The organism is Mycobacterium sp. IEC1808 (genome assembly GCF_002101935.1).
Classification (GTDB): Bacteria; Actinomycetota; Actinomycetes; order Mycobacteriales; family Mycobacteriaceae; genus Mycobacterium.
In genome coordinates this window covers 1-57,011 of the sequence record NZ_LQPV01000044.1, presented here as the reverse complement: position 1 = coordinate 57,011, position 57,011 = coordinate 1, and the positions used below count along the sequence as shown (strand labels likewise).

Below are 57,011 nucleotides of genomic sequence, written 5' to 3'. Positions count from 1 at the left end.
AACGCGCCCACCCAGACACTGCTGGGACGCCCGCTGATCGGCAACGGCGCCAACGGGATCACCAACGCCCAAGGCGTCGGCACCCCGGGCCAGGCCGGCGGGATCCTGTGGGGCAACGGCGGCAACGGCGGCACCAGCACCGCCATCGGCACGAACGGCGGTGCCGGCGGGGCCGCCGGGCTTATCGGCAACGGCGGCAACGGCGGCGACGGCGGCCCCGGCGCAATCGGTGGCAACGGCGGGGCCGGGGGCCTGTTTTTCGGCAATGGCGGTAGTGGCGGAGGCGGTACCGTCGGCGGATCGGGCGGCAACGGCGGGTCGGCCTTCTTGTTCGGTAACGGCGGAGGCGGAGGCACCGCCGTCGGCAGTCCGAATATCGGCGGCAACGGCGGCGCCGGCGGCAACGGCGGGTTCTTCTACGGAGCCGGCGGCGCCGGGGGCAACGGCGGCGGCGGCACCACCGGCGGGAACGGCGGCAACGGCGGCGACGGCAGCTTCTTCTACGGCAACGGCGGCGCCGGGGGCGCAGGCGGCACTGCCGGCGGCGCCGGCGGCCACGGCGGGAATGCCCATTTGATCGGTAACGGCGGCAATGGCGGCGCCAGCGGCCTCGGCGGCGGCAGCGCGGTACACGGCGGTGACGGCGGGGCCGGCGGACTGCTATTCGGCGACGGCGGCGCTGGTGGCGCCGGCGGGTCGGGCGGCAACGGCGGGTCGGCATTCTTGTTTGGCGCGGGCGGCAGCGGAGGCGCCGCCTTCAGCGGTGGGGGTATCGGCGGCGCCGGCGGTAACGGCGGGCACGGCGGGTTCTTCTACGGCAACGGGGGCGCCGGGGGCAACGGCGGCGACGGCCTCACCGGCGGCAGCGGCGGCAACGGCGGCGACGGCAGCTTCTTCTACGGCAACGGCGGCGCCGGGGGTGCCGGGGGCAGTATCGGCGGCGCCGGCGGGCACGGCGGGAATGCCCATTTCATCGGTAACGGCGGCAACGGCGGCGCCAGCAGCGGCGCGGGCGCACGGGCCGGGGACGGCGGGGCCGCAGGCCTGCTGTTCGGGAATGGCGGCGCCGGCGGGGGTGGTTCCGCCGGTGCGTCGGGCGGCAACGGGGGGTCGGCCTTCTGGTTCGGTAACGGCGGCAGCGGAGGCGCCGCCCTCGGCAGTCCGACTTTCGGCGGCAACGGCGGTAACGGCGGCAACAGCGGGCTCTTCTACGGCAACGGCGGCGCCGGCGGCAACGGCGGCGGCGGCACCACCGGCGGCAACGGCGGCAACGGCGGCAACAGCGGCCTCTTCTACGGCAACGGCGGCGACGGCGGCGAAGGTGGCAGCGCCGGCGGCAACGGCGGCCGCGGCGGGAACGCCGCACAGCTGATAGGTAGCGGCGGCAACGGAGGTAACGGCGGCCTGCCTAACGGCGCGGGCGGGGCCGGAGGGACCGGTGGACTGTTGTTCGGCGCCCACGGCACCAACGGCACCAGCTGAACCCGGGCGTACCGACGAAGCTGACCCGGCGAAAACAGTAGGGAAATCCCTGATTCGCGCCGATGCCCCTCGTCGCTAGCGTCACCGACAGCGGACACACAAGGGCGGTGTAAGCCGCCGAGCCGCCATCGGGTTTGGCGCAATGGAAAGTAGGTGGATCGGCATGTCGTTCGTCATCGCGGCGCCGGAGTTCATGTCGTCGGCGGCTTCGGATCTGGCCAACATCGAGTCGACGCTGCGCTCCGCCCACGCCGCGGCCGCGGGGCCGACGTCCAGCGTGCTGGCGGCCGCCGGGGACGAGGTGTCGGCGGCGATCGCATCGCTCTTCGGGGCGCACGGTCAGGCCTACCAGGCGCTGAGCGCCCAGGCGGCGGCCTTCCACGAGCAATTCGTCGGGCTGATGAACGCCGGCGTGGCGCAGTACGCCGGCGCCGAGGCCGCCAATACCGGCCCGCTGCAGACCCTCGAGCAAGACATCCTCGCAGTGATCAACGAGCCAACCGAGATACTGCTGGGACGCCCGCTGATCGGCAATGGCGCCGACGGCATAACGAACGCTCAAGGCATCGGCAGCCCGGGTCAGGCCGGCGGGATCCTGTGGGGCAACGGCGGCAACGGCGGCAACAGCACCGCTCTCGGTGTGGCCGGCGGCGCCGGCGGGGCCGCCGGGCTGTTCGGGAACGGCGGCAACGGGGGCGGCGGCGGTCTAGCAGGCGGAAGCGGCGGGGCCGGCGGGACCGGCGGCCTCATCTACGGCGCCGGCGGCAACGGGGGGCTGGGCGGCGCCGGTTTGTTCGGGAACCCCGGCGTCGGCGGCGTCGGCGGGTCGGCCGGCCTGTTCGGTAACGGCGGGATTGGCGGCGTCGGCGGCGAAGGCCTGGGCAACGACGGCGCCGCCGGTGGTGCGGGCGGCAACGGTGGCTTGATCTACGGCAACGGCGGTGCCGGCGGGGCCGGCGGCCACGGAGGCAATAACAGCGGCGGCGGGGCCGGCGGCAATGGGGGGCACGGCGGCGTCCTCGCCGGCAGCGGCGGCGCCGGCGGCGCCGGCGGCGATACCTCCGTCGTGAACGGCATTTCGGGCGGCCAAGGCGGCAACGGCGGCGCGGCCGGCTTGTTGTTCGGCGACGGCGGGTTCGGCGGCACCGGCGGGACCTCCTTGAATTCGGGCGACGGCGGCAACGGCGGACAGGCCGCCCTCTTCGGCAACGGCGGTGGCGGCGGCGCCGGCGGCGGCGGCGTCGGCCCGGGCAACGGCGGCAGCGGCGGCAACGCCCAGCTGGTCGGCAACGGGGGCAACGGCGGCGACGGCGGAATCGGCATCGTCCACGGCCACGGCGGCCCCGGCGGCACGGGCGGACTGTTGTTCGGCGCCCACGGCACCAACGGCACCAGCTAAGCCAGGACGGCCAGTTCCTTGGGGAACCGCGTCAGCAGTTCGGGGCCGTGACCGTCGGCGCCGTCCGGCACGACGAGGGTGTCCTCGATGCGCACCCCACCCTTGCCGGGCAGGTAGACGCCGGGCTCCACGGTGACCACCGACCCCGCCAGTAGCGTGCCGGCGGACGTGGCCCCGATCCCGGGCGCCTCGTGGATCTGCAGGCCCACGCCGTGGCCCAGGCCGTGGCCGAACTGCTCGCCGTACCCGGCGTCGGCGATCAGCTTTCTTGCCGCGCCGTCCACCTCGCGCAGGTTGGCGCCCGGCTTGAGGGCCTCCCGGCCGGCCCGCTGCGCGTCGGCGACCAGCTGGTAGATCTCCAGCTGCCAGTCGGCGGCCTTGCCCAGCACGAAGGTGCGGGTCATGTCGGAGTGGTAGCCGGCGACCAGCGCGCCGAAGTCGATCTTGACGAAGTCGCCGTCGGCCAGCACCGCATCGGTCGGGCGGTGGTGCGGGATCGCCGAATTCGGCCCGGCGGCCACGATCGTCTCGAACGAGATCGCGTCCGCACCGTGGTCGAACATCAGCGACTCCAGCTCGCGGCTCACCTCGCGTTCGGTCCGGCCGGGCCGCAGCCCGCCGCGCGCCACCAGATCCGCCAGCGCGGCGTCGGCCGCCTCGCAGGCCAGGCGCAGCAGCGCGACCTCGCCGGCGTCCTTGACCTCGCGCAGCGCCTCGACGGTCCCGGCGGCGCGTACCAACTCGGTCGACGCCTTGTGCTCCTCGATCTCGCCGGTCAGCGCGTCGAAGCCGTCGACGGTGACCACGTTGCTCTCGAAGCCCAGCTTGCCGACGGCGGCGTCGGCGGCGCGGCCCGCCAGGTAACGCCCGACTGCGCGCTCGATGGCGACCTCGAGGTCGGGCGCCTGCTCGGCGGCCTGAGTGCGGTACCGGCCGTCGGTGGCCAGCACGGGTTCGCGGTCGTCGGCAAACACCAGCAACGCGCCGTTCGATCCTGAGAAACCGGACAGGTACCGAACGTTGACCAGGTCCGTGACCAGCATCGCGTCCAGTCCGCTGGCCCCGATCTGCGCTTTCAGCTTTTCTCGGCGCTGGGAATGTGTCACGACCCTTGACGGTACTCGCTACGCTTTCCCTTCATGAGGAACTGGATGCTGCGCGGATTGGTGTTCGCCGCCGCGATGGTCGTCGTCCGTTTGATACAAGGTGCACTGATCAACGCGTGGCAAACACAGGCCGGGCTGATCAGCGTCGTGCTGCTGCTCTTGTTCGTGATCGGCGTCGTCGTGTGGGGGGTGCTCGACGGTCGGGCGGACGCCAAGGCACAGCCCGATCCGGACCGCCGACAGGATCTGGCGATGACGTGGCTGCTGGCCGGCCTGTTGGCCGGCATCCTCAGCGGCGCCGTCTCCTGGCTCATCGCGCTCGCGTACTCCGGCCTGTACACCGGGGGCCTGATCAACGAGGTGACGACGTTCGCGGCCTTCACCGCGCTGCTCGTCTTCCTGCCCGGGATCATCGGCGTGGCCGTGGGCCGCTGGCGGATCGACCGCAACCCGCCGCCCCGCCCGCACGGGGAGGGCGACGAACGGGCCGATACCGACGTCTTCTCGGCCGTCCGCGGCGACGAGGCGCCGACCGGCGAGATTCCCACCGCGGGAGCCCGGCACGAGGAGCGGACCGCTTCGGTCGCCACGGCCGAGCGTGACGCGCCGACCGAGACGATCCACACCGCGGCCGACCACGAGCCGAAGACCGAGGTGATCCGCACCGGCGACCAGAAGCCAGACGCGGAGCCTAGGTAGGACTAGTCGGTCACATTCGCAGTGCCGTGATGAAGCTGATTGCTGCGGCCGAGCCCACGTGGCTGGCCTGTTGCAATGCCGGCAGCCCCGCCGCCGTGAAGAGGTCGCTGATCCCGAATTTCGTTGTAGCCCAGCCTTTTGCGTGTAAGTGAGCCGCGGCATCGGTGTGCTCGCCGGGGTAAATCAAACCGGCCATATTCATGTCCAGGCCGCGTCGCCGCCAGCCCTCGGCCATCAACCGCGCCTGTTCTTTCGACTCTGCTGACGTACCGGTGACCAGACCGTAGTCCGCGGCCAGCCGGCTGTCCCGGTGGGACAACGACATGATCGAGTCCAGCATCGAGACCTCTGCCTCCGGCGGCAGGTATCCGATCAAAAGACCCTCGGCGAGCCATGCGGTGGGTTGCGTTGAGTCAAAACCGGCGTCCTGCAACGCCGTTGGCCACGCTTCGCGCAAATCGACGCCGATTGTTTCCAAGCTAGCGGTGGGGGCCGCGCCGAGGGCAGAGAGCGCTCCGCTTTTAAAGGCGATAACGTCAGGCTGGTCGATCTCGTAGACCGTCGTCCCCGCCGGCCAATCCAGCCGGTAGGCGCGGGTGTCCAACCCGGAGGCCACGATCACCACCTGACGCGCGCCCGCGCGCGTCGCCGCGATGCAGAAGTCGTCAAAGAAGCGGGTACGGGCGGCGAACATGTCGACCATCCGCGGAACACCGATGTCGCTTTCGAGGCTCACCGAATCGATCTCGCCGCTGGCCAGTCGGGCCAGCACGTCCAGTCCGACGGCGCGCACCAAGGGCTCGGCCAGCTCGTCGGTGATGACCGGCTGCGGACGCCTGGTCGCGACCGCTCGCGCCGCGGCGACCATCGTCGCGGTGGCTCCCACGCTGCTGGCCAGATCCCACGCATCATGCTCGGTTCGTGCCATCAGGTCCCCCCTCTTCTGCGCGCATGGCGGCACGCCAAAGCGACTGTCGAAGCGGTCTTTCGGACTCGGCTGCGGGCTCGGTGAACGATTACGGCTCGGACACCGGCGCCCGCAGTGATGCGGTGATGCGTTCAGCGGTCCGGCGAGTGGCTTCGATCATCCCGGCCGGGGGCCTGCCCGTCGGCAGCATCGTGGACACGACGGCAACGCCCGATGAACCGAGCGGTATTGCCATCGCGGAGCAGCTATAGTCGGCTGCCACCTGCCCGGCGTCAACAACCGGAACCCCGGTGGCGCAGCTATAGTGCGCGCGAGCCTGCGCCGTCTCCGGCAGGACGGCGTCACCCGTCTTCGCGACGTAGCGGACGGGTGTTCGCGCGTCGAGTGTGTCGAGGTATACGGGACCGTCGCCCAAATTGACCGACAGGCTCACGGCCGCCCCGGTGCGTGCCGCGAGTTCGGCCATGGGCCGCCGGGCCGCGACGCGCAGTCGGGCCACGGGTGTGACCGTCGCACCGAGGCGAAGCACAGTTGCGCCCAGGCTGTAGCGCGAGCCGTCCCGACGAACTGCTCCTACCTCGACCAGTTGGCGAAGGAGTCGATGCACCGTCGGGTGAGGCAGCCCCGCGGCTGCGCTGAGGTCCACCAGCCGCACCGGTTGCAGCTCGGCGACCAGGTCAAGAAGCGCGAACGCAGTATGGATGACGCTTCGGGCTGGGCCGGCTGGTTCGGAACTTCCCGCGGTGGGGGCCATGCAACAGCGTACCGTCACCCGGGACATCAACGGGTCCTCGAGGTGCGCAAGTAGCTGCTGACGTCGGACGTGTCCGGCAGCGGCAGCGCGTCAGCGGACAGCAGACCGGCTTGGCGCAGGACTTGAGCCTGGTCCCAGTAGAGCGTCTCGCTCAACATCAAAGAGTCCCGGAACTTGACGATCACGACGAAGGCGACCTCGAGTGACACACCCGTCGGGGCCACCCCGGGCAGAAGCTGCGGTACCTCGCGGTCATGGGTGAGCCGCATGATGCACTCATCGACCAAGACGTCGTCACCGATCGAGCGGGCAATGAGGTCGAGCTCGGTGTCCGGCGGCTGCCCGGGGATGAAGACGTCGGCGTAATAGGCGCGCAGCGCGTCGCGTCCAGACGCTCCGCTCATCGTCGGCAGGTGCATAACGCGCGCCTCAGGCACCATTGTCGACACCGCGAGATCTGCGTCCCTGCATTCGAATTCGTAGCGGGTGTGCCGCTCCCAGAGCTCCACCATGTCAATGCGGTTCATCACGATGGAACGCTAGGACTGCCGCGGCGGGGCCGACAAACCAATGTCCGGAGAGTGGACAACACGGCGGCTTGCCTCCGGAGCCGCCAGCGAGCCAATCGCCCAGCCCTGTTCGGTGAGTGGACATCGAGTCGGTGGCTTGCTGAAACGGCTCTACCGTCGGCTGTCATGAGCAGCATTGATCGCAAGATCGCAGCGACCGGAGGGATCCGCCCGATGAAACACACTGCGCAGCAGAGCATTCGACCGTGTGAAAGGATGTGCGCCGACACCCGAACTTGCGCCGCGCCAACTGCTCGAAGGAGGCGGGCATGAAATGCGCCGCGGCAGTCCTGCGGGGAGTCGGCGGCGACTGGGACATCGAAGAAATCACGCTGGACCCACCTCGCGAAGGCGAAGTTCTGGTGAAGATGCGTGCGGCCAGCGTCTGCCATTCGGACGACCACTTTGCCAACGGTGATTGCACGCCCAGTCCCGAGGTCGCAGCAATCATGGAGGTCGCCGGCGCGCCGCCGTTATACTTCTTCCCCGTGCTCGGCGGCCACGAGGGGGCCGGGGTCGTCGTCGAGGTCGGTCCGGGTGTGCGGTCCGTGCGATGCGGGGACCACGTGACCATGTCGTTCATACCGGCGTGCGGGTCCTGCCGGTGGTGCGTGTTGGGTGCCACCTACCTGTGCGACGTGGGCGCGATGTTCTTCGCCAAGCAGATGGTGACCGACAAGACGGCGCGGCGCCACCTCGGAAACGAGGACCTGATGGCGATGATGAAGCTCGGCACCTTCGCCGAATATGCCGTCGTAGCTGAGCAATCCGTCGTCAAGATCGACAAATCGATACCGTTCGAGTCGGCCTCGCTGGTGTCGTGCGGCGTCTCAACAGGTTGGGGGTCGGGCAGTTCCGGCGTCGGGACAGTGCCGGCGATACCGTCGTCGTCGTCGGCGTCGGCGGGGTAGGGATCAACGCCGTACAGGGCGCCCGCGCCGCCGGCGCGACTTCGGTGATCGCGGTGGATCCCGTGGGTTTCAAGCGCGAGACGGCCGAGTCCTTCGGCGCGACGCGTACCTGCGCGTCGATTGAAGAAGCCATACCCCTTGTTCGCGACCTCACCCGCGGCGCGATGGCCGACCGTGTGATCCTGACGCCGAGCGTGCTGGAACCCGAGATGGTGGCACCCGCGATGGCGTTGACGCGCAAGGGCGGCACGTGTCTGATGGTGGCGGTTCCGCGATTCGAGATGAGCATCCCAATCGTCTTGCTCGAGATGGTGCAGTACTGCAAGCAATTGAAAGGACTGATCTACGGCGGTATGAACCCGCGCGCGGGCATGCCGATGTTGCTGTCCATGTACTGCGACGGACATCTCAAACTCGACGAGCTGATAACGCGGCGGTACCGGCTCGAAGGAATCAACGAAGCTCTCGCGGACATGCGACTCGGCCGGAATATCCGTGGTGTCATCGAATTCAGCTGAGCCCCTTCAATTGCGGCGTTAAGGAGCACGATGAAGCTTGAAGTCATCGACAAAGGTTCTATTAGTGTGGCGCACCCGGCGCCGCTGCTTTTCATCCATGGCTCATGGCACGCGGCCTGGTGCTGGGACGAGAATTTTCTCGATTTTTTCGCGGACAAGGGCTATCGAGCGGTAGCGGTCAGCCTCCGCAACCATGGCGGAAGCGAAAGGACCAAGCCACGGCGGTGTTCGGTTGCCGACTGGGTGCAGGACGTGGCGAACGTCGCCAGGCGCCTTCCCGTGGAGCCTGTGGTCATTGGTCACTCGATGGGCGGCTTAATCGTTCAGAAATACCTTGAGACGCACAACGTCCCAGCGGGAGTCCTGCTCGCGACGATGCCGGTGAGCGGCGCCAGCCGTGCGTTGCTCCGCATACTGGGGCGTCATCCGACGCGCTCAGCACGCGCCTTGATCCGGGGCAAGACCCTGCACGCGGTGAACACAACTACGGCGGCACGCAAGAACTTCTACTCCGCGGCCACGCCAGATTCGGATCTCGCGCGCTACACTCCCCTGCTGGACGAAGAGTATGTCGGAAGGCAGGCCTTGGATTTGACGGTGCTCAGCCTTCCCAGGCCCAAGCGGGTCACCACACCTCTGCTGGTCTTAGGAGCGCAAGACGACGCCTGTTTCAGCCAGAACGAGATACGGAAGACTGCCCGCGCGTACGGTACCGACGCCGAGTTTTTCACCGGCATGGGCCACAACATGATGCTCGAACCGGGTTGGCGTGCAGTCGCCGAGAGGATCGACGGCTGGCTGTCGGCACGAGGTTTGTGACGGTCGACTACCCGGCGGCTTCCGCCAGATACCGCAGGGCGAGCAGGTAGCCCTGGATGCCCAGCCCGACGATCACGCCGGTCGCGACGGGGCTGATGTAGGAGTGACGCCGAAACTCTTCGCGGGCATGCACATTGGAGATGTGCACCTCGATCAGCGGCGCGCTCAGCTCGGCGCACGCGTCGCGCAGCGCCACCGACGTGTGGGTCAGGCCGCCGGCGTTGAGGATCACCGGCTCGCCCGCGTCGGCCGCCAGGTGGATCCAGTCCAGCAGCTGTGCTTCGTTATCGCTTTGCCGCACAACGACTTTGAGCCCGAGGGCGGCGGCTTCGCGCTCGATCAGCTCCGCCAGCTGCTCGTGGGTGGTGTCGCCGTACACGTCGGGCTCGCGGCGGCCCAGCCGGCCCAGGTTCGGGCCGTTGATCACGTTCACCGTCATGATGCCGCCAACCCCGAGTAGGCCGCCGCCAGCAGCGACGGGTCCGGACCGGTCAGCCGGCCCGGCTTCCCGAGTCCGTCGAGGACGACGAACCGAAGCACGCCGGCGCGGGTCTTCTTGTCCCCGGCCATGTATTCGAGCAACTGCGGCAACGCGTCGGCGTCGTACGTAACCGGCAGCCCGAGCGAGGTCAGGATGCTGCGGTGGCGCGCCGCCGTCTCGTCGTCCAGCCGGCCGGCCAGCCGGGCCAGCTCAGCGGCGAACACCAGGCCCACCGACACGGCGGCGCCGTGGCGCCAACGGTAGCGTTCCCGGCGCTCGATCGCGTGCGCCAAAGTGTGGCCGTAGTTGAGGATTTCGCGCAGCTCCGACTCCTTCTCGTCGGCGGCGACGACCTCCGCCTTGACGGCGATCGCGCGCCGGATCAGCTCCGGCAGCACGTCCCCCGCGGGGTCCAGCGCGGCCTCCGGGTCGGCCTCGATGAGGTCGAGGATCACCGGGTCGGCGATGAACCCCGCCTTGACCACCTCGGCCATCCCGGCGACGAGTTCGTTGCGCGGCAACGTCTTCAGCGTCTCCAGGTCCACCAGGACGGCCAGCGGTTGATGGAACGCGCCGACCAGGTTCTTGCCGGCGTCGGTGTTGATGCCGGTCTTTCCGCCCACGGCGGCGTCGACCATGCCGAGCAACGTGGTGGGGACGTGGACGATGTCGACGCCGCGCAGCCAGGTCGCCGCCGCGAAACCGGCGACGTCGGTGGCCGCGCCGCCGCCCAGGCTGACCAGGGCGTCCTTCCGGCCGATCCCGATGCGGCCCAACACTTCCCAGATGAATCCCACGACGGGCAGCTCCTTGCCCGCCTCGGCGTCCGGGATCTCGATGCGGTGCGCGTCGATCCCCTTGTCGGCCAGCCGCTTTCGGATCTCCTCGGCGGTCTCGGCCAGCACCGGCTGATGTAGCACCGCAACTCGGTGCCGGCCGGACAGCAGGTTCTCCAGCTCGCCGAGCAGGCCGGCGCCGATCACCACCGGATACGGTTCATCGACGGCCACGTGCACGGTGACCGGAGCGGCGGTCATGTGGCGGCCTCGCTCGGCGTCTGCAACCGGCTCAGGATGTTGCGCACCACCGCCCCGGGATTGCGGCGGTTGGTGTCGACCCGGATGGTTGCGACGCGCCGGTACAGCGGGACCCGTTTGGCCATCAGCTCGCGGTATTTCTCGGCGCGGTCCGGGCCGGCCAGCAGCGGCCGCACGGCGGTGCCGCCGGTGCGCCGTACCCCCTCGCGGGCGCCGATCTCCAGGTAGACGACCGTGTGCCCGGCCAGCGCCTCGCACACGCCCGGGCTGGTGACCGCGCCGCCGCCGAGCGAGAGGACGCCGTCGTGCTCGGCCAAAGCCGCGCGCACCACCTGTTCCTCGATGCGGCGGAACTCCTGTTCCCCGTCGGTGGCGAAGATTTCGGGGATGCTGCGGTGAGTCTGCTGCTCGATCGCCACGTCGGTGTCGAGCAGCCCGACCCCGAGCGCCTTGGCCAGCCGCCGCCCGATGGTGGACTTGCCGGAGCCCGGCAGCCCGACGAGCACCGCTTTGGGCGCCATCACGCGGTACCGCGCGCGGCGGGCGATTCCCGGTCGGCGACCGCGCGCCGGTAGGACTCGACGTTGCGGCGGGTCTCCGCCAGCGAGTCGCCGCCGAACTTCTCCAGCGCCGCGCGGGCCAGCACCAGCGCCACCATCGTCTCGACCACGACTCCGGCGGCCGGCACCGCGCACACGTCGGAGCGCTGGTGGATCGCGACGGCCTCGTCGCCGGTCGCCATGTCGACGGTGGCCAGGGCCCGCGGGACGGTGGAAATCGGCTTCATCGCGGCCCGCACCCGCAGCGGCTGGCCGTTGGTCATGCCGCCCTCCAGCCCGCCGGCGCGGTTGGTCGAGCGGACGACGCCGTCGGGACCGGGGTACATCTCGTCGTGGGCGCGGCTGCCGCGGCGGCGCGCCGTCTCGAACCCGTCGCCGATCTCGACGCCCTTGATCGCCTGAATGCCCATCACGGCGGCGGCCAGTTGGCTGTCCAGGCGGTTGTCCCCGCTGGTGAACGAGCCGAGCCCGACCGGCAGGCCGAACGCCACCACCTCCACCACGCCGCCGAGGGTGTCGCCGTCCTTCTTCGCCGCCTCGATCTCAGCGATCATCGCTTCCTCGGCCGCCTTGTCATATGCGCGGACCGGGCTGTCATCGACCGCGGGCAGGTCCTCGGGGCGCGGCGGCGGGCCGTCGTAGGGCTTTGACGGACCGATCGCGATGACGTGCGAGAGCACCTCGACGCCGAGCGCCTGCCGCAGGAACGAGCGGGCCACGGTCCCGGCGGCCACGCGGGCGGCGGTCTCGCGGGCGCTGGCCCGCTCCAGCACCGGCCGGGCGTCATCGAAGCCGTACTTGAGCATGCCCGCGTAGTCGGCGTGGCCGGGCCGCGGCCGGGTCAGCGGTTCGTTGCGGGCGCTGTTGGTCAGTTCGGCCGGGTCCACCGGGTCGGTGGCCATCACGGTTTCCCACTTCGGCCACTCGGTGTTGCCGATCTCGATCGCGATGGGCCCGCCGAGGGTGACGCCGTGGCGGATCCCGGACAGGATGGTGACCGCGTCGCGCTCGAACTTCATCCGCGCGCCGCGGCCGTAGCCCAGGCGGCGACGGGCCAGCTGATCGGCGATCTCGGTCGAGGTGACGCCGACGCCGGCGACCATGCCTTCCACCACGGCCACCAGCGCGCGACCATGGGATTCTCCGGCGGTGATCCAGCGCAACACCCGGCCATTCTCCCATGTGCTCAACCCAGCCAGGCCAACCCCGCCGCGCCCGCCGTGGCCAGGCACATCGACGGGCCGTGCGGCACGGTGCGCGAGCCGCGCGACCACGCGACCACCCCGGCCAGCGCCGTGAGCAGCGGCGCGCCCAGCGCCGCGAGGAACCACACGTCGGGCCCGAAACAGCCCGCCAGGCCGCCCAGCCCGATCGCCAGCTTGACGTCGCCGGCCCCCATCGCCGCCGGGGCGACGAGGTGGACCGCCAGGTACGCGCCGGTCAGCGCCGCCGCGCCGGCCAGCGCGGGCAGCCCGCGGCCGGTCAGGGCGGCGGCCAGCAGGATGGCGGCGGCCCCGGGCAGGGTCAGCGCGTTGGGCAGCCGGCGTGACCGGACGTCGTAGGCGCTCAGCAGCACCAGCCAGGCGAGCACTGCCACAGCCGCTCCCAGCCGCATGGGTCCTCCTGTACACGCGGTGAGTGTGGGGGCTATGTACGAAAACTGTGGCGAATTCGTCCATAGGCCTCACGTTCGGCGGTCGGAACTCAGACCCGCCATGCGCGGCAGGCTAGCGCAGCGCCGCCTCCATCGCCGCTCGCGGCGCGGGCAGCCCGGTGAACTGTTCCACCTGGGAAAACGCCTGGTGCAGCAGCATCTGCAGGCCGTCGATCACCCGGCCGCCGGCCGCGCCGACCGCCGCCGCCAGCGGCGTCGGCCACGGATCGTAGACCGCGTCCAGCAGCACCGGGATGGCGGTGAACACGCCGGCGTACCGCGCGGCCACGTCCGCGGGGATGGTGCTGACCAGCACCTGCGCGCCCGCCACCTCGTCGGCCAGTCCGGCGTCGTCCAGGCCGCAGAACCGGGTCTCGACGCCGACGCGGGCGCCGAGGTCCACCAGCCGGGCGGCCTTGTCCGGATCCCGCGCGACGACGGTGATGCCGGTGACGCCGAGTTCGGCCAGGCCGACGACGGCCGCCGGCGCGGTGCCGCCCGATCCACAGACCAGCGCCCATCCCGAGGCCGACCCCACCGCGCCCGAGACCCCGTCGACGTCGGTGTTGTCGGCCCGCCAGCCCGCCGCCGTGCGCACCAGGGTGTTGGCGGAGCCGACCAGGGCCGCTCGCTCGGTGTGCTCGTCGGCGAATCGCAGCGCGGCGAATTTGCCCGGCATGGTCACCGAGACCCCGACCCACTCCGGCCCGAAACCGCCGACCACGCCGGGCAACTCCTCGGCGCCGCATTCGATGCGGTCGTACGTCCAGTCGTTTAGGCCCAGGGCCCGGTACGCGGCCAGGTGCAGGTCAGGGGACTTCGAATGGGCGATGGGGCGCCCGAGCACCCCCGCCTTTCTAGCGGGGCGTGCTGTCGAGGACACCGTTGTGCTTAGCCAGCTCGATATTGGCCAAATGCTGCTGATAGTCCTTGGTGAACAGCGTCGTGCCCTGCGCATCGATGGTGACGAAGTACAGCCAGTCCCCCGGCTCCGGATGCTCGGCCGCGCGCAGCGCGTCGACGCCGGGCGAACAGATCGCCGTGGCGGGCAGCCCCTGCGACACATAGGTGTTCCACGGGGTCCGCTGGGCGCGGTCGGCGTCGGAGGTGGCGACCTCGCGGCGGTCCAGCGGATAGTTCACGGTCGAGTCGAATTCCAGCGTGTGGTGCGCGTGCAGGCGGTTGTAGATCACCTGCGCCACCTTCGCGAAGTCCTGCGAATTGGACTCCTGCTGCACCAGCGAGGCGACCACCAGGATGTCGTAGGGCGACACCCCCCTGGCCTGCGCGGAATCCAGCAGCCCGGACTTCATGTACTCCACGGCACCCGCGCTGATCAGGCTGGTCAGGATGCTTTCGGCCGACGACGCAGGGTCGACGTTGAAGGTCCCCGGCGCGATCAGCCCCTCGATGCGGCGGTGGTCCTTGCCCAGCTCGGTGACCGGCTCGACGGCCCACGGCGGCACCGCCAGCGTCGTGGGCGCGCTGTTGGAGGCCGCGGCGCGCAGGTCGTCGACCGACACGCAGCGCTTGGTGCCGTCGAGGTCCACACAGGTGGCGCGGGAGATCAACGAGAAGATGCCGGGATTCACCACGTTGGTCTTCATGTCGGTGGTGTCGTCGAGCTGACGGCCCTCCGGGATGACCAGCCGCCCCACCCGGTTGTTCGGGTCGGCCAGCCGCGCGACGGCGTTGGCCGCCGGGATCTCGGTGCGCATCCGGTAGTAGCCGGGCTGGATCGAGTTGATCGCGGCGTTGCCGTGCGCGGCGTTGACGAACGCGCGGACCGTCGCAACGACCCCCTGGCTGTGCAGCGTCTCGCCCACCATCGTGGTCGAGTCGCCGTCCTGCACGTGAATCACGATGTCGCGCTTGCCGTTTCCGCTGTAGTCGTCACCGGAGCCGAACACCGTGTTCCACAGCCGGGTGCCGACGAAGACGACGGTCACCATGACCACGACGGACAGCACGAGGACGATCCGGCCGATGAAGCGCTTCCGCCGCTTGCGCTGTGCCGCGCGGTTGCGGGCAACCCGGCTCGTTCGGCGCCGCGGCGACCCGACCGCCTCGGGCTCGGCGCGCTGGCCGCGGGCGCTGTCAACCATCGGTGGGACCCCCGGTCGCCGCGCGGCGCTGGTCGAGCCAGCTCTGCAGGATCGCCACCGCCGCGGCCTGGTCGATCACCGCGCGCTGCTCTCGGGCCCGCACTCCCGCGGCGCGCAGCGACCGCTGGGCGCTCACGGTGGTCAGCCGCTCGTCGGCCAGCCGGACCGGCGTGGGGGCGATCCGCCGGGCCAGCGTCTCCGCCAGCTCGATCGCGTCCACCGCCGACGGGCCGGTGCGGTCGGCCAGGGTGCGCGGCAGCCCGACGATCACCTCGACGGCCTCCAGCTCAGCGGCCAGCTCCGCGAGCCGGCGCACGTGCCTGCCGGAACGGTCGCGGCGCACCGTCTCCACCGGGGTGGCCAGGATGCCGTCGGGGTCGCTGGCGGCCACGCCGATGCGCACGCTCCCCACGTCGATACCGAGCCGACGACCACGCCCGGGATCCTGATCAGGGTCGCCGGGCCGGTCCGGGAGGCGGTGCTGTGTCAAGACCACTCAACCGACCCGCGCGATCTCGGAACGCACCGCGTCGAGGGCCGCGTCGATGCCGGTCGGGTCCTTCCCCGAGCCTTGCGCCAGGTCGGCCTTGCCGCCGCCGCGGCCGTCGACGGCCCCGGCGAGCTGCTTGATCAACTCGTTGGCGCTCAGACCGAGCTCCTGGGCGGCGGCGTTGGCGGCGACGGCGTAGGGCACTGAATTGCCCTCGCCCGCTGAGTTGTCCGCGATCAGCGCCACCACCGCCGGATCGCTGCCCAGCTTGCCCCGGATGTCGCCGACCAGGGAGCGCAGGTCGCCCGCCGTCATCCCGCTCGACATCCGCTGCGCCACCACACGCACGTTACCGATCCGCTCGGCGCCGGCCGCGGCGTTGGTCGCGGCGGCCCGCGCGCCCGCGAGCCGGGCACGTTCGAGTTCCTTCTCGGCGGCCTTGAGCCGGTCCACCAGGTTGGCGACCCGGGCCGGCACCTCCTCGGACGGCACCTTCAGCGACGACGCCAGCCCGGCCATCAGCGCGCGCTCCTTGGCCAGGTGGCGGAACGACTCCAGCCCGACGTAGGCTTCTACCCGTCGGATCCCGGAACCGATCGACGACTCGCCCAGGATGGTCACCGGCCCGATCTGCGCCGAGTTGTGCACGTGCGTGCCGCCGCACAGCTCCAGCGAGAACGGCCCGCCGATCTCCACCACGCGGACCTCGTCGGGATAGGCCTCGCCGAACAGGGCCATCGCCCCCATCGCCTTGGCCTTCTCCAGCTGCTCGGTGAAGGTGTGCACCTCGAAGTCGGCCTGCACCGCCTCGTTGGTGACCTCCTCGATCTGGGTGCGCTGCTCCTCGGTCAGGGGGCCCTGCCAGTTGAAGTCGAAACGCAGGTAGCCCGGCCGGTTCAGCGATCCGGCCTGAACGGCGTTGGGCCCCAACACCTGTCGCAGCGCGGCGTGCACCATGTGGGTGCCCGAGTGGCCCTGCGTGGCGCCGCGGCGCCAGCCCGGATCCACCGCAGCGACGACGGTGTCGCCCTCCACGAATTCGCCGGACTCCACGTTGACCCGGTGCACGAACAAGGTTTTGGCGATCTTCTGCACGTCGGTGACGGCCGCACGAGCGCTCTCGTTTGCGCCGGTTCCGCTGATGCTGCCCTCGTCGGCGATCTGCCCGCCCGACTCGGCGTAGAGCGGGGTGCGGTCCAGCACCAACTCCACGCGGTCCGCGCCATCGCCGCCGTGCGCGACAACGGGCACCCGTTTGCCGTCGACGAAGATGCCCAAAATCCTTGCCTCGGAAGTCAACTCGTCGAACCCGGTGAACTCGGTGGGACCGGCGTCGACCAGCTCGCGGTAGGCGCTGAGGTCGGCGTGCGCGTGCTTGCGCGCGGCTGCGTCGGCCTTGGCGCGGCGGCGCTGCTCGGCCATCAGCTCCCGGAAGCCGATCTCGTCGACCTGCAGGCCGGCCTCGGCGGCCATCTCCAGGGTGAGCTCGATCGGGAAGCCGTAGGTGTCGTGCAGGGTGAACGCGTCCGACCCGGACACCACCGTCGCGCCGGTCGCCTTGGTGGCGCCGGCGACGTCCTCGAACAGCTTCGAACCCGAGGCCAGCGTGCGGTTGAAGGCGGTCTCCTCGGCGACGGCGATGCGCCGGATCCGGTCGAAATCGGTGACGAGTTCGGGGTACGACGGGCCCATCGAGTCGCGCACGGTGGCCATCAGGTCCCCGACGATCGGCTCCTCGATGCCGAGCAGCTTGGCCGAGCGGATCACCCGGCGCAGCAGCCGGCGCAACACGTAGCCGCGCCCGTCGTTGCCGGGGCTGACGCCGTCGCCGATCAGGATCGCCGCGGTCCGGCTGTGGTCGGCGATGACGCGGTAGCGCACGTCGTCCTCGTGGTTACCGGTGTCGTATCCGCGCGGCGCGCGGGTGGCGACCAGATCGATGACCGGCCGCAGCAGGTCGGTCTCGTACACGTTGTGCACGCCCTGCAGCACGAACGCGACCCGCTCCACGCCCATGCCGGTGTCGATGTTCTTGCGCGGCAACGGCCCCAGGATCTCGAAGTCGGTCTTACCGGTGCCCTCGCCCCGCTCGCTCTGCATGAACACGAGGTTCCACAGCTCGACGTAGCGGTCCTCGTTGGCGATCGGGCCGCCCTCGACGCCGAACTCGGGGCCGCGGTCGTAATAGATCTCCGACGACGGCCCGCACGGCCCGGGGATGCCCATCGACCAGTAGTTGTCCTCCATGCCGCGGCGCTGGATCCGCTCCGTCGGCAGCCCGGCGATCTCCTGCCACAGCGAGAACGCCTCGTCGTCGTCGAAATAGACTGTGGCCCAGAGTCGTTCGGGATCCAGGCCGTATCCGCCGTCGTCGATCGAATTGGTCAGCAGCGCCCAGGCCAGCTCGATCGCCCGGCGCTTGAAGTAGTCGCCGAACGAGAAGTTGCCGGCCATCTGGAAGAAGGTGTTGTGCCGGGTGGTGATGCCCACCTCGTCGATATCGGGGGTGCGGATGCACTTCTGGATGCTGGTGGCCGTCGCGTAGGGCGGCGTGCGCGCACCCAGGAAGAACGGCACGAACTGGACCATGCCGGCGTTGACGAACAGCAGGTTGGGGTCGTCGAGGATCACCGAGGCGCTCGGCACCTCGGTGTGGCCCGCCTTCACGAAGTGATCGAGGAATCGCTTCCTGATCTCGTGTGTCTGCACTTTTAGCCCGCTTCTTCGTAGTTGCTTTGCTTTGCTTCGATCGGGATTCCCAGCCTAGCCAGCTAGCCCTCCAGGAAGCTCAACCGCACCGACCGCCGTGGATTGTCCCGGTTGAGGTCGACCAGCACGATGCTTTGCCAGGTGCCCAGCTGCGGGTCGCCGCTGGCCACCGGCACCGTCACCGACGGCGCCACGATCGCCGGCAGCACGTGGTCGGCGCCGTGGCCGGGCGATCCGTGCGCGTGCCGGTACCGCTCGTCGCGCGGCAACAGCCGTTCCAGCGCGTCGACCAGGTCGTCGTCGGAACCGGCGCCGGTCTCGATGATCGCGACCCCGGCCGTGGCGTGCGGGACGAACACGTTGCACAGGCCGTCGCCGTAGCTGAAGCAGAACCGGCGCACCGCATCGGTCAGATCGACGATGCGGCGCTGAGCGGTGTCTACCTGCAGCACATCGGTATGCACCCGGTCAAGCCTACGGCGCGCCCGGCGGGACCGGCCAATCGTTTGTGAGGGCTGCCACACCCCCGGGGGGCATTGCCACCGCCGCCTGCCAGGAGGAACGTATCTGGTTGGACCGGTGGCGCCACCGGGGCGCTGCCCCGAACAAAGAGGGGGTGGATTGTGTACGCGCGCTCTACCACTATTCAGGCGCAACCTTCGTCGATCGACGCCGGAATTGCGCATGTTCGCGATGAGGTCATGCCCGCACTGCAGGGCATGCCGGGCTGCGTCGGCGTATCGCTGTTGGTCGACCGGGAGTCGGGCCGGTGCATCGCCACCAGCGCCTGGGAGAGCGATGAGGCCATGCGCGCCAGCGGTGAAACCGTGACGCCGATCCGCGATCGGGCCGCGGAAATGTTCGGCGGCACGGCCGATGTCGCGGAATGGGAGATCGCGGCGCTGCACCGCGATCACCGCGCGCCCGACGGCGCTGGCGTCCGCGCGACCTGGGTAAGGGTGCCGCAAGGGCAAATGGACGCCGGCATCGAGTACTTCAAGTCGTCCGTCCTGCCGCAACTCGAGAACCTCGACGGGTTCTGCAGCGCCAGCCTGCTGGTCGACCGCGCATCCGGGCGTGGCGTGTCCTCGGTGACGTTCGACAGCATGGACGCGATGCAGCGCAACCGGGAGCAGGCGACCGCCCTCAAGAACACGTCGATCCGCGAGGCGGGCGTCGAGGAACTCGACGAGCGGGAGTTCGAGCTGGCGCTGGCGCACCTGCGGGTGCCCGAGCTGGTCTGAGCTCGGTTCGCGCCCATTGCCACCCCTGACCGGGAGGAGGAAGGTAGTCATGGGGCCCCGGTGGCGCCACCGGGGCCCAGTCAAATCCAGGCCCCGACGAGGAGGCTCACCAATGTACGCACGCTCCACCACCATTCAGGCGCAACCCCTGTCGGTCGACATCGGCATTGCGCACATTCGCGATGTCGTCATGCCCGCCCTGCAAGAGATGGACGGGTATGTCGGAATGTCGCTGTTGGTTGACCGGCAGGACGGCACCTGCATCGCCACCAGCTCGTGGGACAGCTTGGAGAAGATGCGCGCCAGCGCCGAGCGGGTGGCGCCCATCCGTGACCGCGCCGCCATGATGTTCTCCGGCCAGGCGAGGGTCGAAGAATGGGACATATCCCTGATGCGCCGCGATCATCGGGCGCATCAGGGAGCGTGCGTGCGGGCCACCTGGCTCAAGGTGGTGCCGGACCATCTCGAGCGGTCCCTCAACTTCTACCGGATGTACGTGCTCCCGGAGTTGGAGACGCTCGACGGCTTCTGCAGCGCCAGCCTGATGGTCGACCACCCGGCGTGCCGGCGGGCGGTGGCGTGCTCGAGCTTCGACAGCGTCGAAGCGATGGCCCGAAACCGCGACCGGGCGAGCGAGCTGCGCAGCAGGCGGGCCCGGGACCTGGGCGCCGAGGTGCTCGACGTGGCCGAGTTCGAGCTGGCCATCGCGCATTTGCGGGTGCCGGAGCTGGTCTAGGGCCGGCGTGAGTGTGTAACTAGGGCTTTCTGTGTGCATCCACGGCGGGAATCCGGCGAAATCTGCGCCCTAGATGCCCACGCAAAGCCGTCAGCTCACACCCTGTGACCACTGCGATTGCTCAGGGCAGCGCGTCCCCGGGGAACCCGCGGCACTCGTGCACCTGGTAGGTGAACACGCCCGCCGCGACCCCGGGGTCGTCGGCCATGATGGCGCGGGTTTCGTCGACGCTCGCGGCGAACACCCCGATGCCGCAGACGTCGGACTCGTCGGTGACCGGCAGCACCACCGCCAGCACGCCGTCGTCGCGCAGGCCGAAGTTGCGCCGGCCGTGCTCCCAGATGATCGGCGGCGACGACTCGTCGCCGAACCTGGGGCCGCGTTTGAGGATGACGACGCTGTAGGCCTTGGCGGTGGGCAGCAGCCGGCCCATCTCCTCGTCGGTGAAGGTTTTCATGCCCGTCCCCTCTTCCGGATGATCGCGCGCAGCCGGTCCAGTCGGCCGGCCATCTCACGTTCGCCGCCGCGGCCGGTGGGTCGATAGTAGTCCACGTCCACCAGCTCGTCGGGCGGATATTGTTGGGGCACAACGCCATCCGGAGCGTCGTGCGAGTACTTGTAGCCCTGCGCGTTGCCCAGCGCCGCTGCGCCGGAGTAGTGGCCGTCGCGCAGGTGCGGCGGCACCAGCCCCGCCTTGCCGGCCCGGATGTCGTTCATGGCCGCCGCGAGCGCGGTGGTGACCGCGTTGGACTTCGGCGCGGTGGCCAGGTGGATGGTGGCGTGCGCCAACGTCAGCTGGGCCTCCGGCATGCCGATCAGCGCCACGGTCTGGGCGGCGGCGACCGCGGTCTGCAGCGCGGTCGGGTCGGCCATCCCGATGTCCTCGCTGGCCAGAATCATCAGCCGGCGTGCGACGAACCGCGGGTCCTCCCCCGCGACCAGCATGCGGGCCAGGTAGTGCAGCGCGGCGTCGACGTCAGACCCGCGCACCGATTTGATGAAGGCGCTGACGACGTCGTAGTGCTGGTCGCCGTCGCGGTCGTAGCGCACGGCGGCCTTGTCCAGCGACTGCTCGATGGTCTCGACGGTCACGACGTCATTTGCTTCGGCTGCGACCTCGAGCGCGGTCAGCGCGCGGCGGGCATCGCCCGCGGCCAGCTGCACCAGGAGGTCGACGGCCTCGGGCTGCACTTCGACGCGGCCGGCCAGGCCGCGGGGGTCGTCGATCGCGCGGCGGACCAGCGTGCGGATGTCGTCGGACGTCAGCGGCCGCAGCTGCAGGATCAGCGACCGGGACAGCAGCGGCGCCACCACGGAGAACGAGGGGTTCTCCGTCGTCGCCGCCACCAGCAGCACCACCCGGTTCTCCACGGCGGACAGCAGCGCGTCCTGCTGGGTCTTGGAGAACCGGTGCACCTCGTCGATGAACAGCACGGTCTGTTCACCGGAAAGGAGCGCGTGCCGCGCCTTGTCTATCACCGCCCGGACGTCCTTCACCCCGGCCGACAGCGCCGACAGCGCCTCGAACCGGCGGCCCGTCGACCCCGAAATCAGCGCGGCCAGCGTGGTTTTGCCGCTGCCCGGGGGGCCGTACAGGATGACCGACGCGACGCCCGAGCCCTCCACCAGGCGGCGCAGCGGCGACCCGGGCGCCAGCAAGTGGCCCTGGCCGACGACTTCGTCCAGTGACGCCGGCCGCATCCGCACTGCCAGCGGCGCACCCGCCGACACGCCGAAGCCCTGGTCGGTTGTCTGCGGTGCACCGGGAAGGTCGAAGAGACCGTCGGACACGGGTTTAGGCATACCACGTCCGGGCGACGGGCTGCGCCGGGGAGAAAAGCAGCGAAAACAATCCGCGCGTCCTGGCGACTTATTTGCTAAGTTCCGGGTTGATTCCGTGCGCGTGGCCACAAGTTGAATCCAACAGCTAGGACGGACATGAGCCAGCCCCCCGAGTACCCAGGCAACCCGAACGTCCCACCCCAGAATCCGCCCGGCTACGCGCCGCCGCCCGGCTACGCTGGCGCTCCCGTCGGTCCGCCGGCCTTCAGCATCGGTGAGGCGTTCAGCTGGGCCTGGGGCAAGTTCACCCAAAACGTCGCGCCGCTGGTCGTCTCCACCCTCATCTACGCGGTGCTGATCGGCATCGCCTACAGCGCGGTCCTGTTCGGCGGCGGCATGGGCTCGACCACGACCTCCACGAACGCGGACGGCTACACCACCGCCACGACGAGCATCGGGGCGGGCGGGCTGATCGTCATGATCGTCGGCTACATATTGATCTATGCGGTAAGCATTTTCGCCCAGTCCGCGTTCTATTCCGGATGCCTGGACATCGCGGACGGACGGTCGGTGAGCATCGGTTCGTTCTTCAAGCCGCGCAACCTGGGCAACGTGATCCTCGCCGCGATCATCATCGGGATCCTGACGTCGATCGGCTCGGTCCTGTGCGTCATCCCCGGCCTCGTCGTGGGCATCTTCGCGCAGTTCGCCATCCCGTTCATCATCGACCGCTCCCAAGGCGCCATCGACGGGTTGAAGTCCAGCTTCACCACCGTCCAGTCGAACTTCGTCAACGCCTTGCTGGTGTGGCTGGTCTCGGCGGCGGCCATCCTCCTCGGCTTCGTGGCCTGCGGCCTGGGCATCCTCGTCGGCGCGCCCGTGGCCGCGCTGATCGGGATCTACGGCTACCGCAAGCTGTCCGGCGGCCAGGTCGTGCCGCTGGAGCAGCCCGGCGGTGGTTACCAGGCGGGCCCGCCACCGGGCACGCCGCCGCCGGGCCCCCAGTACGGATAGGCCCGGGGCCCAGCTCATTGCGCTGCGCTGCGACCTTGTGGCGCTTGTGATGCAATCAGCGGGTGAGCATCAAAGTTGCGCTGGAGCACCGCACCAGCTACACCTTTGACCGGCTGGTCCGGGTTTATCCGCACGTGGTGCGGCTGCGCCCGGCCCCCCACTCCCGCACCGCCATCGAGGCCTACTCGCTGCGCGTCGAGCCGGGTGACCACTTCATCAACTGGCAGCAGGACGCGGTCGGCAATTTCCTTGCGCGGCTGGTCTTTCCGAATCCCATGAGCCGGCTGACCATCACCGTGGGGCTAATCGCCGATCTCAAGGTGATCAACCCGTTCGACTTCTTCATCGAGGACTGGGCCGAGAAGTGGCCCTCGGGCGGCTGGACCTACCCCAAGGAACTGGCCGACGACCTCAAGCCGTACCTGCGGCCCGTCGACGAGGACGGTGAGGGGTCGGGCCCGGGCGGGCTCGTGCAGGCGTGGGTAAGCAATTTCCGGGTTCCCGAGGGCACCCGCACCATCGACTTCCTGGTCGCGCTCAACCGCGCCATCAACGCCGACGTAGCCTACAGCCTGAGGATGGAACCCGGTGTGCAGACACCGGATTTCACGCTGCGCAACGGCGTGGGCTCGTGCCGGGACTCGGCGTGGCTGCTGGTGTCGATCCTGCGCCAGCTCGGACTGGCCGCCCGGTTCGTGTCGGGCTACCTGGTGCAGCTGGCCTCCGACGTGGAGGCGCTCGACGGGCCGTCCGGGCCCGCGGCCGACTTCACCGACCTGCACGCGTGGACCGAGGTGTACATCCCCGGCGCGGGATGGATCGGGCTGGACCCGACGTCGGGGCTATTCGCCGGCGAGGGCCACATCCCGCTGGCGGCGACGCCGCACCCCGCGAGCGCCGCGCCCATCACCGGCGGCACCGAGCCCTGCGAATCGGTCCTGGAATTCTCCAACACCGTCACCCGCGTCCACGAAGATCCCCGCGTCACGCTCCCCTACACCGACCAGGCCTGGCGGACCATCTGCGACGTGGGGCGCGCCGTCGACGAGCGGCTGACCGCCGCCGACGTCCGGCTGACCGTCGGCGGTGAGCCGACGTTCGTCTCGGTGGACAACCAGGTCGACGAGGAGTGGACGACGGCCGCCGACGGCCCGCACAAGCGGCAGCGGGCGTCCGACCTGGCCGCTCGGCTGAAGTCGGTGTGGGCGCCGCAGGGGCTGATCCAGCGCGGGCAGGGACGGTGGTATCCGGGAGAACCGTTGCCGCGCTGGCAGATTGCGCTCTACTGGCGCACCGATGGGCGACCACTGTGGGCCGACGACACGCTGCTGGCCGATCCCTGGAGCGCCGCGCCGGCCCGCGTCGACGAGGACGCGGCCTACGAGGTGCTCGCCGCGATCGCCGACGGCTTCGGCCTGCCGCCCTCGCAGGTGCGGCCGGCCTACGAGGATCCGCTGGCCCGGCTGGCCGCCAAGGTGCGCAAGCCGCACGGCGAACCGGTGCCGGCGGCCGACGACCTCGGCCCCGACGCCACCCCCGACACCGCCGAGAACCGCGCCGCGCTGCTGGCACGCCTCGACGAATCCACCACGGCCCCAGCCGCTTTCGTGCTACCGCTGCACCGCCGCGACGACGAGCTCGGCTGGGCCAGCGCGGACTGGCGGCTGCGCCGCGGCCGCATCGTGCTGCTGGAGGGCGACTCCCCGGCCGGCCTGCGGCTGCCGTTGGACTCGATCAACTGGCGCCCGCCCCGCGCCACCTTCGAGGCGGATCCCCTCGCCGCCGCAACCGAACTGCCGGCGGAGCCCGAACAGGGCGACGCCGCAGTGACCGTGCCCGATGGGGCGCCGCCGACCGCGATGGTCGCCGAGGTCCGCCGCGGGCAGCTTTACATCTTCGTGCCGCCCACCGAGGCGCTCGAGCACTTCGTCGACCTCGTCGCCCGGGTCGAGGCCGCGGCGGCCAAGGCCGACTGCCCGGTGGTGATCGAGGGCTACGGCCCGCCGCCGGACCCGCGGCTGAAGTCGGTGACCATCACGCCGGACCCCGGCGTGATCGAGGTCAACGTGCCGCCCACGGCCAGCTTCGCCGAACAGACGCAGCTGCTGGAAACGCTGTACGAGCAGGCCCGCCTGGCCCGGCTGTCAACCGAGTCCTTCGACGTCGACGGCACGCACGGCGGCACCGGCGGCGGCAACCACATCACGCTGGGCGGCAACACGCCCGCGGACTCGCCGCTGCTGCGCCGCCCCGACCTGCTGGTCTCGCTGCTGACCTACTGGCAGCGGCACCCGTCGCTGTCCTACCTGTTCGCCGGGCGGTTCGTCGGCACCACGTCACAGGCGCCCCGGGTCGACGAGGGCCGCACGGAGGCGCTGTACGAACTCGAGATCGCGTTCGCCGAGATCGCGCGCCTCGCTTCGTCTTCCAAGGCCGCTCCCCCACAACCGTGGGTGACCGACCGCGCGCTGCGCCACCTGCTCACCGACATCACCGGCAACACGCACCGCGCCGAGTTCTGCATCGACAAGCTCTACAGCCCCGACGGCCCCCGCGGCCGGCTCGGCCTGCTGGAGCTGCGCGGCTTCGAGATGCCGCCGCACCTGCGCATGGCGATGGTGCAGTCGCTGCTGGTGCGTTCGCTGGTGGCGTGGTTCTGGGACGAACCGCTGCGCGCCCCGCTGATCCGGCACGGCGCCAACCTGCACGGGCGATACCTGTTGCCGCACTTCCTGATTCACGACATCGCCGACGTCGCTGCCGACCTGCGCGCGCACGGCGTGCCCTTCGAGACCAGCTGGCTGGACCCGTTCACCGAGTTCCGCTTCCCGCGGATCGGCACCGCCGTCTTCGACGGCGTAGAGATCGAGCTGCGCGGGGCGATCGAACCGTGGAACACCCTCGGCGAGGAGGCCACCGCCACCGGGACGGCCCGCTACGTCGACTCCTCGGTCGAGCGGATCCAGGTGCGCATCATCGGCGCCGACCGGCACCGCTACGTGGTGACGGCCAACGGCTACCCGGTGCCGCTGCTGGCCACCGACAACCCCGACATCCACGTGGGCGGCGTGCGGTTCAAGGCGTGGCAGCCGCCCAGCGCGCTGCACCCGACCATCAGCACCGACGTGCCGCTGCAGTTCGAGCTGGTCGACCTCACCACCGGGACGTCGCGCGGCGGCTGCACCTACCACGTCGCGCACCCCGGCGGCCGCGCCTACGACGAGCCCCCGATCAACGCCGTCGAGGCCGAGTCGCGCCGCGCCCGCCGCTTCGAGGCGACCGGCTTCACCGCGGGCAAGCTCGACCTGTCCGCGATCAAGGAGCGGCAGGCCAGGATTCTCACCGACATCGGCGCGCCGGGCATCCTCGACCTGCGGCGCGTGCGTACCGTTCAGCAGTAAATGTCGTCCCTCGAAGTCCCCCCCGCCCACTACGACGCCGACCGGCTGCTGGCCGAATACCGGACCGCGCGGGCCCAGGAAGCGCTCTTCGACCTGCGGCATGGCCCCCGGGTCGGCTACGACGAGTTCGTCGACCGCGACGGAAACGTGCGCCCGGCGTGGTCCGAGCTCGCCGACGCCGTGGCGGAGCGCGGCCGGGCCGGGCTGAACCGGCTGCGCTCGGTGGTGGACGGCCTGATCGACAACGACGGAATCACTTACACCGAGGTCGATCCCGACCACGGCGGGGTGGAGCCCCGGCCCTGGAACCTGGACACCCTGCCGATCGTGCTCTCCGCGGCCGACTGGGACGTGCTGGAGGCCGGGCTGGTGCAGCGTTCCCGCCTGCTCGACGCCGTGCTGGCCGACCTGTACGGGCCGCGCAACCTGCTCACCGAGGGCATCCTGCCGCCGCAACTGGTGTTCGGCCACCCCGGTTACGTGCGGCCCGCCAACGGCATCGAGGTGCCCGGGCACCACCAGCTGTTCATGCACGCCTGCGATGTCAGCCGGGTGCCCGACGGCAGCTTCCACGTCAACGCCGACTGGACGCAGGCGCCGTCGGGAGCGGGCTACGCGCTGGCCGACAGGCGCGTTGTGGCGCACTCGATTCCGGACCTCTACGAGCGGATCGCGCCGCGGGCGACGACGCCGTTCGCGCAGGCGCTGCGCCTCGCGCTCATCGACGCCGCCCCCGACGTCGCCCAGGACCCGGTGGTGGTGGTGCTGTCCCCCGGCATCTACTCGGAGACCGCGTTCGACCAGGCGTACCTGGCCACCCTGCTGGGCTTTCCGCTGGTGGAGAGCGCGGACCTGGTGGTGCGTGACGGCAAGCTGTGGATGCGCTCGCTGGGCACACTGAAACGCGTCGACGTGGTCCTGCGCCGCGTCGACGCGGAGTACACCGACCCGCTGGACCTGCGCGCCGATTCGCGCCTCGGCGTCGTGGGGCTGGTGGAGGCGCAGCACCGCGGGACGGTGACCGTGGTCAACACGCTGGGCAGCGGCATCCTGGAAAGCCCTGGGCTGCTTCGGTTTCTGCCGCAGCTGGCCGAGCGGCTGATCGACGAGGAGCCGCTGCTGGAGTCGGCGCCGGTCTATTGGGGCGGCGTGGCCGGCGAACGCTCGCACCTGCTGGCCAACCTGTCGTCGCTGCTGATCAAGTCCACGGTCGGCGGGAAAACCTATGTCGGGCCGACACTTTCGTCCGCACAGCTGGCCGACCTGGCCGCGCGCATCGAACACATGCCGTGGCACTGGGTGGGCCAGGAGCTGCCGCAGTTCTCGTCGGCGCCCACCGACCACGCCGGCGTGTTGTCGTCGGCCGGCGTGGGCATGCGGCTGTTCACCGTCGCGCAGCGCGGCGGCTATGCGCCGATGATCGGCGGCGCCGGCTACGTGCTGGCCCCCGGCCCCTCGGCGTTCACGCTGAAAACCGTTGCGGCAAAGGATGTCTGGGTGCGTCCCACCGAGCGGGCGCGGGCCGAGACGGTGACCCTGCCGTCGCCGCCGGAACCCGCGAAGACGGCCGCGGGCACCTGGGGGGTCAGCTCGCCGCGCGTGCTGTCCGACCTGTTCTGGATGGGGCGCTACGGCGAGCGCGCCGAGGAGATGGCCCGGTTGCTCATCGTGGCCCGCGACCGCTTCCACGTGTACCGGCATCAGCAGCACACCGAGGAAAGCGAGTGCGTGCCGGTGCTGATGGCCGCGCTGGGCCGGATCACCGGCAGCGACACCAGCGCGGGCTACGGCAGCACCGACGATCACGCGGAGATGATCGCCGTCACTCCCTCGATGCTGTGGTCGCTGACCCTGGACCCGAACCAGCCCGGGTCGCTGGTGGGTTCGGTGGACGGGCTGGGGCTGGCCGCCCGGGCGGTGCGCGACCAGTTGTCGAATGACACGTGGACGGTACTGGCCGGGGTGGAGCGCGCGCTGGCGCTGCGCTCCGAGCCGCCGGACTCACTCGCCGAGGCCGACGCGCTGCTCGCGTCGGCACAGGCGCACACGCTCGCCGGGATGCTGACGCTGGCCGGGGTGGCGAGCGAGTCGATGGTGCGCGACGTGGGCTGGACGATGATGGACATCGGCAAGCGCATCGAACGCGGCCTGTGGCTGACCTCCCTGTTGCGGGCCACGCTGGCCACCGTCCGGTGCGCGGCCGCCGAGCAGACGATCATCGAGGCGACGCTGGTCGCATGCGAGTCGTCGGTCATCTACCGGCGCCGCACCGTCGGCAACGTCAGCGTCGCCGCGGTGGCCGAGTTGATGCTGTTCGACGCGACCAACCCGCGGTCGCTGCTGTATCAGCTGGAGCGGCTGCGGACCAACCTCAAGGACCTGCCCAGCTCGTCGGGGTCGTCGCGCCCCGAGCGGTTGGTGGACGAGATCAGCACGCTGCTGCGCCGCTCGCACCCCGAGGAGCTGGAGGAGATCACCGACGGGAGCCGCGCGCAGCTGGCCGAACTGCTCGACGCGATCCATGCCGAGCTGCGCAACCTCGCGGACGTCATCACCGAGACGCAACTGCGGTTGCCGGGCGGGTTCCAGCCGCTGTGGGGCCCCGACGAACGACGGGTGATGCCGGCCTAGCCCGCCACCGCCGCGGGCCCCCGCGACTCCGAACTCACTTCGTCGATCGCGTCGTGGATGAACTGCATCTTGTCCAGGACGGCGACCGGCAACACGAACGGGTACAGGTCGTCGTGGCCCATCGAGCGGTTCACCATGTTCAGCGACCACGACAGCGGCAGCCACAGCTCGATGATGTTGGGGAAGGCGCTGGGCCCCAGGTTCGGCCGGTCGAAGGTCGCCGACGCCGGCGCCAGCCCGCACCACGCCGACGTGTCCAACGTGTCGCGGATGTGCAGGTAGTGGGCGAACGTCTCGGCCCAGTCCTCGGCGGGGTGCATGGTCGCGTACGACGACACGTAGCTTTCCTGCCAGCCCTCCGGCGCGCCGTCGCGGTAGTGCCGGTCGAGCGCCTCCTGGTAATCCGCGTCGGGATCGCCGAACAGCTCGTTGAACCGCGCCAGGTTGTCTTGCGACGGGGTGATCAGCCGGTAGAAGTAGTAGTGCCCGACCTCGTGGCGGAAGTGTCCGAGCAGGGTCCGGTACGGCTCGTCCATCTCGACTCGCAGCTGCTCGCGGTGCACGTCGTCGCCCTCGGCCAGATCCAGTGTGATGACGCCGTTTTCGTGGCCGGTGAACACCTTCTCGTGCGCGCTCGACAGCAGCCGGAAGCCCAGCCCGTAGTCGGGGTCGCGGTCCCGTCCGACGATCGGCAGCTTGAGCTCATGCAGCTCGGCGATCAGCCGTCGCTTGGCCGCCTCCGCGCGGGCGAACGCGGCCAGACCGTCGGCGTCGTTGTCGTTGGGCCGCTCCAGCGTGAGCGCACACGACGTGCACAACCCGCCGGCGTCGTTCTTCGGGACCAGCCAATTGCATTCCGCCAGATGCAGATTCGCGCACAGCTGGTAGTCGTCGGCATCGACGGCGCCGGCGTGCTCGCTGTCGTCGCCCCGGGTGATCACCAGCAGGGCCATCTGCTCGAGGGAGAACCCGAGCGCGCTGCCGCACGACAGGCATTCGGAGTTCTCGAACGCCAGGCGCTGGCCGCAATTGGGGCAGTGAAAATCACGCATTGAACACGTCACCTCCAAACGGCACGACGTCGACGGCGACGTCGATCACGCTGTGCTCGGAGTTGGTGTAGATGATACCGCGCAGCGGCGGCACGTCGGCGTAGTCGCGCCCGCGACCCACGATGATGTAGCGCTCGTCCACCAGCTGGTCGTTGGTGGGATCCAGGCCCAGCCACTCGAACCGGCCGGGCTCCTGCGGGGTCCACACCCCCGCCCAGGCGTGGGTCGCGTCGATGCCGATCATCCGATCCTTTCCCGGTGGCGGGTCGGTGGCCAGATAACCGGACACGTAGCTGGCCGCCAGACCGTTGGCTCGCAGGCAGGCGATCGCCAGCCTCGCAAAGTCCTGACATACCCCTTCCCGGGCCGCCAGAACCTCGTTGACCCCGGTGGAAATCGTCGTCGACCCCGAGCGATAGGTGAAGTCGGTGAAGATCCGCGACGCCAGGTCGCGCATCACCTCGACCAGCGGGCGTCCCGGCTCGAAGCTGGGGGCGGCGTACTCGCGGACCGCGTCGGTGATCTCCGGCGGGTTCAGGTCCAGGGTGAACTCGGTGGCGAGCGCTCCGCGGCGCCCGGCCGGCCGGGCGGCCTCCCACGGTTGCACCGCCGGCCCGCTGGTGTAGCGCTCCGGCGGCGGCGGATACACGTCGACGATGGAGTCGCCGGTGATCGTCAGCGACTGGTGCGGCTCGGTGACGTGGAAGTACGCACTGATATTGCCGTAGCTGTCGCTGCTGGTGGAGCTGTCAGCGGGGGCCGGGTCGATGGTCAGCCGGTGCGCCACGCACCGCTGCCGCGCGGAGTCCCGCGGCGTGAGGAAGGCGCGGCCATAAGAGCTGGTCACGACGTCGGAGTAGCGGTACTGGGTGCGGTGGGTGACCCGGTGCCGGCGGGCCTTATTTCCCTCCAAGGCTTCTGACACAACGCTGATCCCATCACACCCCGTTTGCCGATCGCGAGCCAAGCGCGCCATTTCGGGAGCACAATCGAAGACGTGGCCACGTGGAACGACGTCGCCCGCATCGTTGGTGAACTGGCACTCACCTCCGAGCCGTCACCGCACGAGTGGCGGGTCGGCAAGAAGTTGCTGGCATGGGAACGGCCACTGCGCCCGTCGGATCGCGAGGCGCTCGCCGACAGCGGCGTGGAACCCCCGGAAGGGGACATCCTCGGGGTCCGGGTTTCCGACGAGGGCGTCAAGTTCGCGTTGATCGCCGACGAACCGAGGGTCTACTTCACCACCCCGCACTTCGACGGCTACCCGGCGGTGCTGCTGCGACTGGACGAGATCGCACCGCGCGACCTCGCGGAGGTGATCACCGAGGCGTGGCTGACGCAGGCGCCGAAGAAGCTGGTGCAGGAGTTTCTGGCCGACTCGCTATGAGCGCAGGTCGATGACCCGCTGCAGGTCGTCGACGCAGGCCTGGACGGCGTCGGCGAGCACCACCTGGGCCCTCTCCCGGGCACCCGAGTGCAGCTGCGACGCGTGATGGCGCGCGGCCGCGATGTACGCGCACGCCCCCGCCGGGTCGGAGTCGGCCAGCGCGGTCGCGGCCGCCAGCACCACCAGCACGCGGTGCACGGGCTGCGGAGGCGTGGCGCGGCAGCTGTCGGCGCCCGGCGCGACGGCGCGGGCGAGCTCCAGCACTGAGCCGGCGAGAAGCGCCACGTGCACGGCCTGGTGATCGGCTGCCCGCACGGCATCGCGCAGGCCCCAGCGCCGCGGCGCGACGCGCACCACCTGACGGGCGGTGGTGCGCGCCTCGATCAGCGCGCCGAGCTGCGCGTGCACCCGGTCGACGGCCGACAGCGGCCAGTCGGGCGGGGCCTCCCGGCGGCCGGCGGCGAAGTCCGCGGCTCGGGTCAGGACGCCCTGCAGCGTGCTAAACACGCCGACGCGCGCGCTGCGCAGCACCTCCAACGGGTCGGCCGGGAACAGCAGGACCGCGACCACGATGGCCACGCAACCACCGATCAGCGAGTCGAAGATGCGCTCCCAACCCACACCGCTGTGGTACAGCGCCAGCACCAGGATCGCCGACACAGCGGTCTGGTTGGCGAACATCATTCCCTGCCCGATGCGGCCGTGGCCGATGAACACCGCCGCGGACAGCGCGAGGAATGCGGCGACCCCGATGGCGACGGCTCCCGGCCCGAGCAGCCCCTGCACCGCGATGCCCACACCGATCCCGAGGGTCACGCCGACCATCATCTGGATGGCGCGCTGCGCCCGTAGCACGTTGCTGATCGACAGAGATACCGCGGCGGCGATCGGCGCGAAGAACGGCTGCGGGTGCCCCAGCAGGTCGTGCGCGATGTACCAGGAGAAGCCCGCGGCGACCGCCGTCTGCACGAGGTTGAACCACAGCGCGCGCAACCGCTTGAGGCCCGCGCGCGCCGCTCGCTTCATGGCTCCCGGTCAGGCCGGCTGCAACTCGAACAGCGGAATGACCCTGCTGGTCTTGGACTGGTACTCGGCGAAGCCGGGCGCCGCGGCCGCGACCTTTTCGAAGAGCGCGTCGCGCTCGGCCTTGGGCAGCTCGTGGGCGGTGACGTCGAACGCGTCCGTGCCGATCTCGACGTGCGCCGCCGGGCTGGCCCGCAGGTTGTGCACCCAGGCGGGGTCCCTGGGCGCGCCGGCGAACGATCCGATGATGATCAGCTTGCCGTCGATGCGGAAGTAGGCCAGCGGCGACACCCGGGGCTGGCCGGACTTCGCGCCCGTCGTGTGCAGCAGCAGCAGGTTGGCGCCCTCGAACTGACCGCCGACCTTGCCCTCGTTGGCCCGGAATTCGTCGATGATGCTGGTGTTGAACGCGTTGATGGTCGCGGTGTCAGGCATTTCGCTCATGCCCGGTCAACCTTCTCCGGCTTGACGTCTATTCCGGACTCCTTGCGCTGCTGCGCCGTGATGGGCGCCGGCGCGTCGGTCAGCGGGTCGACGCCGCCGCCGGTCTTAGGGAACGCGATCACCTCGCGGATCGAGTCGACCCCGGACAGCAGCGCATTGATCCGGTCCCAGCCGAACGCGATGCCGCCGTGCGGCGGCGCGCCAAACATGAACGCCTCCAACAGGAATCCGAACTTCTCCTCGGCCTCGGCCTTGTCCAGGCCCATCACCGCGAACACCCGCTCCTGGATGTCGCGGCGGTGAATACGAATCGAACCGCCGCCGATCTCGTTGCCGTTGCAGACGATGTCGTACGCGTCGGCCAGCACGCTGCCCGGGTCCGTATCGACCACGTCCTCGTATTCGGGCTTGGGCGAGGTGAACGCGTGGTGCACCGCGGTCCACGCCCCGGATCCGACTGCCACGTCGCCGGCGGCGGTGGCGTCCTCGGCGGGCTCGAACAGCGGCGGGTCGACCACCCACACGAACGCCCACGCGTCGGGGTCGATGAGGCCCAGCCGCTTGGCGATCTCGCCGCGGGCCGCGCCCAAGAGCGCCCGCGACGACTTCGCCGGGCCCGCCGAGAAGAAGATGCAGTCCCCCGGCTCGGCCCCGACGTGGCCGGCCAGCCCGGCGCGTTCGGCGTCGGACAAGTTCTTCGCGACCGGGCCGCCGAGCTCCCCGTCGTCGCCGACGAGCACGTAGGCCAGCCCGCGGTGCCCGCGCTGCTTAGCCCACTCCTGCCAGCCGTCCAGGGTGCGCCGCGGCTGGGAGGCCCCGCCGGGCATCACGACCGCACCGACGTAGGGTGCCTGGAAGACGCGAAAGGTGGTGTCTTCGAAGAACTCCGCGCACTCGACGAGCTCAAGCCCGAACCGCATGTCGGGCTTGTCGGAGCCGAACCGCCGCATGGCGTCGGCGTAGCTGATCCGCGGGATCGGCGTGGGGACCTGGTAGCCGATCAGCGCCCACAGCGCGGCCAGGATCTCCTCGGAGACCGCGATGATGTCCTCGGCGTCGACGAAGCTCATCTCCATGTCGAGCTGGGTGAACTCGGGCTGGCGGTCGGCGCGGAAATCCTCGTCGCGGTAGCAGCGGGCGATCTGGTAGTAGCGCTCCATGCCGGCCACCATCAGCAGCTGCTTGAACAGCTGCGGGCTCTGCGGCAGCGCGTAGAACGAGCCCGGGTGCAGGCGAGCGGGCACCAGGAAGTCGCGCGCCCCCTCCGGCGTCGACCGGGTGATCGTCGGCGTCTCGATCTCGACGAAGTCGTGCCGCGCCAGCACCTCGCGCGCGGCCGCGTTGACCTTGGAGCGCAGCCGCATTGCCGCGGCCGGACCGTCGCGCCGCAGATCGAGGTAGCGGTACTTCAGCCGCAGCTCCTCGCCGGCGGGCTCGTCCAGCTGGAACGGCAGCGGCGCGCTCTCGCCCAGCACGGTCAGCGAGCCCGCGTTCACCTCGACCTCGCCCGTCGCGATCTCCGGGTTGGCGTTGCCCTCCGGGCGGACCTCGACGACCCCGGTCACCGCGACGCAGAACTCGGCGCGCAAGTGGTGCGCCTGGGCCAGCACGTCTGGGGCGCGGAACACCACCTGCGCGACGCCGGACGCGTCCCGCAGGTCGATGAAGATGACGCCGCCGTGATCGCGGCGCCGGGCCACCCAGCCGGCCAAGGTCACCTGCTGGCCCGCGTCGCCACTCCTCAGCGCACCGGCGGCATGGCTGCGCAGCACGAATTACTCCCCTTTTGCCCGATTTGAACGACTGCCCAGTCTAGAGTGCAGGAGCGACGTCGCCGCGGACGGATCAGGAGTGCAGATGACCACTTATGCGTTCGACCCGGAAATCGCCGCCGTCGTTCCACTCCTGCCCGATCTGCCGGGCGACGATCCGCTGGCCATCCGGGCGGCGCTGTCGGAGATGATCGCCCAGTTCCCGCCGCCGGACACCAACGGGGTGCAGATCGAGGACCGTCAAATCCCGGGCCGCGACGGCGATCCCGCGGTGCCGATCCGCATCTACCGGCCCGACCAACCCAGCGCTCCGGCCGCGATCTACCACGTCCACGGCGGCGGGTTCATCGCCGGCGATCTGGACACCGAACACGCCTCCAACGTCGCGCTGGCGCGCGAACTCGGCGTGGTCGTGGTGTCGGTCGACTACCGCCTCGCCCCGGAAACCCCATTCCCCGGCGGGCTGGAAGACGTCTACGCCGGGCTGGTCTGGACGGCGGCGCACGCGGACGAATTGGGCGTCGACCCGCAGCGCATCGCGATTCAGGGAACCAGCGCCGGGGGCGGGCTGGGCGCCGCGCTGGCGCTGTTGGCCCGCGACCGCGGTGGACCGCACATCGCCTTCCAGTTCCTTTCCGTGCCCGAACTCGACGACCGGCTGGCCACCGCCAGCATGATCGCGTTCACCGACACGCCTTTTTGGAGTCGCCCGCGCGCGATCGTCAGCTGGGAGAGCTACCTGGGACCCGGCCGGGCCGGCGGCGACGACGTATCGATCTACGCCGCGCCGGCCCGTGCCACCGACCTGGCCGGCCTGCCGCCCGCCTACGTGTCGGTCATGCACTTCGACCCCCTGCGCGACGAGGGCGTCGCCTACGCGCTGGCCATGCTCGCCGCGGGCGTGAGCGTCGAATTGCATTTGTTCCCCGGCACTTTCCACGGCTCGATGCTGATCCAAGACGCGGCGATCTCGAAGCGCGAGCAGGCCGAAACCGTCGCGGTGCTGCGCCAGGCGCTCGCGCTCTAGTAATTTCGGAGTTATCGCCACCAACATCGCCCTCGTCGGTCCGGGCGCCGTCGGCACGACGGTCGCCGCCCTGCTGTACAAGGCCGGGCATTCCGTCCTGGTGTGCGGCCGCACATCCCGGGACGCCATCGAGCTGCGGCCCGACGGCGGCGAACCGATCGTGGTGCCCGGCCCGGTACGCACCGATCCCGACACGGTCGACGGCACCGTCGACGTGGTGATCCTGGCGGTCAAGGCCACCCAGAACGACGAGGCCGCCGGCTGGCTCGGCCGGCTGTGCGACGAACACACGATCGTCGTGGTGCTGCAGAACGGTGTCGAGCAGGTCGAGCAGGTGCAGCCGCACTGCCCGTCGTCGCCGGTGGTGCCGGGGATCGTCTGGTACGGCGCCGAGACCCAGCCCGAGGGATGGGTGCGGTTGCGCACCGAACCGCGGCTGGTGCTGCCGTCGGGCCCCTCCGCGGAGACGGTGGCCGAGCTGCTGCGCGGCGCCGGCTGCCAGGTGGACTGCGACCCCGACTTCATCACCGCGGCCTGGCGCAAGCTGCTGGTCAACGCGCTGGCCGGGTTGATGGTGCTGACCGGGCGGCGATCCGGGATGTTCCACCGCGACGACATCGCCGCGCTGTCGCGCCGCTACGTGGCCGAATGCCTGGCCGTCGCGCGCGCCGAGGGTGCCCGGCTACCCGACGACGTGGTCGACGAGCTGGTCGACCTTTTCCGCAAGGGCCCCAAGGACATGGGCACCTCGATGCTGTTCGACCGGGAGAATCACCGGCGCCTCGAATGGGACATCCGCAACGGCGTCATCATCCGCAAGGCCCGCGGCCACAACCTTCCGACACCGATCAGCGACATCCTGGTGCCGCTGCTGGCAGCGGCGAGCGACGGGCCGGGTTAGATTCAAGCCATGTTCCCTTGCGAGCGTGTCGAGCTGGGCTTCGTCGAGACCGCGCCGTTTCGGTTCCGCAACAGCGTCGACCTCGCCGTCACGCCCGAGCAGCTGTTCGAGGTGCTCGGCGACGCCGAGTCCTGGCCGCGCTGGGCGCCGGTGATCACGAAGGTGACCTGGACGAGTCCCGAGCCCCGCGGCGTCGGCACCACCCGCGTCGTCGAGATGCGTGGCGGGATCGTCGGCAATGAGGAGTTTCTGGCGTGGGAACCCTTCACGCACATGGCATTCCGGTTCAACGAATGCTCGTCGAAGGCCGTCGCGGCGTTCGCCGAGGACTACCGGGTCGAGGTCATCCCCGGTGGCTGCCGGCTGACGTGGACCATGGCGCAAAAACCGGCCGGCCCGTCGCGGTTGGCCATGCCGTTGGTCGGACCGCTGCTCAACCTGGGGCTCCGCCGGTTCCTGCGCAACCTGCGCAGCTACACCGACGCCCGGTTTCCCGTCACCCGGCAACCTTAGGAGCGTGCGATGACCTTCAACGAGGGCATGCAGATCGACACCAGCACCGCGTCGTCGTCCGGCGGGGGCGGGATGGGGATGGCCGTCGGCGGCGGCGGGCTCGGCCTGCTGATCCTGCTCGGGGCGCTGTTTTTCGGCATCGACCCGGGCCGCATCATGCCCCAGCAGCAGACCAACAACGGCGGCTATTCGGCGCCCGGTTTCGACCTGAGCCAGTGCAAGACCGGCGCCGACGCCAACAAGTACGTGCAGTGCCGCGTGGTCGCCACCGGCAACTCCGTGGACGCGGTGTGGCATCAGCTGATGCGCAACTACACCCGCCCGCACGTGCGCCTGTTCACCGGGTCCGTGGACACCGGCTGCGGCCCGGCCACCACCGCGGTCGGGCCGTTCTACTGCCCGGTGGACCAGACGGCGTACTTCGACACCGACTTCTTCCAGGAACTGGTCGACAAATTCGGTTCCAGCGGTGGGCCGTTCGCGCAGGAGTACGTGGTCGCCCACGAATACGGCCACCACGTGCAGCAGCTGCAGGGGGTGCTGGGCCGCTCCCAGCAGGGCGCGCAGGGCGCCGGGGGCAACGGGGTGCGCACCGAGCTGCAGGCCGACTGCTACGCCGGCATCTGGGCCCACTACGCGTCGACGGTCAAGCAGGAAAGCTCCGGCGTGCCGTACCTGGAGCCGTTGAGCGACAAGGATATTCAGGACGCGCTCTCGGCGGCGGCGTCGGTGGGCGACGACCGCATCCAAAAGCAGGCGACCGGACGCGTCAACCCCGAGTCGTGGACGCACGGGTCGTCGGCCGAACGGCAGAAGTGGTTCACCATCGGCTACCAGACCGGTGACCCCAACCAGTGCAACACCTTCGCCGCGACCAATCTGGGTTAAGCGCTGATGGCGGTCTTGCATGGGGAGCGTGTCGACGACGGGCAGTCGTCGCCGTTCGCACCGTTGCGCAACCGCATCTTCCGCAACCTGTTCGTCGCGCAGTTCGTTTCCAACATCGGCACGTGGATGCAAAGCGTGGCGGCACAATGGTTCTTAATTGAGGCCCACAGCAGCGCCACCATCGTGGCGCTGGTCCAGACGGCCAGCCTCGGGCCGACGCTGCTGCTAGGAATGTTCGCCGGCGTGCTGGCCGACCTGTTCGACCGGCGGCGCCTGCTCGTCGTCCTGCAGTCGTATGCGGTGGTGGTGGCGCTGGCCCTGGCGGCGCTGACCTACCTCGGTAAGCTCACCCCGGCCGCGCTGTTGCTGTTCACCATGGCGATCGGCCTAGCGTCCGCGCTGACCGCGCCGGCCTGGCAGGCGATTCAGCCCGAAGTCGTTCCGCGCGAGCAGATCCCGTCCGCCGCGAGTCTGTCGAGCGTCTCGGCGAGCGTCGGCCGGGTGATCGGGCCGGCGATCGGCGGCGTCGTGGTCGCAATCGCCGGTCCGGCAGCGGTGTTCGCGATCAACGCCGTGTCGTTCACCGGGATCATCTTCGTCTTGGCCGGGTGGCAACGGCCCAAGCAACTCGCGCCGCTCGAACGAGAACAGTTCGGCCAGGCCATGGTGACCGGATGGCTCTACGTCGTCAACAGCCCGATTTTCCGCAGGATCTTGTTGCGCACAGCGCTTTTCGTGTTTCCCGCCTCGGCCCTGCTCGCCCTGCTGCCGGTGGCCGCCGCGCGCAGCTGGCACCTGGGAGCCAGCGGTTACGGTCTTACGTTGGGGGCCATCGGTTGTGGCGCGGCGCTTGCCCTGCTGGTCCCGGCCCCGTTACGCGAGAAGGTGCCACCCAACGCGTTGCTGGCGGCGTGCGCCGCCGCGTATGGAATCGGTGCGCTCGCGGTGGCCCGGCTGTCGTTCGCCGCGGCGGCACCCTTCCTGGTGTTGTCGGGGACGGCGTGGCTGCTGACGCTGACGACGTTGAACGCGGCGGCCCAGCTGCATCTGCCGCGCTGGGTCCGGGCCCGCGGGCTGGCGATGTACCTGCTGGTCTTCACGGGCTGCCAGGCGATCGGCGCCTACCTCTGGGGTCTCCTTGCCACGCGCGACGGGCTCAAGGTCGCGCTGACCTGGTCGGCGGGGCTGCTGGCCGCCGCCGCCCTCAGCGTCACCTTCCTCGGGTTGCTGCCGGCCACCGGGAAGCTGAGCCGCAACATCTCCAACTGCTGGGCGGCGCCCATGCTCATGCTCGAACCGCGCCCCAACGACGGGCCCGTGCTGGTGACCGTGCGATACCGGGTGCCGACGGAGAACCTCCAAGAATTCGTCGAGGCGATGGCCGCGGTCAGGCGGTCACGCCTGCGGACGGGGGGCCACAGCTGGCGACTCTATCGAAGCCTGGAGGAACCCGACCTCGTCCTGGAGCGGTTCACCGTGCCGTCCTGGACCGAATTCGAGCGCCAGCACACCGAGCGCTGGCTGGAGTCAGACCACGACGGCGCAGCCAAGGCGGCGAGCTACACCGTCGAGGACTCGAAACGACACGAGTACTTCCTCGCCGTGCGCGTGCACAAGTGAGCGGCGCTAATCGGCTAGCCGGGTCGGCAGGTGACGGTGGTGGTGGCGTCCGCGTGCGCGACCACCTGACCATCCACGGCGATTTCGCAGTGGAACTGGGCGGGGCCGTTGCCCGAATCCGGCCAGTGCAGCATGCCGCTGGCGGTGATGGTCGCAAACTGGTTCGGGTTCGCCAGCGTGGCGGTGTAGGTGACCGGCGCTCCCCCGCTCAGCGGCGCCTGCACACTCGTCGTGAACTTCGACGGGTCCGCGTTGTAGGCCGCCTGGCTGGGCGGATCGGAACTCACGTAGCTGACCGTGGCGGTCAGGTTGTTGGGGCTCGTCACGGTGTAAGTCACCTGATGGCCGTCCGCGTGTGAGATCGCGGGAGTGAAAGCCAGTCCTGCGGCCGCTGCGAGAGCGGCCGCGCTGATCACTTTGCGCACGTTCCTCATATCGAAAACGCTACCGGATTTGTTACTTGCGTCAGGTATGAAGCAGGCATGACCGACGTTCCGGGGATCAGTCGCCGCAGGCTGTTGACCACGAGCGCGGTCTCGGCCGCCCTGGGGGCCGGCATCGGGGGCGGGGCGGTGCTGCTGTGGTCGCAGGCGCGCGGTCCGGCCGTCTGGTTTCAGGCCGACCGCCGCGGCGGACCCCCGGTGACCGGTCTGCATCTGCAATTCGGCGCGAACGCGGCGACCGAGGTGGTGGTGTCATGGCACACCACCGAGGCCGTCCGCAATCCCCGCGTCATGCTGGGCACCCCGGCCGCCGGGTTCGGGCGCACCGTGGCCGCGGAGACCCGGACCTACCGAGACGCCAAGTCCGGCAACGAGGTCCGCGTCAACCACGCGCGCCTGACGGGCCTGATCCCCGACACCGACTACGTGTACGCGGCGGTGCACGACGGCGCCGAGCCGGGCGGCGGCACGGTGCGGACCGCCCCGTCGGGGCGAAAACCGCTGCGGTTCACCAGCTTCGGGGACCAGTCCACCCCCACGCTGGCCCGGCTGCCCGACGGCAAGTACGCCACCGACAACATCGGGTCGCCCGCGGCCGCGGATACCACGCTGGCCGTCGAGCGCCTCGGTCCGCTGTTCAACCTCGTCAACGGCGACCTGTGCTACGCGAACCTGGCGCAGGACCGCATCCGGACGTGGTCGAACTGGTTCGAGAACAACACCCGCTCGGCGCGGTTCCGGCCGTGGATGCCGGCCGCGGGCAACCACGAGAACGAACTCGACAACGGGCCAATCGGTTACGCCGCCTACCAGACCTACTTCGCGTTGCCGGACTCGGGTTCCAGCCCCGAAGCCCGCGGCCTGTGGTACTCGTTCACCGCGGGTTCGGTGCGGGTGATCAGCCTCAACAACGACGACGTGGCCTTCCAGGACGGCGGCAACTTCTACGTGCACGGCTATTCCGGTGGTGAGCAAAAACGCTGGCTGGCAAGCGAACTCGCCGCGGCGCGGCGCGACCCCGACGTGGACTGGGTGGTGGTGTGCATGCATCAGACGGCGATCTCGACCGCCGACCGGACCAACGGCGCCGACCTCGGCATCCGCGAGGAATGGCTGCCGCTGTTCGACCAGTATCAGGTCGATCTGGTGGTGTGCGGGCACGAGCACCACTACGAGCGGTCGCATCCGTTGCGCGGTGCGCTGGGCACCGACACCCGCACACCGATACCCGTCGACACCGGCGGCGACGTCATCGACTCGACCCGGGGCACCGTGCACCTCGTCATCGGCGGCGGGGGCACGTCCGCGCCGTCCAACGGGATGTTCTTCCCTCAGCCTCGGTGCCGCGTGATTGCCGGCGTCGGGGCTTTCGACCCCGAGATCGGCCGCAAGGCGCCGATCTACGTGTTGGAAGACGCGCCCTGGTCGGCGTTTCGCGACCGCGACAACCCTTACGGCTTCGCGTGTTTCGACGTCGACCCGGGCCAGCCCGGGGGCAACACCTCGATCAAGGCGACGCACTATTCGGTGAGCGGGCCGTTTGGCGCGGTTTCCGTGGTGGACCAGTTCACGCTCACCAAGCCCCGCGGCGATCGGCCCGCCTAGCTCAAAACAGCGTCGGCTGCGGCGGCGCGGACGTGGCGGCGGTCGGCGGGACCGGGCGGGGATCGCCGCCGAGGCGGTACTTGGCGATCAGCGGCGCGGCCCGTTCGCGCAGCATGTCGCGGTAGCTCGGCGGCAGGTAGGCGCCGCGGCGGTAGAGCTCGCGGTAGCGGCCGACCAGCTCCGGGTGCGAGCGGGCCAACCAGGACATGAACCAGCCGCGCGTCGAACCGCGCAGGTGCAGGCCGAAAACCGTGACGCCGGTGGCGCCGGCCGCGGCGATCTGGCCGAGCAGGCCGTCGAGGTGCTCGGTGGAATCGGTGAGGTGCGGCAGCACCGGCGCGACCATGACGTGGCACCCCAGGCCGGCGTCCCGGATGGCGCTGATGAGGCCCAGGCGTGCCTGCGGAGTCGGCGTTCCCGGCTCGACGTCGCGGTGCAGCTCAGGATCGGCGACGGCCAGCGACACGGACACCGACAACGGAACCTGTTGTGCCGCTTCGGATACCAGGGGCAGGTCGCGCCTGAGCAGCGTGCCCTTGGTGAGGATCGACAGTGGTGTGCCGGATCCGGCGAGCGCGCCGATGATGCCCGGCATCAGCGCGTAGCGCCCCTCGGCGCGCTGGTAGGGATCGGTGTTGGTGCCCAGCGCGACCGTCTCGCGCCGCCACGACGGCCGGCGCAGCTCGCGGTTAAGGACCTCGGCGACGTTGGTCTTGACCACCACCTGGGTGTCGAAGTCGGCGCCACAGTCGAAGTCAAGGTACTCGTGGGTGGGGCGCGCGAAGCAGTAGCGGCAGGCGTGCGAGCAGCCGCGGTAGCCGTTGACGGTGTAGCCGAACGGCAGCGCCGACGCATTGGGCACCTTGTTGAGCGCCGACTTGCACAGCACCTCGTGGAAGGTGATGCCCTCGAATTGCGGGGCGCGGACGCTGCGGACGAGGCCGATCCTGCTTAAGCCCGGGAGGGCCCCGTCGTCGACGGGGTTCCCGTTGACCGCGACGGCCTGGGTGGACCAGCGCATGCCTCTATTCGAACTTGTGTTCGATCGGTTGTCAAGTGACAGGATGTCCCCATGGAGCTGCGATACCGGGAGGTCGCCGGCAAGCGAATGGCCTACATCGACGAGGGCGAGGGCGACGCGATCGTCTTTCAGCACGGCAACCCGACGTCGTCCTACCTGTGGCGCAACGTCATGCCGCATCTGCAGGGGCTGGGCCGCCTGGTGGCTTGCGACCTGATCGGCATGGGCGCGTCGGAGAAGCTGAGCCCGTCAGGTCCGGACCGATACCACTATGCCGAGCAGCGTGACTTCTTGTTCGGGCTCTGGGACGCGCTCGAGCTCGGGGACCGCGTGGTGCTGGTGCTGCACGACTGGGGCTCGGCGCTGGGCTTCGACTGGGCCAACCGGCACCGCGACCGCGTGCGGGGCATCGCGTTCATGGAGGCCATCGTCACCCCGATGACATGGGCGGATTGGCATCCCAACATACGCGGTGTGTTCCAGGGGTTCCGGTCGCCGGAAGGTGAGCGGATGGTGTTGGAGCAGAACATGTTTGTCGAAGCGGTGCTGCCCGGCGCCATACTTCGGAAACTCTCCGACGAGGAGATGAACGCCTACCGGCGCCCGTTCCTCACCGCCGGCGAGGACCGGCGACCCACCCTGTCGTGGCCACGCAATATACCCATCGACGGCGAGCCGGCCGAGGTCGTCGCCGTCGTCGACGAATACCGCAGCTGGCTGGAAAAAGGCGTCGAAAATGGCGGGGTGCCAAAGCTATTCGTCAACGCCGAGCCCGGCGCCATCCTCAACGGCCGCATCCGCGATTACGTCCGGACCTGGGCCAGCCTCAGCGAGGTCACGGTTCCCGGCGTGCATTTCATCCAGGAAGACAGCCCGGACGAGATCGGTGTGGCGGTGGCGGAGTTCGTCAGGCGGCTACGGTCCGGCTAGTCCTTCATGCCTCGCTCGTGCCGGATGAACACGGCGGCGCCACCCAGCATCAGTGCCAGTGTGAAGCCGGCGAGGTCGGTGCTGGTGGGTTGGTGGGTGCTCATGTCGAACGCGGTCAGCGCGAAGGTGATCAGGAGCGTCAGCAGGAAGATCAGGCCGGTATGGCGCGCCGGCGCAAACCCAAGGAGGAGAAGCCCGACGCCCGCGACGAGCAGCGAGACCATTCAGGCCCTCCTCACCTGATCCACCGGACCGCCACGCTACGGCATTCTGCGACGGGGCGTGCCTGAACACCGGTCAGAAGGGTGGTGGTTCGTCGTCGTCGGTGGGTGGGGGTCCGAACTAGTCGTGGCTTTCGGTTTGCGGGCCAGGCGGGCCTGGCGGTGGTGGCAGCGTTCGGTGGCGATGCCGTTGGCTTGGGCGCCGGTGCGCCGGCGTTTGGGCATCATCGCGGTGCGCTCGGCGCAGTAGTCGACGACCAGGTCGGCCTCGGCCACCGGGACGACCCAATAGGGGCCGACGGTTCCCGTCCACGATTTGGCGGAGGCTGCCGTCGTCGTCGACCCATGCCGCGTTATTCAAGTAGGGCGCGGCGACTTCAGTTGAGGACCGCCGCCGCGTACGTATGTTGGTCGCCGGGGTTTACCGCCCGTGGTCCCCAGGCCCGCCGTGGTCGTGGTCCCACCCAGGCCCGCCGTGGTCATGGTCCCAACCAGGCCCGTCGTGGTCGTGGTCCCACCCAGGTCCATGGTCGCGATCCCAGCCTCCGGGTCCACCGCGCCAGTCGTGGCAGTTGCCCCAATCCCAGTTATCGCCCCAGCCCGGGTCCCAGAACTCTCCTGGGCACCATTGCGGGAAAGGCCCTGGCTGAGCTTGCACCTCGGTTGCGGCGCCCACTCCGGCCAGGCCCAGTGCGACGGCTATCGCGAAGATGGATGCAACAAAACGTGTAAGAGGTGTAAAGGCTTTCATGTCTACTCTGGTACCCCCTGAACCTGCGCTGGAAACTCCAGCACGCGGACGTGTCCTTGTGTGTTCCGAACGATGACCTGCAAGTTTGGGGTGTATAAGGGCCGCTCGTTCGCCTATTACAGGTCGAGCACCCAAGCCGAACGTTCGTTCATACGACGACTTGACGCGTCTACGAGGAATGAATCGGGGCGCCCATGAAGGCGAACCGGGTCGCCCCGATCAACTGCTCATGCGCGGACTAGCCGTGGCTCGGCGGGCGCCCAGTATTCCGTGCCTATGCCAAGTACTCCGGGCAGTAGTAGGCGATTGAAAGATCCACGAATGTCGCCGCCTGCGCCTGCGTGTAATGCATCTTCGGCCGTACCGCGCCAGCAACCTCGCGCCGCGTGTACCCACTGCCCAGGAAGCCGCACACCCCGTGTGCGATGTGGACCGCATTGCGGCTGTCTGTGACTTCCGCGCCGTGGTCGATGAGCGCCGCGACGAACTGGTTAGCGCCTGCCGGTTGCCGTGGAGGCGGTGGTGGTGGCGTCGTCCGCTGATCTACCAGAATGACCTTGTCGCGGAGCGCCGCGCCAAAAGGATCACCATGATCGTCGGCACGCGCTGAGGGCGGAAACAACAGGGCCGCCTGGGACGCGAACGACAGTGCTGCAAAAACAAATCCAACTGCCACCGGGGCCGCTGCGATTGCACGGAAGAACATGCGCCCAACTTCCTTGTTCTGTGGTGACGATCCCCGGTTTGTGATGGAAGCGTATGCGCATGGAGTGGTACGCATGTGCAAAATTGCACAAAACGATTGGCACCCATCCGAAGTCGGTTGGACATGAGGACATGAGTGACAAATGTTGCTAATGAGGCGGCAACCGACGCCCACCTCCGCCCGCACGGGGTCTATCGCTGCGACCATGGCGGGGTCATCGGGGTCATACGCGTTCGATGTCGTCGATGCCCATGCCTATGTGTCGTCGGCAGGGTCGCACACACACGCCCTAGAGCTTGGCTACAGCTGATTCTTAGATTAACTATCTAGCGTCCGTCTTGTACGAGAAGAACCAAAGTCCAGTTGGAAGTTTTGCATGCAGGAGGGGATCGCTATGACCTTGAACAAAATTGTGGGTACGGGGGTAATCGCTGGCGCGCTTGGCCTTTCGGCTCTCGGACTGGCCGGCGTTGCCAACGCCGCGCCCGTGCCACAGCCTGCTCCGGGTGAGGTCCAGCATGTGCAGCTGGCCGACTGGCACGGTGGCGGCGGCGACCGCGACGGCGGCGGTGGCTGGCACGGCGACCGCGACGGCGGCTGGGGCTGGCACGGCGACCGCGACGGCGGCTGGGGTGGCTGGCACGGCGACCGCGACGGTCGCTAGTTACTTTCCAGTCGGCGGCGGTGAGCATTCACGGCGGCGCGCACCCTGTGGCTACCAGTCCAAACCCGCCGAGGCCGCAAAAATTCCTTCAGGCTTGCCATCCCGCCAGCAACCGCTCGCTTTTGGGCCAGCTAAGCCCGCACTGGGTCTATGGCCGTGACCACGGCGGGGTTGTCAGTCCCCGGCTGGGGTGGCGGTAGGTCCGGGCAACTTCTTCCAGGTGTCGCGGGATTCCTACCAGGTGGGCTGATCGAGCCCTAAAGGAGCAACGATGAAAATCAACGTGCGGCCGGCGACGCTCGTCACGCGCCGCAGAAGCGGCTGGAGCCATACTTGCCGCACCAGATGTCACCTGCGTTCGCATCGGTGAGTTCGGCGTCGCTGTCGGCTAAGTGGAGGACGGTGACCCCGTCTGGGGAAACGACGAGCTCGGCCTTCCACGCGGTGTGGTCGTTGAGGGTGCCGTCCATTCCGTCGCCCCAGGCACCGATGCGCCGATCCAACCTGATCGTGAGACCCAGGCCGTCGCCCTGTGTCCAGCGCATGGTCCACTTCTCGCCGTCGCGGGCGCTGGAGCCGAGCAGGATCGTCCCGGTGCCGTCGGGCGCGATCGTCATCATGCTTTCGTGCCTCTGCCACTTTCCGACGTAGTCGCCGCGCGCCGTCTGCATCGGCGTGTCGTCCGCCGGATCGGCGTTGGCGACCGCGGCATGCGCAACGAGGGCGGCCGCTGTCGCGGTGAGCGCCGCGATCGAGCGGACAGCAAATTTGGGCATGGCGAAAATCCTTCTGGGTATTCGGTTGCCGTCCGATGATTGCCTGCCGCCTACAACCCTGGCAAGCAGATGGGCGCCCCGTAACAGGGCGGCGGTCCGAGCGGCTGCCGGGGAGCGTCGCCCTCCCAGACGAACTGGCCGACGTTGCCCATACCCCCGACGGGGACCCAGTACCAGTGGTGGCAGACGTTCATGTCCCACCGGACATCCGGCATCGGAAGCGGCTTCCCCGGGCACCAGTCGTGCGGGACGGTGAAGTTGTCGGCATGGGCGGTGCTCGCGGTCAGCCCCAAACCCGCCACCGCGACGCCGCCCGAAAGCAGCGCCCCGGCAACCACTTTCTTCAGGGTGGTATCCATGACCGCAATGTAGCGGCGGCCGCTTGCGAAATTCTTGCGCCGGATCGGCTACCGGGCCAACCTCGAAAGCACCTCGGTGACAACGGAATCCGTCGCGACGGACACTTGCTCACCTGACGCGAGGTCCTTCACCCCGACGGTCCCGGCCTCGATGTCGCGTTCGCCGAGCACCAGGGCGATGCGGGCACCGGAGCGGTCGGCCGCGCGCATCGCGCCCTTGAGCCCGCGGTCGCCGTAGGCCAGGTCGACGCGGACACCGGCGCTGCGCAGCTGCGCGGCGAGCACCGCCAGCGAGAGCTTCGCCGGCTCGGACAGCGGCACCCCGAACACGTCGCAGCGCGTGGTCTCCCCCACCGTCTTGCCCTCGGAGCGTAGCGCGAGCATGGTCCGGTCCACCCCCAGCCCAAACCCGATGCCCGACAAGTCTTGTCCGCCGAGCTGGCTCATCAGGCCGTCGTAACGGCCGCCGCCGCCGATCCCGGACTGCGCGCCCAAACCGTCGTGGACGAACTCGAAGGTGGTCTTCGTGTAGTAATCCAGCCCGCGCACCATCCGCGGGTTGATCACGTACGGCACCCCGAGCGCGTCGAGGTGGGCCAGCACCGTGTCGAAGTGTTGCTTGGCGCCGTCGGACAGGTGGTCGAGCAGCACCGGCGCATCGGCCGTCATGGCCCGCACCTCGGGTCGCTTGTCGTCGAGCACCCGCAATGGATTCAGCTGCGCGCGTCGCCGCGTCTCCTCGTCGAGGTCTAGCCCAAACAGGTACTCCTGCAGCAGCTCCCGGTACTGCGGGCGGCAGCTCTCGTCGCCGAGGGAGGTGATCTCCAGCCGGAACCCGTCGAGGCCCAGCGAGCGAAAGCCACCGTCGGCAACGGCGATCACCTCGGCGTCCAGCGCCGGGTCGTCGACGCCGATCGCCTCGACGCCGACCTGCTGCAGCTGGCGATACCGCCCGGCCTGCGGACGCTCGTAACGGAAGAACGGGCCCGCATAGCAAAGCTTCACCGGCAGCGCGCCGCGGTCCAGGCCGTGCTCGATCACCGCGCGCACCACCCCGGCGGTCCCCTCGGGCCGCAGCGTCACCGAGCGGTCACCGCGGTCGGCGAACGTGTACATCTCCTTGGACACGACGTCGGTGGATTCGCCGACGCCGCGGGCAAACAGGGCGGTGTCCTCGAAGATGGGCAGCTCGACGTCGCCGTAACCGGCCCGGCGGGCCGCCGCCAGCAACCCGTCGCGCACCGCGACGAACTGCGCCGAATCGGGCGGGAGGTAGTCCGGCACCCCCTTGGGGGCAGAGAACTCCGTCACCGGCTCAGGCCCTCGAGGAACGGATTGAAACGCCGCTCCGCGCCGATGGTGGTCGACGGTCCGTGGCCCGGCAGGACGACCGTCTTGTCGTCGAGCACCAGCAGCTTGTCGATGATCGAGGTCAGCAGGTCGCGGCCGCTGCCGCCGAACAGGTCGGTGCGGCCCACCGAGCGCTCGAAGAGTGTGTCGCCGGTGAAGACGACGTCGGTATCGGACGCCACCCGGAAGACCACCGAGCCGCGGGTGTGCCCGGGCGTGTGGTCGACGTTGACGGTCACGCTGCCCAGATCCAGCTTGTCGCCATCGCGGTCTAGCTCCACCACCTGCTTGGGTTCGCGGAAGAACGCGCCCGTCACCAGCTGCGCCAACCGCGGGCCGTAGCCGTGGATCGGGTCGGTCAGCATGAAGCGGTCCTCGGGATGGATGTAGGTAGGGCAGCCGAAGGTGTCGGAAACCTTCTGCGCGGACCACATGTGGTCGATGTGCCCGTGGGTCAGCAGCACCGCGGCGGGGGTCAGCCGGTTCTCGTCCAGGATTCGCCGCAGCGCACCCATCGCGCGCTGACCGGGATCGACGATGACGGCGTCGGTTCCGGGCCGCTCAGCCAGCACATAGCAGTTGCACTGCAACATGCCGGCGGGGAATCCAGTGATAAACACGGTTCCCAGTTTCCCACGGGACCCGACTGGCACCGGTCACCGCGCCCACATTAGCCTGGGCTGGCAATCTCGGGCCCCGACTTACCAACCATGGAGGCATTCCGGCCGTGCCGACCAACGAACAGCGACGTGCGAACGCCAAGCGCAAACTCGAGCGGCAGCTCGAGAAGCGCCAGAAGCAGGCCAGAAGGCGCCGGATCGTGGTGATCGCCGGGGGTTCGGTCGCGGCGGTGGCCGTGATCGTCGCGGTGGTGATCGCCGTCGTCAACACCAAGCACGAGAACAAGAGCAACACCGCGGCGCCGACCGGCACCACCGCCGCCAGCAGCTCCCCCGACAGCACGACACCCGGACCGACGCCGGGGGTTCCGCCGTTGCCGCCGTTCAAGCCGTCGGCCAACCTGGGCGCCAACTGCCAGTACCCGGCGTCGTCGGACGCGGCCGCCAAACAGGTCAAGCCGCCGCGAACCGGCAAGGTCCCGACGGACCCGGCCCAGGTGAGCGCGAGCATGGCGACCAGTCAGGGCAACATCGGGCTGATGCTGGCCAACAACGAATCGCCTTGCACGGTCAACAGTTTCGCCAGCCTCATCGGCCAGAAATACTTCGACGGCACCAAATGCCACCGGCTGACCACGTCGGACACGCTCGGCGTCCTGCAATGCGGCGACCCCAAGGGTGACGGCACCGGCGGCCCCGGCTACCAGTTCGCCAACGAGTACCCGACCGACCAGTACCCGCCCAACGACCCCAAGGCTCAGCAGCCGGTCGTCTATCCGCGCGGCACCCTGGCCATGGCCAACGCCGGACCCGGCACCAACGGCAGCCAGTTCTTCATGGTCTACAAGGACTCTCAGCTGCCGCCGCAGTACACCGTCTTCGGCACCATCCAGGCCGACGGGTTGGCCGTCCTGGACAAGATCGCCAAGGCCGGCGTCGCGGGCGGCGGCGAGGACGGCGCCCCGGCCAGCGAAGTCACCATCAAGTCGCTGCTGCTCGACTAAGCCCTGGCCCCGCGCAACACCGGCGGCCGATTGGTGAGAATCGCCAGTCTCACGTGATCCACCGTTTATGGTTCGTGGGGTGACCGTGGATCCGGAGTCGTTCGGCCGCTACCAGATAATGGGGTTGCTGGGCCGGGGCGGCATGGGACGTGTGTACCGCGCCTACGACCCCGCCACCGATCGGGTGGTGGCGCTCAAAGTGCTCCCGCCGCATTTGGCCGAGGACAATCAGTTTCAGCAAAGGTTCCGCCGCGAGGCACGCATCGCGGCCGGCCTCAACGATCCGCACATTGTGCCCATCCACGGCTACGGCGAGATCGACGGCCAGCTGTATGTCGACATGCGACTGATCGAGGGACGCGACCTGGCGGACTACATCGTCCAAAGCGGTGGGCGGCTCAGCCCCGAGCGGACCGTCGCGGTGATCGAACAGGTTGCGGCGGCGCTGGATACGGCCCATTCGGTGGGCTTGATCCACCGCGACATCAAGCCGAAAAACATCCTGGTGACCGCGGCGCGAGATTTCGTCTACCTGATCGATTTCGGCCTCGCCCGCGCGCAGACCGACACCGAGCTCACGGGCACCGGCGCCACGATGGGCACCGTGGCGTACCTGGCGCCCGAACGCTTCAGGGGCACAACGGATCACCGCGCCGACGTGTACTCGTTGGCCTGTGTGCTCTACGAGTGCCTCACCGGAAGCCGGCCCTTCCCCGGCGACAGCCTCGAGGAGCAGCTCAACGCGCATGTGAACACGCCGCCACCGCGAGCGTCGATCATCGCGCCCGGCGTCCCGCCGGCCCTCGACGCGGTGATCGCGCGGGGCATGGCGAAGGACGTCAACGCCCGCTACCAGTCGGCGATGGAGCTCGCCGAGGCGGCCCGGGCAGCGCTGACCGCCACCGACGGCTTAGCCCCGCCCCAGGCCGCCCCGCCAACCCCGCCGGCGCAGCCGCCGCAGCCGCAGCCGGCGTCGCAGCCGCAGCCGCAGCCGCCCCAGCCGATCCCGGCAAAGACCTTCAACAGGCGGCTGGCCCTGGGAATCGTGGGCGGGTCGCTCGTCGCGCTGGCGGCGGTGGTGGCCCTGGTCATCTCGCTGGTGACCCAGAGCCACGGCTCGACCAACAACGCGGCGTCGCCCGCCCCGAGCCGTGCCAGGGTGCCCGCCCGGCCGGGGTCGGCCCCCGGATCCGCTTCCGCGACGCCCGCGGGCGTGCCGCCGTTGCCGCCGTTCGCGCCACCGCCCGACGTCGGCGCGAACTGCCAGTACCCGCCGTCGCCCGATCCGGCCAGCAAGGCCGCCACGCTGCCCCCGTCGGGCCGGGTGCCCACCGAGCCGGCACCGATCCACGCAGTCATCTCGACCAACTTCGGTGACATCGGCGTGCAGCTCGCCAACAACGAATCCCCCTGCGCGGTAAACAGTTTCACCAGCCTGGCGAAGCAGGGGTTCTACGACAACACAATCTGCGGGCGGATGATCGACGAGCCGGAGGGCGGGACGCTACTGTTCGGCGGCCCCGATGCCGACGGCGGCGGCGGCGCTGGTTACGAGTTCGCCGACGAATACCCCGCCAACCAGTACAAGGCCGACGATCCGGCGCTCAAGGCAACTGTGATCTATCCGCGCGGGACCGTAGCGTTGGCCACCAACGGGCCCAACACCAACGGAAGCCAGTTCTTCGTGGTGTTCCGCGACGCCGAGATAGAGCCGACGTCCACGGTGTTCGGCTCGGTCGACCAGGCGGGCCTGGCGACCCTCGACAAGATCGCCAAGGTCGGTGTGGCCGGCAACCGCACCAGGGGAATGCCCACGAGCACCGTCACCATCACGTCGGTGCAGGTGGGCTAGACGGCTCCACGACCGGCCCTCCGGCGTTCCATATTCGGCAAAGTCGCCCCATTCACTCTTCCGGCGCTCTTAGGCTTTGCGCGTGCGCTTGTCGTGGCCGCTGACCGGCCGCTCGAAGGAGACCGGAGACATCGAGGCCGCCATCTCGGCCCCGGACGCCTCCGGCATCGTCGTCTACGGCGCGGCGGGCGTGGGCAAGAGCCGGCTCGCGCGTGAGGCCCTGGCCGCCGCCGACTCGCGCGGATGCGAATGCCGCTGGGCCGCCGGGACATCTACGGCGCGCTCGATTCCGCTGGGCGCATTCTCGGCCTGGGCGCCGTCGGGTGTCACCGACACCGTCCAGTTGCTGCAAGGGGTGATCGAGTCGCTGACTTCCGCATCCCGGGGCGCCACGGTGGTCTTGGGAGTCGACGACTCGCATTTCCTCGACGATCTGTCCGCATTCGTCGTGCACCAGATCGTGCAGCGCGGAGCGGCCAAAGTGATACTCACCGTCCTCGACGGTGAACCGATTCCCGCAGCCGTCAAAGAAATATGGCGGGTCGGCCAGCTCGACCGGCTCGACCTGCGGCCGCTGTCGTTAGAAGACACCACCGCGCTCCTGTCGGCGACCCTGGGCGGACCCGCGGATCCGGATGCGGCACAACGGCTGTGGAAGCTCACCCGCGGCAACCCCTTATATCTGCGCAACATCGTGGAGCAAGAGGTCGCCGACGGCCGGATCGTGCAGCAGCAAGGCTATTGGCGGTGGACAGGCGATCCGATAATGCCCCCAGGGCTGGTCGAATTGATCGAATCGCGCATCGGGGCCCTGCCCGCACCGGTCGGCGATGTGATTGACGTGCTCGCCGTCGGCGAGCCCATCGATCTGGCGGTACTGCAGCGGCTGAGCGATCCGGCCGCAGTCGAGGAGGCCGATAGCCGGGGGCTCATCACGCTTGAGGCCGCCGCCGGAGGCATGGAAGTGCGGGTGGCGCATCCGCTCTACGGCGAGGTACGCCGCCGGCGAGGGGCGCCCACCCGGCTGCGGCGGTTGCGCGGGCGCGTCGCCGCCGAGCTCGCCGCGGCGCCCGACCGCAACGACATACAGGTCTTGGTGCGCCGCGCCGCGTTGAGTCTCGACTCCGACCTCGCGCCGGACACAGATCTGCTGGTAAGGGCGGCCCACGGCGCGGTCTGGCTGGCGGATCTGCCCCTCGCCGATCGGCTTGCCGCGGCGGCCATCCGGGCCGGAGCGGGACCCGAACCGAACTTCGTTCGCGCGCACGCGCTTTCGTGGATGGGTCGTGGCGATGAGGCCGAAGCGGTATTCACCGAGATCCGCACCGGCGAGTTGACCGAAGTCGACCGTGCCAGATATGCCTTCCTACGGGCCAGCAACATGCTCTGGGCGCTTGGCGACCCAGCGCGTGCGAAAGAGATCATCGACGCGGCATCCGACACCACGTCGCCACGAGCCCGCAGCTATATCGACGCCTTCCTCACGGTGTACTGGTTTGCGACGGACGAACCGGAGCTGGCCGCAAAAGCGTCGGAAACTCTTGTGTTGGAAGAACTACCGGCCGTCGTCGGCGCCGAGATTGCCTGGGTGCTGGCCGCCATAGCCGCAGATGCGGGGCGCACCACGGAGGCAGTGACAGTCGCGCAGGCGGGCTACGGCCTTGCCACGCGCTTGTTCGACGCTCCGCACATGAGGTTCAACATCGGCGACGCGCATGTCGGCTCCCTGCTGCTGTCGGGAGACGTCGACGAAGCCCTGCGGGTGGCCGAGCGAGTGCGCCGTGAGGCGGCCGACCTTCCGGGAGCGGCCCAACTGCTCGGTGCGGCCGTCGCGGGCCGCGCCGCCCTGGGCGCCGGTCACCTGAATTCCGCCTGCGCGTTGCTCGAACAGGCGGCGGTGGGACTCTCGGCCACGCACGCTTCGGGCTGGGGATACCGCTATAACGTCGCGCGCGCGATGGCGCTCGCGATGTGCGGTTTGACCGTGCAAGCAGCCACCGCGCTTGCAGCAGTCGATGAGCGGCGCCGTCCTTTCCGGCCCTTGGACTTCGAACGGAGCCTGGCACGGGCGTGGGTGACCGCCAGCCAGGGAGCCGTCAGCAAGGCCGTCGCCATCGTGTTGTCGGCGGCCGAAAAATCGTCGACCAAGGGGCGATTCGCCGAGGAAGCGGTCTGCCTGCAGACCGCCACTCAGTTCGGTGACCGTTCGGGCTTGCTCCGATTGCGCGAGCTCGAAACGCTGGTCGAGGGATCGCGCGCCCGCGTCGCGGCGCGGTTCTCGGCCGCCCTGAACGATGGCGACGCCGCCGACTTGTCCGCGGTGTCAGAAGATTTCGAACGAATGGGTGACCTTGTTGCGGCCGTCGACGCCGCCGCCCAGGCCGCCCTCACGTATCGCAGCCGGGGCATGCGGGGATCGGCGCTTGCATGTGCGGCGCGCGCGGGCGCACTGGCCGAAAGGTGTGGCGGTGTGCGGACTCCGGCGCTCCGTGAAGCCGAGCTGCCCCTTCCGCTGACGGATCGTGAAAGGGAGATCGTCATGCTGATCGGTCAAGGGTTGTCCAACCGCGAAGTCGCCGAGCGACTGACCCTTTCCGTGCGCACGGTGGAAAGCCATATCTACCGAGCCATGTCTAAGACCGGAACCCGCAGCCGCGAGGAACTCGCGTCGTTGTTGCCGCGGCAGGGCGCGCACGAGCAAGTGCAGTAGTCAGCTGCTCGAAGTGCAGTAGTCGGTTACTGAGTGCCGCGCCGCGGCCCAGTCGCAGAGTTAAGCGATCGTGTTCCGACCGGGCGTGCTGGTAGGTGAATCGACATGTCGTATGTTATCGCAGCGCCAGAGCTAATGACCTCGGCGGCAACGGATTTGGCAGCACTCGGCTCGAACCTAGGTGCGGCCCGCGCGGCCGCCGCCAGCCAAACCACGAGCGTGCTGGCCGCCGCGGAGGACGAGGTGTCGGCGGCCATCGCCGCGTTGTTCTCCACCCAAGGTCAACGGTTTCAGGCACTCAGCGCACAGGCGGCCGCGTTTCACGAGCAGTTTGTCCAGGTATTGAACACGGGTGCAAGCTCCTATGCCAGCGCGGAGGCCGCGAATGTCGCCGCGTTCGCCGCCAATCCGGCGCAGACGGTCGGGCAGGATCTGCTCAACGCGATCAATGCACCCAGCCTGGCGTTGACCGGGCGCCCGCTGATCGGCAACGGTGCCAACGGGACCCCGGGCACCGGGCAAAACGGCCGGCCCGGCGGCTGGCTGCTCGGCATCGGCGGCGCCGGCGGCTCCGGCGCTCCCGGCCAAAACGGCGGTAACGGCGGCTCCTCCGGGCTGCTGGGCTTCGGCGGGCCCGGCGGGGCCGGCGGCCCGGGCACAGCGACCATGGCCGCCGGGAACGGCGGTGCCGGCGGTAATTCCTTCGACCCGGGGTTCGGCTACGGCGGGGCCGGCGGCGCGGGTGGATTCAACGCGTTCGGGGCCGGCGGGGCCGGCGGACCTGGCGGCAACGGCGGCGGCGGCGGTCACGGTGGGGCCGGTGGGCCTGGTGGAAACGGCCTCACCATTGGTGGGGCCGGCGGGACCGGCGGGAACGGCGGGCTGTTTAGCGGGTTGATCGGTGCGGGTGGCGGGAACGGCGGGGCCGGCGGATTCAGCGATGCCGGCGTCGGGGGTGCCGGCGGCGCCGGCGGCAATGCGGGTCTGCTCGCCGGTGGCGGTGGCGCCGGCGGCGCCGGCGGATCGAGCCACACCGGTACCGGCGGGGTGGGCGGGGCCGGCGGCAATGGCGCCCTGCTGTTGGGCGACGGCGGCGCAGGCGGGGCCGGCGGAACCAGCCAAACCGGGACCGGTGGCGCCGGCGGACACGGCGGCACTGGTTACCTAGTCGGCGACGGTGGCTTCGGCGGGACCGGCGGCGCGGGCGGCGCGCAGGGCGGTAACGGCGGGGCCGGCGGCAACGCCGGCCTGCTTGGCCCCGGCGGGGCCGGCGGGGCCGGTGGCGCCAGCGACCTCGGCACCGGCGGGAACGGCGGAGCCGGCGGGATGTCTTTGGTGTTCAATGGCGGGCCCGGCGGCGCCGGCGGATCGAGCTTAAGTGGCGCCGGTGGGCCCGGCGGGGCCGGCGGCAACGCCCTATTGATGGGCAACGGCGGCAACGGAGGCAACGGCGGGTTCGGCACGGCGCTGGGCACCGCTGGCGCCGGTGGTGCCGGCGGGCTATTGCTGGGTGTCGACGGCTTCAACGCTCCCGCCAGCACTTCGCCCCTGCACAACCTGCAGCAGCAGGTGCTCCACGCAATCGACGCGCCCATCCAGGCAGTTACCGGGCGCCCGCTGTTCGCCAACGGCGCCCCCGGGGCTCCGGGCACCGGGCAGCCCGGCGCGCCAGGCGGGTGGCTGCTCGGCGTCGGCGGTGACGGCGGCTCGGGTGGGCCGGGTCTTCCCGGTGGTGACGGCGGTATTGGCGGGCTGTTGGCTGTGGGCGGCGCCGGCGGGGCCGGCGGAAACTCGTCGACCGGCAACGGCGGGGCCGGAGGGGCCGGCGGGACCGCCGGGACCGGCAATGGCGGCGTCGGCGGCAATGGCGGACTCACTACCGCAGCAAACGCGGTCGGCGGGGCCGGCGGTCTGATCGGCGGGCTGATCACCGCGGGCGGAGGGGCCGGTGGCGTGGGCGGATACGGCACCGGCAGCGGCGGTGCGGGCGGGCCCGGCGGCTACGCCAGCCCGCTCTTCGGCCATGCCGGCGCCGGCGGGGACGGCGGGGCCAGCGCGGCCGGCACCGGCGGAGCCGGCGGAACCGGAGGGAACGCCGGCCTGCTGACAGGCTCTGGCGGGGACGGCGGGGCCGGGGGATTCGGCGCGACCGGCGGGGGCGGCGGCGGGACCGGCGGCAATGGGGCCCTGATCGGCAACGGCGGCGGCGCCGGCGGCGCCGGCGGATACAGCTCAACCGGCACGGGCGGTGCCGGGGGCGCCGGCGGCAGCGCCGGAATGCTTTTGGGGCCCGGCGGGGCCGGCGGGGCCGGCGGATTCAGCTCGACCGGTACCGGCGGGGCC

The 57,011-nt window shown here is 69.9% G+C and carries 52 protein-coding genes and 2 pseudogenes (1 of these 54 running past the window's edge); 23 read left to right on the top strand and 31 right to left on the bottom strand.

Annotation, left to right across the window (positions count from 1 at the left end; genetic code table 11):
• Window positions 1-1,482: the 3' portion of a PE family protein gene (locus AWB92_RS30715; protein WP_085189444.1), read on the top strand. 327 nt of this gene lie to the left of the window's left edge; only the last 1,482 of its 1,809 coding nucleotides appear in the window; the start codon falls outside the window, past its left edge; its stop codon occupies window positions 1,480-1,482.
• A gap of 163 nt (window positions 1,483-1,645) precedes the next feature.
• Window positions 1,646-2,848: pseudogene (locus AWB92_RS31115) on the top strand (PE family protein); the annotation flags it as partial.
• A gap of 29 nt (window positions 2,849-2,877) precedes the next feature.
• Here the strand turns inward: AWB92_RS31115 and AWB92_RS22045 are convergent.
• Entirely contained in the window at window positions 2,878-3,987 is a 1,110-nt protein-coding gene (locus AWB92_RS22045; protein WP_085189440.1) for a Xaa-Pro peptidase family protein, read from the bottom strand.
• A 33-nt stretch (window positions 3,988-4,020) separates the two neighbouring features.
• Here AWB92_RS22045 and AWB92_RS22040 point away from each other — a divergent pair, with 33 nt between their 5' ends.
• Entirely contained in the window at window positions 4,021-4,686 is a 666-nt protein-coding gene (locus AWB92_RS22040) for a B-4DMT family transporter (protein WP_085189438.1), read from the top strand.
• Between the two features lie 10 nt (window positions 4,687-4,696).
• Here AWB92_RS22040 and AWB92_RS22035 read toward each other — a convergent pair whose 3' ends face one another.
• The 3 genes from AWB92_RS22035 to AWB92_RS22025 all read right to left on the bottom strand — a co-directional run bounded on the left by AWB92_RS22035 (window position 4,697) and on the right by AWB92_RS22025 (window position 6,895).
• Window positions 4,697-5,614, bottom strand: coding sequence for a class I SAM-dependent methyltransferase (locus AWB92_RS22035; RefSeq protein WP_085189436.1), 918 nt, complete (start codon window positions 5,612-5,614; stop codon window positions 4,697-4,699).
• 88 nt (window positions 5,615-5,702) lie between these two features.
• Entirely contained in the window at window positions 5,703-6,113 is a 411-nt protein-coding gene (locus AWB92_RS22030) for a hypothetical protein (RefSeq protein WP_241523545.1), read from the bottom strand.
• Between the two features lie 281 nt (window positions 6,114-6,394).
• Window positions 6,395-6,895: a nuclear transport factor 2 family protein gene (locus AWB92_RS22025; protein WP_085189431.1), complete on the bottom strand. Its 501-nt coding sequence runs from the start codon at window positions 6,893-6,895 to the stop codon at window positions 6,395-6,397.
• A gap of 311 nt (window positions 6,896-7,206) precedes the next feature.
• Between AWB92_RS22025 and AWB92_RS22020 the strand changes: the two are divergent.
• Together AWB92_RS22020 and AWB92_RS22015 are read left to right on the top strand one after the other, a co-directional pair.
• Window positions 7,207-8,366, top strand: a pseudogene (locus AWB92_RS22020) (NDMA-dependent alcohol dehydrogenase).
• A gap of 30 nt (window positions 8,367-8,396) precedes the next feature.
• Window positions 8,397-9,185: an alpha/beta hydrolase gene (locus AWB92_RS22015; RefSeq protein WP_085189429.1), complete on the top strand. Its 789-nt coding sequence runs from the start codon at window positions 8,397-8,399 to the stop codon at window positions 9,183-9,185.
• A gap of 7 nt (window positions 9,186-9,192) precedes the next feature.
• On the opposite strand, the gene aroQ is transcribed toward AWB92_RS22015, so the two are convergent.
• The 10 genes from aroQ to AWB92_RS21965 all read right to left on the bottom strand — a co-directional run bounded on the left by aroQ (window position 9,193) and on the right by AWB92_RS21965 (window position 18,673).
• Window positions 9,193-9,624, bottom strand: coding sequence for a type II 3-dehydroquinate dehydratase (aroQ, locus tag AWB92_RS22010; RefSeq protein ID WP_085189427.1), 432 nt, complete (start codon window positions 9,622-9,624; stop codon window positions 9,193-9,195).
• Window positions 9,621-10,703 (bottom strand): 3-dehydroquinate synthase, encoded by a 1,083-nt coding sequence (gene aroB / locus AWB92_RS22005; RefSeq protein WP_085189425.1) that lies wholly within the window; start codon window positions 10,701-10,703, stop codon window positions 9,621-9,623. The genes aroQ and aroB overlap by 4 nt, the downstream gene beginning before the upstream one ends.
• The gene (locus AWB92_RS22000) at window positions 10,700-11,224 is read right to left on the bottom strand and encodes a shikimate kinase (RefSeq protein ID WP_085189423.1); all 525 of its coding nucleotides are present in this window, start codon (window positions 11,222-11,224) and stop codon (window positions 10,700-10,702) included. Before AWB92_RS22000 ends, aroB begins: the two co-directional genes overlap by 4 nt.
• Entirely contained in the window at window positions 11,224-12,429 is a 1,206-nt protein-coding gene (gene aroC / locus AWB92_RS21995) for a chorismate synthase (protein ID WP_085189421.1), read from the bottom strand. The genes AWB92_RS22000 and aroC overlap by 1 nt, the downstream gene beginning before the upstream one ends.
• Window positions 12,430-12,449: 20 nt before the next feature.
• A complete protein-coding gene (locus tag AWB92_RS21990) occupies window positions 12,450-12,878 on the bottom strand; it encodes an A24 family peptidase (RefSeq protein ID WP_085189419.1) in 429 nt (142 codons plus the stop codon).
• A gap of 112 nt (window positions 12,879-12,990) precedes the next feature.
• On the bottom strand, window positions 12,991-13,800 hold the full coding sequence (locus tag AWB92_RS21985) for a shikimate dehydrogenase (RefSeq protein ID WP_241523544.1): 810 nt from the start codon (window positions 13,798-13,800) through the stop codon (window positions 12,991-12,993).
• Window positions 13,775-15,022 carry an endolytic transglycosylase MltG gene (locus AWB92_RS21980; protein WP_085189417.1) on the bottom strand — a complete coding sequence of 416 codons (1,248 nt, stop codon included), beginning with the start codon at window positions 15,020-15,022 and terminating at the stop codon, window positions 13,775-13,777. The genes AWB92_RS21985 and AWB92_RS21980 overlap by 26 nt, the downstream gene beginning before the upstream one ends.
• The gene (ruvX, locus tag AWB92_RS21975) at window positions 15,015-15,518 is read right to left on the bottom strand and encodes a Holliday junction resolvase RuvX (protein WP_085189415.1); all 504 of its coding nucleotides are present in this window, start codon (window positions 15,516-15,518) and stop codon (window positions 15,015-15,017) included. The genes AWB92_RS21980 and ruvX overlap by 8 nt, the downstream gene beginning before the upstream one ends.
• On the bottom strand, window positions 15,519-18,221 hold the full coding sequence (alaS, locus tag AWB92_RS21970) for an alanine--tRNA ligase (protein ID WP_085189413.1): 2,703 nt from the start codon (window positions 18,219-18,221) through the stop codon (window positions 15,519-15,521).
• Between the two features lie 62 nt (window positions 18,222-18,283).
• Complete coding sequence (locus tag AWB92_RS21965; RefSeq protein WP_173817470.1) at window positions 18,284-18,673, bottom strand: secondary thiamine-phosphate synthase enzyme YjbQ; 390 nt, start codon at window positions 18,671-18,673, stop codon at window positions 18,284-18,286.
• Window positions 18,674-18,844: 171 nt separating this feature from the next.
• Here AWB92_RS21965 and AWB92_RS21960 point away from each other — a divergent pair, with 171 nt between their 5' ends.
• Both AWB92_RS21960 and AWB92_RS21955 read left to right on the top strand, forming a co-directional pair.
• Window positions 18,845-19,465: an antibiotic biosynthesis monooxygenase gene (locus tag AWB92_RS21960; RefSeq protein ID WP_085189409.1), complete on the top strand. Its 621-nt coding sequence runs from the start codon at window positions 18,845-18,847 to the stop codon at window positions 19,463-19,465.
• A 112-nt stretch (window positions 19,466-19,577) separates the two neighbouring features.
• Window positions 19,578-20,201, top strand: a complete 624-nt coding sequence (locus AWB92_RS21955; protein ID WP_068100510.1) for a hypothetical protein — start codon at window positions 19,578-19,580, stop codon at window positions 20,199-20,201.
• 121 nt (window positions 20,202-20,322) lie between these two features.
• On the opposite strand, the gene AWB92_RS21950 is transcribed toward AWB92_RS21955, so the two are convergent.
• Complete coding sequence (locus tag AWB92_RS21950; RefSeq protein WP_085189407.1) at window positions 20,323-20,658, bottom strand: hypothetical protein; 336 nt, start codon at window positions 20,656-20,658, stop codon at window positions 20,323-20,325.
• The gene (locus AWB92_RS21945; RefSeq protein ID WP_085189405.1) at window positions 20,655-22,004 is read right to left on the bottom strand and encodes a replication-associated recombination protein A; all 1,350 of its coding nucleotides are present in this window, start codon (window positions 22,002-22,004) and stop codon (window positions 20,655-20,657) included. Before AWB92_RS21945 ends, AWB92_RS21950 begins: the two co-directional genes overlap by 4 nt.
• 135 nt (window positions 22,005-22,139) lie before the next feature.
• Between AWB92_RS21945 and AWB92_RS21940 the strand changes: the two genes are divergently transcribed.
• From AWB92_RS21940 to AWB92_RS21930, 3 genes are all read left to right on the top strand, one after another.
• Window positions 22,140-22,997 (top strand): hypothetical protein, encoded by an 858-nt coding sequence (locus AWB92_RS21940; protein WP_085189403.1) that lies wholly within the window; start codon window positions 22,140-22,142, stop codon window positions 22,995-22,997.
• A gap of 62 nt (window positions 22,998-23,059) precedes the next feature.
• A complete protein-coding gene (locus AWB92_RS21935) occupies window positions 23,060-26,398 on the top strand; it encodes a transglutaminase family protein (protein WP_085189401.1) in 3,339 nt (1,112 codons plus the stop codon).
• Window positions 26,399-29,029, top strand: a complete 2,631-nt coding sequence (locus tag AWB92_RS21930) for a circularly permuted type 2 ATP-grasp protein (RefSeq protein ID WP_085189399.1) — start codon at window positions 26,399-26,401, stop codon at window positions 29,027-29,029.
• On the opposite strand, the gene AWB92_RS21925 is transcribed toward AWB92_RS21930, so the two are convergent.
• Window positions 29,026-30,081 (bottom strand): putative zinc-binding metallopeptidase, encoded by a 1,056-nt coding sequence (locus AWB92_RS21925; RefSeq protein WP_085189397.1) that lies wholly within the window; start codon window positions 30,079-30,081, stop codon window positions 29,026-29,028. The genes AWB92_RS21930 and AWB92_RS21925 overlap by 4 nt on opposite strands.
• On the bottom strand, window positions 30,074-31,057 hold the full coding sequence (locus tag AWB92_RS21920) for a transglutaminase family protein (protein WP_085189395.1): 984 nt from the start codon (window positions 31,055-31,057) through the stop codon (window positions 30,074-30,076). Before AWB92_RS21920 ends, AWB92_RS21925 begins: the two co-directional genes overlap by 8 nt.
• 21 nt (window positions 31,058-31,078) lie before the next feature.
• On the opposite strand from AWB92_RS21920, the gene AWB92_RS21915 reads away from it, so the two are divergent.
• Window positions 31,079-31,468 (top strand): hypothetical protein, encoded by a 390-nt coding sequence (locus tag AWB92_RS21915; protein WP_068113734.1) that lies wholly within the window; start codon window positions 31,079-31,081, stop codon window positions 31,466-31,468.
• Here the strand turns inward: AWB92_RS21915 and AWB92_RS21910 are convergent.
• The 3 genes from AWB92_RS21910 to aspS are packed head-to-tail and all read right to left on the bottom strand — an operon-like array spanning window position 31,463 to window position 34,707.
• Window positions 31,463-32,494 carry an FUSC family protein gene (locus AWB92_RS21910; RefSeq protein WP_085189393.1) on the bottom strand — a complete coding sequence of 344 codons (1,032 nt, stop codon included), beginning with the start codon at window positions 32,492-32,494 and terminating at the stop codon, window positions 31,463-31,465. The two genes, AWB92_RS21915 and AWB92_RS21910, sit on opposite strands and share 6 nt — an antisense overlap.
• Before the next feature lie 9 nt (window positions 32,495-32,503).
• Window positions 32,504-32,935, bottom strand: a complete 432-nt coding sequence (locus AWB92_RS21905; RefSeq protein WP_085189391.1) for a nitroreductase family deazaflavin-dependent oxidoreductase — start codon at window positions 32,933-32,935, stop codon at window positions 32,504-32,506.
• Window positions 32,932-34,707, bottom strand: a complete 1,776-nt coding sequence (aspS, locus tag AWB92_RS21900) for an aspartate--tRNA ligase (RefSeq protein ID WP_085189389.1) — start codon at window positions 34,705-34,707, stop codon at window positions 32,932-32,934. The genes AWB92_RS21905 and aspS overlap by 4 nt, the downstream gene beginning before the upstream one ends.
• 85 nt (window positions 34,708-34,792) lie before the next feature.
• On the opposite strand from aspS, the gene AWB92_RS21895 reads away from it, so the two are divergent.
• From AWB92_RS21895 to AWB92_RS21875, 5 genes are read left to right on the top strand one after another with little or no spacing between them, the layout of a single operon-like run.
• Entirely contained in the window at window positions 34,793-35,734 is a 942-nt protein-coding gene (locus AWB92_RS21895) for an alpha/beta hydrolase (protein ID WP_085189387.1), read from the top strand.
• A 13-nt stretch (window positions 35,735-35,747) separates the two neighbouring features.
• On the top strand, window positions 35,748-36,635 hold the full coding sequence (locus tag AWB92_RS21890) for an oxidoreductase (RefSeq protein ID WP_193791421.1): 888 nt from the start codon (window positions 35,748-35,750) through the stop codon (window positions 36,633-36,635).
• Between the two features lie 9 nt (window positions 36,636-36,644).
• Window positions 36,645-37,148: an SRPBCC family protein gene (locus tag AWB92_RS21885; RefSeq protein WP_085189383.1), complete on the top strand. Its 504-nt coding sequence runs from the start codon at window positions 36,645-36,647 to the stop codon at window positions 37,146-37,148.
• Window positions 37,149-37,157: 9 nt separating this feature from the next.
• A complete protein-coding gene (locus AWB92_RS21880) occupies window positions 37,158-38,036 on the top strand; it encodes a neutral zinc metallopeptidase (RefSeq protein ID WP_085189381.1) in 879 nt (292 codons plus the stop codon).
• A gap of 6 nt (window positions 38,037-38,042) precedes the next feature.
• Complete coding sequence (locus AWB92_RS21875; protein ID WP_085189379.1) at window positions 38,043-39,656, top strand: MFS transporter; 1,614 nt, start codon at window positions 38,043-38,045, stop codon at window positions 39,654-39,656.
• 14 nt (window positions 39,657-39,670) lie between these two features.
• On the opposite strand, the gene AWB92_RS21870 is transcribed toward AWB92_RS21875, so the two are convergent.
• The gene (locus AWB92_RS21870) at window positions 39,671-40,090 is read right to left on the bottom strand and encodes a hypothetical protein (protein ID WP_068128971.1); all 420 of its coding nucleotides are present in this window, start codon (window positions 40,088-40,090) and stop codon (window positions 39,671-39,673) included.
• A gap of 48 nt (window positions 40,091-40,138) precedes the next feature.
• Between AWB92_RS21870 and AWB92_RS21865 the strand changes: the two genes are divergently transcribed.
• Window positions 40,139-41,704, top strand: a complete 1,566-nt coding sequence (locus tag AWB92_RS21865) for a metallophosphoesterase family protein (RefSeq protein WP_085189376.1) — start codon at window positions 40,139-40,141, stop codon at window positions 41,702-41,704.
• Window position 41,705: 1 nt separating this feature from the next.
• Here the strand turns inward: AWB92_RS21865 and AWB92_RS21860 are convergent, their stop codons facing one another.
• The gene (locus AWB92_RS21860; RefSeq protein WP_085189374.1) at window positions 41,706-42,725 is read right to left on the bottom strand and encodes an Rv2578c family radical SAM protein; all 1,020 of its coding nucleotides are present in this window, start codon (window positions 42,723-42,725) and stop codon (window positions 41,706-41,708) included.
• Window positions 42,726-42,776: 51 nt separating this feature from the next.
• On the opposite strand from AWB92_RS21860, the gene AWB92_RS21855 reads away from it, so the two are divergent.
• The gene (locus tag AWB92_RS21855) at window positions 42,777-43,655 is read left to right on the top strand and encodes a haloalkane dehalogenase (RefSeq protein WP_085189372.1); all 879 of its coding nucleotides are present in this window, start codon (window positions 42,777-42,779) and stop codon (window positions 43,653-43,655) included.
• On the opposite strand, the gene AWB92_RS21850 is transcribed toward AWB92_RS21855, so the two are convergent.
• The 4 genes from AWB92_RS21850 to AWB92_RS21840 form a co-directional block, all read right to left on the bottom strand.
• Window positions 43,652-43,879: a hypothetical protein gene (locus tag AWB92_RS21850; RefSeq protein ID WP_068189288.1), complete on the bottom strand. Its 228-nt coding sequence runs from the start codon at window positions 43,877-43,879 to the stop codon at window positions 43,652-43,654. The two genes, AWB92_RS21855 and AWB92_RS21850, sit on opposite strands and share 4 nt — an antisense overlap.
• A 36-nt stretch (window positions 43,880-43,915) precedes the next feature.
• Window positions 43,916-44,152: a hypothetical protein gene (locus AWB92_RS29570; RefSeq protein ID WP_142282238.1), complete on the bottom strand. Its 237-nt coding sequence runs from the start codon at window positions 44,150-44,152 to the stop codon at window positions 43,916-43,918.
• A 145-nt stretch (window positions 44,153-44,297) separates the two neighbouring features.
• Window positions 44,298-44,627, bottom strand: coding sequence for a hypothetical protein (locus tag AWB92_RS30700; RefSeq protein WP_085189370.1), 330 nt, complete (start codon window positions 44,625-44,627; stop codon window positions 44,298-44,300).
• A 274-nt stretch (window positions 44,628-44,901) separates the two neighbouring features.
• On the bottom strand, window positions 44,902-45,333 hold the full coding sequence (locus tag AWB92_RS21840) for a DUF732 domain-containing protein (protein WP_158090396.1): 432 nt from the start codon (window positions 45,331-45,333) through the stop codon (window positions 44,902-44,904).
• A 487-nt stretch (window positions 45,334-45,820) separates the two neighbouring features.
• Between AWB92_RS21840 and AWB92_RS21835 the strand changes: the two genes are divergently transcribed.
• Complete coding sequence (locus tag AWB92_RS21835) at window positions 45,821-45,997, top strand: hypothetical protein (RefSeq protein ID WP_193791419.1); 177 nt, start codon at window positions 45,821-45,823, stop codon at window positions 45,995-45,997.
• A gap of 302 nt (window positions 45,998-46,299) precedes the next feature.
• Here the strand turns inward: AWB92_RS21835 and AWB92_RS21830 are convergent, their stop codons facing one another.
• Genes AWB92_RS21830 through AWB92_RS21815 form a run of 4 tightly spaced genes read right to left on the bottom strand, consistent with a single transcriptional unit; the run spans window position 46,300 to window position 49,102 of the window.
• Complete coding sequence (locus tag AWB92_RS21830) at window positions 46,300-46,773, bottom strand: hypothetical protein (RefSeq protein WP_085189364.1); 474 nt, start codon at window positions 46,771-46,773, stop codon at window positions 46,300-46,302.
• A gap of 50 nt (window positions 46,774-46,823) precedes the next feature.
• On the bottom strand, window positions 46,824-47,132 hold the full coding sequence (locus AWB92_RS21825) for a hypothetical protein (protein ID WP_068184864.1): 309 nt from the start codon (window positions 47,130-47,132) through the stop codon (window positions 46,824-46,826).
• A gap of 48 nt (window positions 47,133-47,180) precedes the next feature.
• Complete coding sequence (gene hisS / locus AWB92_RS21820) at window positions 47,181-48,443, bottom strand: histidine--tRNA ligase (protein ID WP_085189362.1); 1,263 nt, start codon at window positions 48,441-48,443, stop codon at window positions 47,181-47,183.
• On the bottom strand, window positions 48,440-49,102 hold the full coding sequence (locus tag AWB92_RS21815) for an MBL fold metallo-hydrolase (protein WP_085189360.1): 663 nt from the start codon (window positions 49,100-49,102) through the stop codon (window positions 48,440-48,442). Before AWB92_RS21815 ends, hisS begins: the two co-directional genes overlap by 4 nt.
• A gap of 107 nt (window positions 49,103-49,209) precedes the next feature.
• Between AWB92_RS21815 and AWB92_RS21810 the strand changes: the two genes are divergently transcribed.
• The 4 genes from AWB92_RS21810 to AWB92_RS21795 all read left to right on the top strand — a co-directional run.
• On the top strand, window positions 49,210-50,106 hold the full coding sequence (locus tag AWB92_RS21810) for a peptidylprolyl isomerase (RefSeq protein WP_085189358.1): 897 nt from the start codon (window positions 49,210-49,212) through the stop codon (window positions 50,104-50,106).
• 79 nt (window positions 50,107-50,185) lie between these two features.
• Window positions 50,186-51,958, top strand: a complete 1,773-nt coding sequence (locus AWB92_RS21805) for a protein kinase (protein ID WP_085189355.1) — start codon at window positions 50,186-50,188, stop codon at window positions 51,956-51,958.
• A gap of 82 nt (window positions 51,959-52,040) precedes the next feature.
• Window positions 52,041-54,668: a helix-turn-helix transcriptional regulator gene (locus tag AWB92_RS21800; RefSeq protein WP_085189353.1), complete on the top strand. Its 2,628-nt coding sequence runs from the start codon at window positions 52,041-52,043 to the stop codon at window positions 54,666-54,668.
• Between the two features lie 105 nt (window positions 54,669-54,773).
• A partial coding sequence (locus AWB92_RS21795; RefSeq protein WP_085189535.1) for a PE family protein occupies window positions 54,774-57,011 on the top strand: 2,238 nt, incomplete at its 3' end.

Bases quoted from the DNA above. Each gene is read 5' to 3' on its own strand.
- AWB92_RS22015 (WP_085189429.1), top strand. From the start codon at position 8,397: ATGAAGCTTGAAGTCATCGACAAAGGTTCTATTAGTGTGGCGCACCCG.
- AWB92_RS21990 (WP_085189419.1), bottom strand. From the start codon at position 12,878: ATGCGGCTGGGAGCGGCTGTGGCAGTGCTCGCCTGGCTGGTGCTGCTG.
- AWB92_RS21830 (WP_085189364.1), bottom strand. From the start codon at position 46,773: ATGCCCAAATTTGCTGTCCGCTCGATCGCGGCGCTCACCGCGACAGCG.
- AWB92_RS21850 (WP_068189288.1), bottom strand. From the start codon at position 43,879: ATGGTCTCGCTGCTCGTCGCGGGCGTCGGGCTTCTCCTCCTTGGGTTT.
- aroQ (WP_085189427.1), bottom strand. From the start codon at position 9,624: ATGACGGTGAACGTGATCAACGGCCCGAACCTGGGCCGGCTGGGCCGC.
- AWB92_RS22000 (WP_085189423.1), bottom strand. From the start codon at position 11,224: ATGGCGCCCAAAGCGGTGCTCGTCGGGCTGCCGGGCTCCGGCAAGTCC.
- AWB92_RS21945 (WP_085189405.1), bottom strand. From the start codon at position 22,004: ATGCCTAAACCCGTGTCCGACGGTCTCTTCGACCTTCCCGGTGCACCG.
- aroB (WP_085189425.1), bottom strand. From the start codon at position 10,703: ATGACCGCCGCTCCGGTCACCGTGCACGTGGCCGTCGATGAACCGTAT.
- AWB92_RS30700 (WP_085189370.1), bottom strand. From the start codon at position 44,627: ATGAAAGCCTTTACACCTCTTACACGTTTTGTTGCATCCATCTTCGCG.
- AWB92_RS21905 (WP_085189391.1), bottom strand. From the start codon at position 32,935: ATGAGCGAAATGCCTGACACCGCGACCATCAACGCGTTCAACACCAGC.
- AWB92_RS21875 (WP_085189379.1), top strand. From the start codon at position 38,043: ATGGCGGTCTTGCATGGGGAGCGTGTCGACGACGGGCAGTCGTCGCCG.
- AWB92_RS21940 (WP_085189403.1), top strand. From the start codon at position 22,140: ATGAGCCAGCCCCCCGAGTACCCAGGCAACCCGAACGTCCCACCCCAG.
- AWB92_RS21865 (WP_085189376.1), top strand. From the start codon at position 40,139: ATGACCGACGTTCCGGGGATCAGTCGCCGCAGGCTGTTGACCACGAGC.
- AWB92_RS21855 (WP_085189372.1), top strand. From the start codon at position 42,777: ATGGAGCTGCGATACCGGGAGGTCGCCGGCAAGCGAATGGCCTACATC.
- AWB92_RS21895 (WP_085189387.1), top strand. From the start codon at position 34,793: ATGACCACTTATGCGTTCGACCCGGAAATCGCCGCCGTCGTTCCACTC.
- AWB92_RS21955 (WP_068100510.1), top strand. From the start codon at position 19,578: ATGTACGCACGCTCCACCACCATTCAGGCGCAACCCCTGTCGGTCGAC.
- AWB92_RS21950 (WP_085189407.1), bottom strand. From the start codon at position 20,658: ATGAAAACCTTCACCGACGAGGAGATGGGCCGGCTGCTGCCCACCGCC.
- AWB92_RS21885 (WP_085189383.1), top strand. From the start codon at position 36,645: ATGTTCCCTTGCGAGCGTGTCGAGCTGGGCTTCGTCGAGACCGCGCCG.
- AWB92_RS21930 (WP_085189399.1), top strand. From the start codon at position 26,399: ATGTCGTCCCTCGAAGTCCCCCCCGCCCACTACGACGCCGACCGGCTG.
- AWB92_RS21880 (WP_085189381.1), top strand. From the start codon at position 37,158: ATGACCTTCAACGAGGGCATGCAGATCGACACCAGCACCGCGTCGTCG.
- AWB92_RS21860 (WP_085189374.1), bottom strand. From the start codon at position 42,725: ATGCGCTGGTCCACCCAGGCCGTCGCGGTCAACGGGAACCCCGTCGAC.
- AWB92_RS21920 (WP_085189395.1), bottom strand. From the start codon at position 31,057: ATGGCGCGCTTGGCTCGCGATCGGCAAACGGGGTGTGATGGGATCAGC.
- AWB92_RS21980 (WP_085189417.1), bottom strand. From the start codon at position 15,022: ATGGTTGACAGCGCCCGCGGCCAGCGCGCCGAGCCCGAGGCGGTCGGG.
- AWB92_RS22040 (WP_085189438.1), top strand. From the start codon at position 4,021: ATGAGGAACTGGATGCTGCGCGGATTGGTGTTCGCCGCCGCGATGGTC.
- AWB92_RS21825 (WP_068184864.1), bottom strand. From the start codon at position 47,132: ATGGATACCACCCTGAAGAAAGTGGTTGCCGGGGCGCTGCTTTCGGGC.
- AWB92_RS21870 (WP_068128971.1), bottom strand. From the start codon at position 40,090: ATGAGGAACGTGCGCAAAGTGATCAGCGCGGCCGCTCTCGCAGCGGCC.
- AWB92_RS21840 (WP_158090396.1), bottom strand. From the start codon at position 45,333: ATGTTCTTCCGTGCAATCGCAGCGGCCCCGGTGGCAGTTGGATTTGTT.
- AWB92_RS22035 (WP_085189436.1), bottom strand. From the start codon at position 5,614: ATGGCACGAACCGAGCATGATGCGTGGGATCTGGCCAGCAGCGTGGGA.
- AWB92_RS22025 (WP_085189431.1), bottom strand. From the start codon at position 6,895: ATGAACCGCATTGACATGGTGGAGCTCTGGGAGCGGCACACCCGCTAC.
- AWB92_RS21910 (WP_085189393.1), bottom strand. From the start codon at position 32,494: ATGAAGCGAGCGGCGCGCGCGGGCCTCAAGCGGTTGCGCGCGCTGTGG.
- AWB92_RS21925 (WP_085189397.1), bottom strand. From the start codon at position 30,081: ATGCGTGATTTTCACTGCCCCAATTGCGGCCAGCGCCTGGCGTTCGAG.